Source organism: Streptomyces sp. NPDC004435 (assembly GCF_042873895.1).
Taxonomy (GTDB): domain Bacteria; phylum Actinomycetota; class Actinomycetes; order Streptomycetales; family Streptomycetaceae; genus Streptomyces.
On the sequence record NZ_JBIAMB010000013.1, the window covers coordinates 55749 to 111603 of the forward strand.

At 73.7% G+C, this 55855-nt stretch carries 52 protein-coding genes, 1 tRNA gene and 1 pseudogene (2 of these 54 only partly in view); 29 read left to right on the forward strand and 25 right to left on the reverse strand.

The features are described 5' to 3' along the window. The 3 genes from ACFYT9_RS23500 to ACFYT9_RS23510 form a co-directional block, all read left to right on the forward strand. A protein-coding gene (locus ACFYT9_RS23500) for a TIGR03842 family LLM class F420-dependent oxidoreductase (RefSeq protein ID WP_389166868.1) crosses the window boundary here: on the forward strand, positions 1-6 show its end. It extends 1008 nt beyond the left edge of the window; 6 of the gene's 1014 nt are visible here — the last part of the coding sequence; the start codon falls outside the window, past its left edge; its stop codon occupies positions 4-6. Positions 7-174: 168 nt separating this feature from the next. Next, a complete protein-coding gene (locus tag ACFYT9_RS23505) occupies positions 175-588 on the forward strand; it encodes a VOC family protein (protein WP_389166871.1) in 414 nt (137 codons plus the stop codon). A gap of 113 nt (positions 589-701) precedes the next feature. After that, positions 702-786 (forward strand) — tRNA-Leu (locus ACFYT9_RS23510). A gap of 251 nt (positions 787-1037) precedes the next feature. Here ACFYT9_RS23510 and ACFYT9_RS23515 read toward each other — a convergent pair. Both ACFYT9_RS23515 and ACFYT9_RS23520 read right to left on the reverse strand, forming a co-directional pair. Next, complete coding sequence (locus tag ACFYT9_RS23515; protein WP_389166874.1) at positions 1038-1844, reverse strand: S1 family serine peptidase; 807 nt, start codon at positions 1842-1844, stop codon at positions 1038-1040. Positions 1845-2090: 246 nt separating this feature from the next. Continuing rightward, on the reverse strand, positions 2091-3146 hold the full coding sequence (locus ACFYT9_RS23520) for a biotin/lipoate A/B protein ligase family protein (protein WP_389166877.1): 1056 nt from the start codon (positions 3144-3146) through the stop codon (positions 2091-2093). A 226-nt stretch (positions 3147-3372) separates the two neighbouring features. On the opposite strand from ACFYT9_RS23520, the gene ACFYT9_RS23525 reads away from it, so the two are divergent. From ACFYT9_RS23525 to ACFYT9_RS23550, 6 genes are all read left to right on the forward strand, one after another. Next, entirely contained in the window at positions 3373-4221 is an 849-nt protein-coding gene (locus ACFYT9_RS23525; RefSeq protein WP_376600717.1) for an inositol monophosphatase family protein, read from the forward strand. A gap of 80 nt (positions 4222-4301) precedes the next feature. After that, positions 4302-5726, forward strand: coding sequence for a phytoene desaturase family protein (locus tag ACFYT9_RS23530; RefSeq protein ID WP_376600734.1), 1425 nt, complete (start codon positions 4302-4304; stop codon positions 5724-5726). A gap of 9 nt (positions 5727-5735) precedes the next feature. Then, positions 5736-6356 carry an L-threonylcarbamoyladenylate synthase gene (locus tag ACFYT9_RS23535; protein ID WP_376600719.1) on the forward strand — a complete coding sequence of 207 codons (621 nt, stop codon included), beginning with the start codon at positions 5736-5738 and terminating at the stop codon, positions 6354-6356. Between the two features lie 106 nt (positions 6357-6462). Then, positions 6463-7242, forward strand: a complete 780-nt coding sequence (locus tag ACFYT9_RS23540; protein WP_389166880.1) for a metallophosphoesterase — start codon at positions 6463-6465, stop codon at positions 7240-7242. A gap of 86 nt (positions 7243-7328) precedes the next feature. Then, positions 7329-8798, forward strand: a complete 1470-nt coding sequence (locus tag ACFYT9_RS23545; protein ID WP_376600723.1) for an AlkA N-terminal domain-containing protein — start codon at positions 7329-7331, stop codon at positions 8796-8798. Between the two features lie 12 nt (positions 8799-8810). Continuing rightward, positions 8811-9317, forward strand: a complete 507-nt coding sequence (locus ACFYT9_RS23550) for a methylated-DNA--[protein]-cysteine S-methyltransferase (RefSeq protein WP_387274915.1) — start codon at positions 8811-8813, stop codon at positions 9315-9317. Here ACFYT9_RS23550 and ACFYT9_RS23555 read toward each other — a convergent pair. Next, entirely contained in the window at positions 9314-10030 is a 717-nt protein-coding gene (locus ACFYT9_RS23555) for an NAD-dependent deacetylase (protein ID WP_389166883.1), read from the reverse strand. The two genes, ACFYT9_RS23550 and ACFYT9_RS23555, sit on opposite strands and share 4 nt — an antisense overlap. 65 nt (positions 10031-10095) lie before the next feature. Between ACFYT9_RS23555 and ACFYT9_RS23560 the strand changes: the two genes are divergently transcribed. Continuing rightward, positions 10096-10299, forward strand: a complete 204-nt coding sequence (locus ACFYT9_RS23560) for a type II toxin-antitoxin system VapB family antitoxin (protein ID WP_376600729.1) — start codon at positions 10096-10098, stop codon at positions 10297-10299. A gap of 87 nt (positions 10300-10386) precedes the next feature. Here the strand turns inward: ACFYT9_RS23560 and ACFYT9_RS23565 are convergent, their stop codons facing one another. The 3 genes from ACFYT9_RS23565 to ACFYT9_RS23575 are packed head-to-tail and all read right to left on the reverse strand — an operon-like array spanning position 10387 to position 12736. Continuing rightward, a complete protein-coding gene (locus ACFYT9_RS23565; protein ID WP_387274911.1) occupies positions 10387-10881 on the reverse strand; it encodes an NUDIX domain-containing protein in 495 nt (164 codons plus the stop codon). Beyond that, positions 10878-11033 (reverse strand): hypothetical protein, encoded by a 156-nt coding sequence (locus tag ACFYT9_RS23570; protein ID WP_389166887.1) that lies wholly within the window; start codon positions 11031-11033, stop codon positions 10878-10880. The genes ACFYT9_RS23565 and ACFYT9_RS23570 overlap by 4 nt, the downstream gene beginning before the upstream one ends. Continuing rightward, the gene (locus tag ACFYT9_RS23575; RefSeq protein ID WP_376600732.1) at positions 11030-12736 is read right to left on the reverse strand and encodes a BCCT family transporter; all 1707 of its coding nucleotides are present in this window, start codon (positions 12734-12736) and stop codon (positions 11030-11032) included. Before ACFYT9_RS23575 ends, ACFYT9_RS23570 begins: the two co-directional genes overlap by 4 nt. A 112-nt stretch (positions 12737-12848) precedes the next feature. Here ACFYT9_RS23575 and ACFYT9_RS23580 point away from each other — a divergent pair, with 112 nt between their 5' ends. Beyond that, positions 12849-14000: a glycerate kinase gene (locus ACFYT9_RS23580; protein WP_389166891.1), complete on the forward strand. Its 1152-nt coding sequence runs from the start codon at positions 12849-12851 to the stop codon at positions 13998-14000. 143 nt (positions 14001-14143) lie between these two features. Here ACFYT9_RS23580 and ACFYT9_RS23585 read toward each other — a convergent pair whose 3' ends face one another. Both ACFYT9_RS23585 and ACFYT9_RS23590 read right to left on the reverse strand, forming a co-directional pair. Then, positions 14144-14734, reverse strand: coding sequence for a hypothetical protein (locus ACFYT9_RS23585; RefSeq protein WP_389166894.1), 591 nt, complete (start codon positions 14732-14734; stop codon positions 14144-14146). Between the two features lie 82 nt (positions 14735-14816). After that, a complete protein-coding gene (locus ACFYT9_RS23590; protein ID WP_376598923.1) occupies positions 14817-16016 on the reverse strand; it encodes a PucR family transcriptional regulator in 1200 nt (399 codons plus the stop codon). Between the two features lie 281 nt (positions 16017-16297). Between ACFYT9_RS23590 and ACFYT9_RS23595 the strand changes: the two genes are divergently transcribed. From ACFYT9_RS23595 to ACFYT9_RS23625, 7 genes and pseudogenes are all read left to right on the forward strand, one after another. Beyond that, positions 16298-17080 (forward strand): ABC transporter ATP-binding protein, encoded by a 783-nt coding sequence (locus ACFYT9_RS23595; RefSeq protein ID WP_389167192.1) that lies wholly within the window; start codon positions 16298-16300, stop codon positions 17078-17080. Then, a complete protein-coding gene (locus ACFYT9_RS23600; RefSeq protein WP_389166897.1) occupies positions 17077-17979 on the forward strand; it encodes an ABC transporter ATP-binding protein in 903 nt (300 codons plus the stop codon). Before ACFYT9_RS23595 ends, ACFYT9_RS23600 begins: the two co-directional genes overlap by 4 nt. Next, positions 17976-18866 carry a branched-chain amino acid ABC transporter permease gene (locus tag ACFYT9_RS23605; protein ID WP_376598919.1) on the forward strand — a complete coding sequence of 297 codons (891 nt, stop codon included), beginning with the start codon at positions 17976-17978 and terminating at the stop codon, positions 18864-18866. Before ACFYT9_RS23600 ends, ACFYT9_RS23605 begins: the two co-directional genes overlap by 4 nt. Then, positions 18859-19926, forward strand: a complete 1068-nt coding sequence (locus ACFYT9_RS23610) for a branched-chain amino acid ABC transporter permease (protein ID WP_387274902.1) — start codon at positions 18859-18861, stop codon at positions 19924-19926. Before ACFYT9_RS23605 ends, ACFYT9_RS23610 begins: the two co-directional genes overlap by 8 nt. Next, the gene (locus ACFYT9_RS23615; RefSeq protein ID WP_389166901.1) at positions 19923-21191 is read left to right on the forward strand and encodes an ABC transporter substrate-binding protein; all 1269 of its coding nucleotides are present in this window, start codon (positions 19923-19925) and stop codon (positions 21189-21191) included. The genes ACFYT9_RS23610 and ACFYT9_RS23615 overlap by 4 nt, the downstream gene beginning before the upstream one ends. Positions 21192-21251: 60 nt before the next feature. Continuing rightward, positions 21252-22350 (forward strand): annotated as a pseudogene (locus ACFYT9_RS23620) (winged helix DNA-binding domain-containing protein). 54 nt (positions 22351-22404) lie between these two features. After that, positions 22405-23394 (forward strand): GNAT family N-acetyltransferase, encoded by a 990-nt coding sequence (locus ACFYT9_RS23625; RefSeq protein WP_389166904.1) that lies wholly within the window; start codon positions 22405-22407, stop codon positions 23392-23394. 58 nt (positions 23395-23452) lie between these two features. Here the strand turns inward: ACFYT9_RS23625 and pssA are convergent, their stop codons facing one another. The 9 genes from pssA to ACFYT9_RS23670 form a co-directional block, all read right to left on the reverse strand. Continuing rightward, positions 23453-24328 carry a CDP-diacylglycerol--serine O-phosphatidyltransferase gene (gene pssA / locus ACFYT9_RS23630; protein ID WP_376598927.1) on the reverse strand — a complete coding sequence of 292 codons (876 nt, stop codon included), beginning with the start codon at positions 24326-24328 and terminating at the stop codon, positions 23453-23455. Further along, the gene (locus tag ACFYT9_RS23635; RefSeq protein ID WP_376598911.1) at positions 24321-24977 is read right to left on the reverse strand and encodes a phosphatidylserine decarboxylase; all 657 of its coding nucleotides are present in this window, start codon (positions 24975-24977) and stop codon (positions 24321-24323) included. Before ACFYT9_RS23635 ends, pssA begins: the two co-directional genes overlap by 8 nt. A gap of 169 nt (positions 24978-25146) precedes the next feature. Then, positions 25147-26352, reverse strand: coding sequence for an acyl-CoA dehydrogenase family protein (locus tag ACFYT9_RS23640; protein WP_389166907.1), 1206 nt, complete (start codon positions 26350-26352; stop codon positions 25147-25149). 4 nt (positions 26353-26356) lie between these two features. Continuing rightward, the gene (locus tag ACFYT9_RS23645) at positions 26357-26881 is read right to left on the reverse strand and encodes a MaoC family dehydratase (RefSeq protein ID WP_387274892.1); all 525 of its coding nucleotides are present in this window, start codon (positions 26879-26881) and stop codon (positions 26357-26359) included. A gap of 4 nt (positions 26882-26885) precedes the next feature. Next, positions 26886-27857 carry an HpcH/HpaI aldolase/citrate lyase family protein gene (locus ACFYT9_RS23650; RefSeq protein ID WP_376598905.1) on the reverse strand — a complete coding sequence of 324 codons (972 nt, stop codon included), beginning with the start codon at positions 27855-27857 and terminating at the stop codon, positions 26886-26888. After that, complete coding sequence (locus ACFYT9_RS23655) at positions 27854-29914, reverse strand: protein meaA (RefSeq protein WP_376598904.1); 2061 nt, start codon at positions 29912-29914, stop codon at positions 27854-27856. The genes ACFYT9_RS23650 and ACFYT9_RS23655 overlap by 4 nt, the downstream gene beginning before the upstream one ends. A gap of 10 nt (positions 29915-29924) precedes the next feature. Then, positions 29925-31262, reverse strand: coding sequence for a crotonyl-CoA carboxylase/reductase (ccrA, locus tag ACFYT9_RS23660; protein ID WP_389166911.1), 1338 nt, complete (start codon positions 31260-31262; stop codon positions 29925-29927). 416 nt (positions 31263-31678) lie between these two features. Further along, positions 31679-32548, reverse strand: a complete 870-nt coding sequence (locus ACFYT9_RS23665; RefSeq protein ID WP_376596996.1) for a TetR family transcriptional regulator — start codon at positions 32546-32548, stop codon at positions 31679-31681. 82 nt (positions 32549-32630) lie between these two features. After that, entirely contained in the window at positions 32631-34412 is a 1782-nt protein-coding gene (locus tag ACFYT9_RS23670; RefSeq protein ID WP_389166914.1) for a 3-hydroxyacyl-CoA dehydrogenase family protein, read from the reverse strand. Positions 34413-34765: 353 nt separating this feature from the next. On the opposite strand from ACFYT9_RS23670, the gene ACFYT9_RS23675 reads away from it, so the two are divergent. Continuing rightward, positions 34766-35374, forward strand: a complete 609-nt coding sequence (locus tag ACFYT9_RS23675; RefSeq protein ID WP_389166916.1) for a HEAT repeat domain-containing protein — start codon at positions 34766-34768, stop codon at positions 35372-35374. A gap of 24 nt (positions 35375-35398) precedes the next feature. Here the strand turns inward: ACFYT9_RS23675 and ACFYT9_RS23680 are convergent, their stop codons facing one another. The 3 genes from ACFYT9_RS23680 to ACFYT9_RS23690 form a co-directional block, all read right to left on the reverse strand. Next, complete coding sequence (locus ACFYT9_RS23680) at positions 35399-35842, reverse strand: RidA family protein (protein ID WP_387274884.1); 444 nt, start codon at positions 35840-35842, stop codon at positions 35399-35401. An 82-nt stretch (positions 35843-35924) separates the two neighbouring features. Next, positions 35925-37637, reverse strand: a complete 1713-nt coding sequence (locus ACFYT9_RS23685; RefSeq protein WP_389166919.1) for an alpha/beta hydrolase — start codon at positions 37635-37637, stop codon at positions 35925-35927. 112 nt (positions 37638-37749) lie between these two features. Next, positions 37750-38787 (reverse strand): Rv2578c family radical SAM protein, encoded by a 1038-nt coding sequence (locus ACFYT9_RS23690; protein ID WP_389166922.1) that lies wholly within the window; start codon positions 38785-38787, stop codon positions 37750-37752. A gap of 172 nt (positions 38788-38959) precedes the next feature. Between ACFYT9_RS23690 and ACFYT9_RS23695 the strand changes: the two genes are divergently transcribed. Together ACFYT9_RS23695 and ACFYT9_RS23700 are read left to right on the forward strand one after the other, a co-directional pair. Further along, complete coding sequence (locus tag ACFYT9_RS23695) at positions 38960-39403, forward strand: SRPBCC family protein (RefSeq protein WP_376596985.1); 444 nt, start codon at positions 38960-38962, stop codon at positions 39401-39403. A gap of 261 nt (positions 39404-39664) precedes the next feature. Next, positions 39665-42127, forward strand: a complete 2463-nt coding sequence (locus ACFYT9_RS23700) for an MFS transporter (protein WP_376596983.1) — start codon at positions 39665-39667, stop codon at positions 42125-42127. An 11-nt stretch (positions 42128-42138) separates the two neighbouring features. Here the strand turns inward: ACFYT9_RS23700 and ACFYT9_RS23705 are convergent, their stop codons facing one another. Continuing rightward, on the reverse strand, positions 42139-43368 hold the full coding sequence (locus ACFYT9_RS23705; RefSeq protein WP_389166925.1) for a hypothetical protein: 1230 nt from the start codon (positions 43366-43368) through the stop codon (positions 42139-42141). Between the two features lie 398 nt (positions 43369-43766). On the opposite strand from ACFYT9_RS23705, the gene ACFYT9_RS23710 reads away from it, so the two are divergent. Genes ACFYT9_RS23710 through ACFYT9_RS23725 form a run of 4 tightly spaced genes read left to right on the forward strand, consistent with a single transcriptional unit; the run spans position 43767 to position 48955 of the window. Next, the gene (locus tag ACFYT9_RS23710; protein WP_376596979.1) at positions 43767-44600 is read left to right on the forward strand and encodes a M55 family metallopeptidase; all 834 of its coding nucleotides are present in this window, start codon (positions 43767-43769) and stop codon (positions 44598-44600) included. Further along, a complete protein-coding gene (locus ACFYT9_RS23715) occupies positions 44593-45984 on the forward strand; it encodes a M20/M25/M40 family metallo-hydrolase (protein WP_389166928.1) in 1392 nt (463 codons plus the stop codon). The genes ACFYT9_RS23710 and ACFYT9_RS23715 overlap by 8 nt, the downstream gene beginning before the upstream one ends. Positions 45985-46025: 41 nt before the next feature. After that, positions 46026-48026, forward strand: a complete 2001-nt coding sequence (locus ACFYT9_RS23720) for a S9 family peptidase (RefSeq protein WP_389166931.1) — start codon at positions 46026-46028, stop codon at positions 48024-48026. Next, positions 48023-48955, forward strand: a complete 933-nt coding sequence (locus tag ACFYT9_RS23725; protein WP_389166933.1) for an LD-carboxypeptidase — start codon at positions 48023-48025, stop codon at positions 48953-48955. Before ACFYT9_RS23720 ends, ACFYT9_RS23725 begins: the two co-directional genes overlap by 4 nt. A 132-nt stretch (positions 48956-49087) precedes the next feature. On the opposite strand, the gene ACFYT9_RS23730 is transcribed toward ACFYT9_RS23725, so the two are convergent. The 3 genes from ACFYT9_RS23730 to ACFYT9_RS23740 all read right to left on the reverse strand — a co-directional run bounded on the left by ACFYT9_RS23730 (position 49088) and on the right by ACFYT9_RS23740 (position 51948). Further along, the gene (locus ACFYT9_RS23730) at positions 49088-49741 is read right to left on the reverse strand and encodes a GntR family transcriptional regulator (RefSeq protein WP_376596973.1); all 654 of its coding nucleotides are present in this window, start codon (positions 49739-49741) and stop codon (positions 49088-49090) included. Positions 49742-49792: 51 nt separating this feature from the next. Then, positions 49793-50881 (reverse strand): adenosine deaminase, encoded by a 1089-nt coding sequence (locus ACFYT9_RS23735; protein WP_376596972.1) that lies wholly within the window; start codon positions 50879-50881, stop codon positions 49793-49795. Positions 50882-51186: 305 nt separating this feature from the next. Next, entirely contained in the window at positions 51187-51948 is a 762-nt protein-coding gene (locus ACFYT9_RS23740) for a GntR family transcriptional regulator (RefSeq protein ID WP_389166936.1), read from the reverse strand. Between the two features lie 160 nt (positions 51949-52108). On the opposite strand from ACFYT9_RS23740, the gene ACFYT9_RS23745 reads away from it, so the two are divergent. The 3 genes from ACFYT9_RS23745 to ACFYT9_RS23755 all read left to right on the forward strand — a co-directional run bounded on the left by ACFYT9_RS23745 (position 52109) and on the right by ACFYT9_RS23755 (position 53517). After that, positions 52109-52360, forward strand: coding sequence for a DUF1049 domain-containing protein (locus ACFYT9_RS23745; protein WP_387274869.1), 252 nt, complete (start codon positions 52109-52111; stop codon positions 52358-52360). Continuing rightward, entirely contained in the window at positions 52357-52719 is a 363-nt protein-coding gene (locus tag ACFYT9_RS23750) for a hypothetical protein (RefSeq protein ID WP_376596968.1), read from the forward strand. Before ACFYT9_RS23745 ends, ACFYT9_RS23750 begins: the two co-directional genes overlap by 4 nt. Positions 52720-52971: 252 nt before the next feature. Then, positions 52972-53517, forward strand: coding sequence for a GNAT family N-acetyltransferase (locus tag ACFYT9_RS23755; protein ID WP_376596966.1), 546 nt, complete (start codon positions 52972-52974; stop codon positions 53515-53517). Here the strand turns inward: ACFYT9_RS23755 and ACFYT9_RS23760 are convergent. After that, complete coding sequence (locus ACFYT9_RS23760) at positions 53498-53833, reverse strand: DUF6204 family protein (protein WP_376596964.1); 336 nt, start codon at positions 53831-53833, stop codon at positions 53498-53500. The genes ACFYT9_RS23755 and ACFYT9_RS23760 overlap by 20 nt on opposite strands. A gap of 159 nt (positions 53834-53992) precedes the next feature. Between ACFYT9_RS23760 and ACFYT9_RS23765 the strand changes: the two genes are divergently transcribed. Then, positions 53993-55855 carry the 5' portion of a DUF5107 domain-containing protein gene (locus tag ACFYT9_RS23765; protein ID WP_389166940.1) on the forward strand. 99 nt of this gene lie beyond the right edge of the window, so only the first 1863 of its 1962 coding nucleotides appear in the window; the start codon lies at positions 53993-53995; its stop codon lies off the right edge, out of view.

Sequence of the window (55855 nt, forward strand, 5' to 3'; positions counted from 1 at the left end):
GGCTGACGGCGCGCGGGGCGCGGGGGGAACCGGCCGCCGTCACCGCCGCCCGCGCACCCGGCGCACCGACACCCGAGGGAACACCACCGCCGTACCCGGCGCGGCTCCGGGGGCCGGGCGGACGGGGTGCCTAAGGTCGCACGCACACAGCCACCCCCCCCAGAGGAGCGACCCGTGGCCTCCCGGCTCAACCCCTACATCAGCTTCACCGGCCAGGCGAAGCAGGCACTCGACCTCTACCAGGACGTCTTCGGCGGCGAACTCGCCGTCAACACCTACTCCCAGTTCGGCGAGGCGCCGCCCGGGTTCGAGGACAAGGTCATGCACGGCATGCTGGAGACCCCGGCGGGCTTCACGCTGATGGCCTCGGACACCCCGCCCGGCATGGACTACACCCCCGGCAACAACATCAGCGTCAGCGTCAGCGGCGAGGACGAGGGCGAACTCCGCGGCTACTGGGCCAAGCTCTCCGCGCGCGGCACGGTCACAGTCCCGCTGGAGATGCAGATGTGGGGCGACGTTTTCGGCATGTGCACCGACGAGTTCGGCGTCACCTGGATGGTCAACATCTCCGGCACCCCCTCCTGACCCGCCGACCCGCCGACCCGCTGACCACCGGAAACGCGGGTGAGAAGCACCTCGAACACCTGATAGATTGATGTTCGTCGCCGCGCGGGAGACCGCAGGGCGGCGGACACCTTGTCCGGGTGGCGGAATGGCAGACGCGCTAGCTTGAGGTGCTAGTGCCCTTTATCGGGCGTGGGGGTTCAAGTCCCCCCTCGGACACGATCGACGACGAGCCGTGGGGGGGGGGGGGGAACCCCCCCCCCCCCCCCCCCCGCCAATCCACCCCCCCCCGCCCCCGGCGGCCCCGGGGGGGGGGGGCCGGGGGGGTGGGGGGGGGGGGGGGGGGTGTTTGGGGGGGGGGGGGCCCCCCCCCCCCCCGCCCCCCCCCCGCCCGCCGGGGGGGGGGGGGCGGGGCCCCCCCCCCCCCCACGGCTCGTCCTCGTATGCGCCCCCGTCCGGCCGCGCGGCGCTCAGGTGGCCGGTGGCCGCAGGCCCGTGGTGCGGGTGAGCCAGGGGAGGTGCGCGGTGATCCTGGTGTTCACCGCGGGGGTGTCGGTGGCGCAGCCCCGGCCGTAGGAGACCAGTGCGGCCAGGGCGGAGCGGCCGGCGGGGGTGCGGTGGACGAGGGGGCCGCCGGAGTCCTGGACGCAGGTGTCTCGGCCGGGGCTCCAGGTGCAGAGCTGGGCGGGGGTGAGGCCGTCGACTCCGCGGAGGGCGCAGGCCGGGTTGGGGAGCGTGTCGAGGGTGACCGCGCGCAGCACGGGGGAGGGCGCCCCGCCGAAGGAGGTCGCCCCCCATCCGACGGCCTCCAGACGCGTGTGGGCGAACGATTCTCCAGCGGTGGGGAGCGCGATCGGGCGTACTCCGGCGTCGGGCCGGACAGCGGCCGTGAGGGTGATGACGGCCAGGTCGTCGTGGTGGGTGCGGGGGTCGTAGCGCGGGTGCGGGGTGAAGCGGGCGGGGCGGGCCACGCGCGCGTGGCGGGACTCCGTCGCCGTACGCAGGTCGTGGTCGCCGAGGAGGACCGCGACCCGGCCGGGGTCGGCGTACGCGCCCGTCAGGCAGTGGGCGGCCGTCAGGACGTGCCGGGGACCGATCAGGACGCCGCCGCAGAACTGCCGGTCACGGGCGGTGTCGACGAGCGCCGCCGCGTACGGGTACGCCCCAGGGGCCGCCTCCCGGCCGCCGACGATCGCCGCCGCGCCGGGCGGCGCGACCGGCGCCGTCGCCAGGAGTGCCCCCAGGAGCGCAGCCGTCAGTGTCCTCGCCCGTCCCAAGATGCCCTCCGTGGCCGTCGACCCAGCGTGTCCATGGCGTCAACGAGCCGGTACGGAGCAGGTCACAGGACCGGTCTCGGCAGAGCCGGCGGGGCGAACGCCAGGGCGTGCCGGCGGGCAGCCGCGCCACGGCCTTCGGCGCCGAGTTCACCGAGGCCGGCACCCGCTACGCCCGCGACCGCGGCCTCCTCGAAGACCCGGCGACGCCCCGGAGGGGGCGGAGGGCGCCCTTCTCGAATCGCGCCCCTACGGCACCCGTGCCGTCCACTCCCGCGACGAGAACTTCGACTCCGCCAGCTCCTTGGCGAGCGCCAGCTCCTCCTCCGTGACCCGGCCCTCCGCCAGGCCGTACCGCTGCCGGAAGGAGCCGATCATCCGCCCGATCACGGCCTCGCGCGGCAGGCCCGTCTGCCGGCGCAGCGGGTCCACGCGCTTCTTCGCGCTCCTGGTGCCCTTGTCGGAGAGCTTCTCGCGCCCGATCCGCAGCACCTCGGTCATCTTGTCCGCGTCGATGTCGTACGCCATCGTCACGTGGTGCAGCACCGCGCCGCCACCGGTCACCATCCGCTTCTGGGCCGCGCCGGCGATCTTCCCGGCCTCGGTGGCGATGTCGTTGAGCGGCTGGTACCACGCCTTGACGCCCATGTCGCTGAGGGCGCCGAGCACCCAGTCGTCGAGGTAGGCGTAGCTGTCGGTGAAGGACAGGCCCTGCACCAGGGCGTCGGGGACCGACAGCGAGTACGTGATGGTGTTGCCGGGCTCGATGAACATGGCGCCGCCGCCGCTGATCCGGCGCACCACCTGGATGCCGTGCCGCTCGGCGGCCTCCGGGTCCACCTCGTTGCGCAGCGACTGGAAGCTGCCGATGACGACGGCGGGGGCGCCCCACTCCCAGACCCGCAGGGTCGGCGGGCGGCGCCCGGCCGCGACCTCGGAGGTGAGGACCTCGTCGAGCGCCATGTGCAGGGCGGGGGACTGCGGCGGCTCGTGGACCAGCTGCCAGTCGTAGTCGGTCCAGTCGGTGGCGTGTGCGAGCGCCCGGCGGACCGCCACGCCGACGCCCTCCGTGGTGAGGCCGAACATCTGGGTGCCGGGCGGCAGTGCCGCGTCGATCCTGGCGGCGAGCCCGGAGGCGTCGGTGTCGGCGGGGGCGCCCTCCAGGGCGCGGTCGATGGCGAGGAGCGCCTCGTCGGGTTCGAGGAAGAAGTCGCCCGCCACCCGGACCCGGGCCAGCGCCCCGTCCACCACGTCGAGATCGACGACGACCAGCTTCCCGCCGGGGACCTTGTACTCGCCGTGCACCGGACCGACCTGCCTCTCGGGGACCTCAGGGACCTCGGGGGACCCCGGGGATCCAGAACATCCTGCTCAGGGGTGAAACCGTCCAAACTGTACTCCTGGCGCGGGGCCGCGGGACGGCCCTGCCCCCGGTCGCGCCCCGTGCCGCTCCGGGCGCCGTCGCGCCTCCGGTTCCCGCCCCGGCCGAGGCCCTGTACCGATTGTCGGACCCGCGTGCTTAGCTGGACGCATGATCGAATCCTTCCTTGAGCACGTCCTCGACGGTGGTACGACCGAGGTGGAGGAAGCGGTCCGCAAGGCGGCCGCGGCGGAGATCATGCCGCGCTTCCGACAGCTCGCCGACCACGAGATCGTCGAGAAGACGGGTCCGTACGACCTGGTGACGGTCGCCGACCGGGCCGCGGAGGAGCACCTGACCGAGGCGCTCACCGCCCTCCTGCCGGGCTCCGTCGTGGTCGGCGAGGAGGCCGTCCACGCCGACCCCGGGGTCTACGGACGGCTGCGCGGCGAAGCGCCCGTCTGGATCGTCGACCCGGTGGACGGCACCCGCCAGTTCGTCCACGGCGACCCGGGGTTCTGCACCCTGGTCGCCCTCGCCCGGGGCGGCGAGCTGCTCGCCTCCTGGACCTACGCTCCGGCCCTCGGTGAGCTGGCCGTCGCCGTGCGGGGGCGGGGCGCGTTCCTGAACGGCGAGCGGATACGGTCCGGTTCGCCCGCCCCCGGCGAGGTCCTGGAGGTCGCGACCTCGCACCCCGACTACACCACCGCGGACCAGAAGCGGGCCCTCCTCGGCCTGGTGACCGACGGCGTCCGGCCCCGGCCGTGCGGCTCGGCGGGCCTGGAGTACCTGGCGATCGCCCGGGGCGAGCTCGCCGCCACGGCCTTCAGCTGGGAGTTGGCCTGGGACCACGCGGCGGGGCTGCTGCTGGTCGCGGAGGCGGGCGGCGCGCAGACCACCGTGACCGGCGAACCGTTCCGGATCACCGGGGGCAACACGTTGCCGTTCACGGCCGCCAGGGACGCCGCCACCGCCGAGCGGATCCGCGCCCTCCTCGCCGGCGGCCCGGCCGGGGACTGACCCATGACCAGGAGCGAGCGGGGCCGGGCCTATCCTGGCCCTTCCGTACCGTCGGCCGACGTGAGGAGTCCGAGGTGACGCTGCTCGATGCCGTCGTCGTGGGGGCGGGGCCCAATGGACTGACCGCCGCCGTGGAACTGGCCCGGCGCGGCCGCTCCGTGGCCGTGTTCGAGGCCAAGGAGACCGTCGGCGGCGGAGCCCGTACGGAGGAGCTGACCCTCCCCGGCTTCCGCCACGACCCCTGCTCCGCCGTCCACCCGCTCGGCGCCGGCTCGCCGGTCTTCCGGACCATGCCGCTCGACCGGTACGGCCTGGAATGGCTCCACCCCGAGCTGCCCATGGCGCACCCCTGGGACGACGGCACCGCGGCCGTCCTCTCCCGCTCCGTCGCCGAGACCGCCGCCTCCCTCGGCCCGCGCGACGCCGGCACCTACCGCCGGCTCGTCACCCCCTTCCTCGGCCGGTGGGACGACCTCGCCCGGGACTTCATGCAGCTGCCGCTGACCGCGCTGCCCCGCGACCCGGTGACCCTCGCCCGCTTCGGCCTCACCGGACTCCAGCCCGCCACCTGGATGCTGCGCCGCTTCCGCGACGAGAAGGCCCGCGCCCTCCTCGCCGGCATGATCGGCCACGTCATGGCCCCCCTCGACGGCTTCGCCACCTCCGCCGTCGGCCTCGTCTTCGCGCTCGCCGCGCACGCCGTCGGCTGGCCCGTGCCCCGGGGCGGTTCCCAGGCGATCCCGGACGCCCTCACCGCGTACCTCACCGAGCTCGGCGGCACCGTCCACACCGGGTACGAGGTCAAGCGCCTCGACGACCTGCCGCCCGCCCGCACCTACCTCTTCGACACCTCGCCCACCGCCCTCGCCCGCATCACCGGCTTCGGCGCCCACCACTACGCCCACTACGCGTACGGCGCCGCCGCCTTCAAGATCGACTACGCCCTCGACGGGCCCGTGCCCTGGACCGCCGAGGACGCCCGCCGCGCCGGCACCGTCCAGATCGGCCCCTCCGTCCGCGAGATCGGCACCGCGCTGCGTCAGGCGTCCTCCGGCACCGCCCCCGACACCCCGTTCCTCATCACCGCCCAGCCCAGCCTCGTCGACCCGAGCCGCGCCCCCGAGGGCCGGCACGTCTTCTGGGCGTACGGACACGTGCCCAACGGCTGGCGCGGCGACCTCACCGACGCCATCGAGCGCCAGATCGAGCGCTTCGCCCCCGGCTTCCGCGACCGGATCCTCGCCCGCGCCACCGCGGGACCGCCCGAACTCGCCGCCCGCAACGCCAACTACGTCGGCGGCGACATCGCCTGCGGCGCCGCCCGCGGCCTCCAGCTCGTGCTGCGCCCCACCCTCTCCCCGTGGCCGTACCGCACCCCCCACCCGGCCGTCTTCCTCTGCTCCGCCGCCACCCCGCCCGGCCCCGGCGTCCACGGCATGTCCGGGCACAACGCCGCCAAGGCCGTCTGGCGCCACCTCAGAAACCTCGACGGCGCCGGAACCTAGACTCGTCCCATGGCCAAGTACATCGACGTGCACCCCGAGAACCCCCAGCCGCGCATCATCGACGGCGTGGCCGACTCGATCCGCAAGGGCGGGCTCATCGCCTACCCCACCGACTCCTGCTACGCCCTCGGCAGCCGCATCGGCAACCACGACGGCCTCACCCGCATCCGGGAGATCCGCCGCCTCGACGACCGGCACCACTTCACCCTCATGTGCGCGGACTTCGCGCAGCTCGGCCAGCTCGTGCACATCGACAACCGGGTCTTCCGCGCCGTCAAGGCCGCCGTCCCCGGCGCGTACACCTTCATCCTCCCCGGCACCAAGGAGGTGCCGCGCCAGCTCCTCCACCCCAAGAAGAAGACCGTCGGGGTCCGCATCCCCGACCACCGCGTCACCCAGGCGCTGCTCGCCTCACTCGGCGAACCCCTGCTCTCCTCCACCCTCCTCCTTCCCGACGAGGAGGAACCGCTGACCCAGGGCTGGGAGATCAAGGAGCGGCTCGACCACCAGGTCGACGCCGTCCTCGACTCCGGCGACTGCGGCACCGTCCCCACCACCGTCGTCGACTTCTCCAGCGGCGAGCCCGAGGTCGTCCGCGTCGGCGCCGGCGACCCCGACCGCTTCGCGTGACCGCGAAGGGCCACACCGCGGCCGGTGGCCCTTACGCGCCCGCACGCGGTCACCGTACGGTCGGTCGGGTGAACCACCGTTCACCCCGACCGCCGGAGGCTCTCGCGTGATCGTCATCGCCCACGTCAGCGACATCCACATCGACGCGGGGGAGCGCGCCACCGCGCGCACCCGCGCCGTCCTGCGCCACCTGGAGGAGCTGCCGTACGACCTCGCGGCCGTCCTCGTCTCCGGCGACATCGCCGACCATGCCGACCCCGCCGAGTACGACCGCGCCCGCGCCCTCCTCACCGGCCGCCACCCGCTGGTCGTCTGCCCCGGCAACCACGACGACCGGGCGGCCTTCCGGGCCGGTCTCGGGCCGCTGCTCCACGAGGACGGAGACCCCGCCCCGGCCGCCCCCGTCGACCAGGTCCTGCGCGGCGACGGCTTCGTGCTCGCCGTCTGCGACTCGTCGATCCCCGGCAAGCACGACGGGTACCTGGAGGACAGCACCCTGGAGCGGCTGGACCGCGTCCTCACCGACACCCCGCGGGACACGCCCGTCCTCGTCGCCTTCCACCATCCGCCGGTGCCGCTGAACACGCCGTACGTGGACGAGATCCGCCAGTTCGGCGAGGAGCGGCTCGCCGCGCTCGCCGGACGCCACCCGCACCTCACCGCCTTCCTCGCCGGCCACGCGCACACCGCGGCCGCCACCACCTTCGCCGGCCGCCCGCTGCTCGTCGCCCCCGGAGTCGTCAACACCATCCGGCTGCCCTGGGAGCAGCCGAGCCCCGACAGCCCGTACGTCCACCGGGACGCCCCGCCCGGTGTCGCCTTCCACGTCCTCGACGCCGAAGGCAGGCTCACCACCCACTTCCGGACGGTGCCCGCCGGCGGCTGACCCGCGTCGGGGTCCGGGCCGGGGTCCACAAGGTCCATGTCGTTTTTCTGCCAGCCGGACGCCCGCGCATCCCGGATCATGGACCCATGCACACCGAGACCGAGCGCTGTGTGCGGGCCGTCCAGTCCAAGGACGCCCGCTTCGACGGCGTGTTCTTCACGGCTGTCCTGACCACCCGGATCTACTGCCGGCCCAGCTGCCCCGTGGTCCCTCCCAAGCCCGAGAACATGGAGTTCCACCCCAGCGCCGCCGCCTGCCAGCGGGCCGGGTTCCGGGCCTGCAAGCGGTGCCGCCCCGACACCAGCCCCGGCTCCCCGGAGTGGAACGTGCGCGCCGACGCCGTCGCCCGCGCCGTGCGGCTCATCCAGGACGGAGTGGTGGACCGGGAGGGCGTCCCCGGGCTCGCCCGGCGGCTCGGCTGGTCCACCCGGCAGGTCGAGCGCCAGCTCCTCGCCGAGCTGGGCGCGGGCCCGCTCGCCCTGGCCCGCGCCCAGCGCGCCCAGACCGCCCGCACCCTCGTCGAGACCACCGGGATGCCCTTCGGGGAGATCGCCTTCGCCGCCGGCTTCTCCTCGATCCGCTCCTTCAACGACACCGTCCGCCAGGTCTTCGCCCTCACCCCCGGCGAACTCCGCGCCCGCGCCACCCGGCCCGCCGCACCGCACACCCCCGGCGTGATCACCCTCCGGCTGCCCTTCCGCGCCCCGCTCGAACCGTCCAACCTCTTCGGCCACCTCGCCGCCACCGCCGTCCCCGGCGTCGAGGAGTGGCGCGACGGCGCCTACCGCCGCACCCTGGCCCTCCCGTACGGGCACGGGATCGTCGCCCTCGCCCCGCGCCCCGGCCACATCGCCTGCCGGCTCTCGCTCACCGACCCCCGCGACCTCACCCACGCCATCAGCCGCTGCCGCAGGCTCCTCGACCTCGACGCCGATCCCGTCGCCGTCGACGACCAGCTCCGCTCCGACCCGCTGCTCGCCCCCCTCGTGGACGAGGCGCCGGGCCGGCGCGTCCCCGGCACCGTCGACCCGGCCGAGTTCGCCGTCCGCGCCGTCCTCGGCCAGCAGGTCTCCACGGCCGCCGCCCGCACCCACGCGGCCCGCCTGGTCACCGCGCACGGCGTCCCCGTCGAGGACCCCGAGGGCGGCCTCACCCACCTCTTCCCCACCCCCGAGGCGCTCTCCGGGATCGACCCCGAGACGCTGGCCCTGCCCCGCAGCCGGCGCACCACCCTGCTCACCCTCGTCCGTGCCCTCGCCGACGGCGAACTGGCCCTCGGCCCCGACACGGACCGCGCGGAGACCCGCGCCCGGCTGCTCGCCCTGCCCGGCTTCGGCCCCTGGACCACCGAGGTCATCGCCATGCGCGCGCTCGGCGACCCCGACGCCTTCCTCCCCGGCGACCTCGGCGTCCGCCGCGCCGCCGAGGGCCTGGGCCTGCCCGGCACCCCCGCCGCGCTCACCGCCCGTTCCGCCCAGTGGGCGCCCTGGCGGGCCTACGCCGTCCAGTACCTCTGGGCGACCGACTCCCACCCGATCAACCACCTCCCCGCGTAAGGAAGTCGCACCATGCCCCGCACCGTCGTGCACACGGTCGTGGACAGCCCCTACGAGCCGCTGACCCTGGTGGCCGTCGACGGCGTCCTCAGCCGCGTCTACATGACAGAACAGCGCCACCGCCCGCCGGAGGAGACCTTCGGAGACCGGGACCCCCGCCCCTTCGGCGAGACGATCCGCCAGCTCGACGCCTACTTCGAGGGCGAGCTCACGGAGTTCGACCTCCCGCTCCACCTGGAGGGAACCCCCTTCCAGCAGAGCGTCTGGGAGCAGCTCCAGCTCATCCCGTACGGGGAGACCCGCACGTACGGCGAGCTCGCCGAGGCCCTCGGCAAGCCGGGCGCCTCCCGCGCGGTGGGTCTCGCCAACGGCAAGAACCCGGTCGGCATCATCGTCCCCTGCCACCGCGTGATCGGCTCCGGCGGCAGCCTCACCGGCTACGGCGGCGGCCTCGACCGGAAGAAGCGGCTGCTCGCATTCGAGGCGGGCGACCCGGGTCTGCCCGACGCGCTCTTCTAGACGAGGCGCCGCAGGAGCGCCGGGAGCGCCGTGCCGATCGGCTCGCGCAGGACCTCGGCGGCGAGCGGGTCGTACGGGGTCGGCTCGGCGTTCACGATGACCAGCCGGGCCCCGTGCTCGGCCGCGATCCCGGCCAGTGAGGCCGCCGGCTGCACCTGGAGGCTCGTACCCACCGCGATGAACACCTCGGCCGCCTTGGCGACCGACATCGCGTTCCCCAGCACCACCGGGTCGAGCCGCTGCCCGAACATCACGGTCGCGGGCTTCAGGATCCCGCCGCAGGCCCGGCACGCCGGATCCGGGTCTCCCGCCTCCAGCCGCTCCAGGGCCTCGGCCATCGGCGAGCGGGCGTGGCAGGCCGTGCACACCACCGACCTGGCGGTGCCGTGGAGTTCGAGGACCTTGCGGTCCGGCACCCCGGCCGCCTGGTGCAGCCCGTCCACGTTCTGGGTGATCACCCTGACGGCATGCCCGGTCCGCTCGAAGGCGGCGACCGCGCGGTGCGCCGCGTTCGGCTCCGCCGTCAGGACCGGAGCGTCGCGCCGCATCAGCCAGGAGCGGCGGCGGACGTCGGGGTCCGCCATGTACGGCCCGTAGGTGACCAGCTGTTCGGCCTCCGGGTCCTGCCGCCAGAGCCCGTTCGGCCCCCGGTAGTCCGGGATGCCCGAGTCCGTGGAGATACCGGCACCGCTGAGGATCGCGACCATCGTCATGTCGGGAGGGTAGGCATCGCCGATCGGCTCCCGCGAGCGGGTTTTCCGGTGCTAGGTTCCCGTCCATGGCCAAGGTGAACATCGCGCTCGACGCCGAACTCGTCGTGGAAGTCATGGTCCTGACGGGCGTCGGCAGCCCGCAGGACGCCGTGGAGGCGGTCGTCCGCGACTACATCGCGCGCGGCCACCGCACGGAGGCCAGGACCGCCTCCCGCGACGAGGCGAACCGCACCGGCGACATGCTGCCGCCGGAGCCCCAGCAGGGCTGACCGACCGGCCCCGCCAAGAGCTCCGCGCCGGCCGCCGGAACCCGCCGACCCCCACGACCCCCGATCCGACGGTCCGGAAGGCGTCGGTCAGCCGGACGCCGGCAGGCCGTTCTCCAGTTCGGCCGGGCCCCGGCCGCCGTCCAGCACGTCCAGCGCGGCCAGCACCCGCAGGGTCAGGCCGGCGGGCAGGTACGCCGGCACCTCGGAGCGCTCGATCAGCTTCCAGGAGAGCAGCTCGTCCTCCTGGAGCCGGATCCCCGCCAGCCGCTCCTCGTCCAGCACCCCGCCGTCGTACAGGTACGCCACGATCGGCGGCCGGACCGGGCTCTGCACCCAGTCGACCACCAGCAGCGCGCCCAGCGGCACGTCCAGGCCGATCTCCTCGGCGGTCTCCCGGCGGGCGCCCTGCCGGGGCGTCTCGCCCGTGTCGGACTCGACCGTCCCGCCCGGCAGCACCCAGCCCTCGCGGTAGTTCGGCTCGACGATCAGGACCCGCCCCCGGTCGTCCCGGAAGAGGGCCGCGGCCCCGGCGAGGACGCGCGGGAGGCCGGCGATGTACGTGGCGTAATCAGTGGTGGTCACGGGGGCAGCGTAGCCAGGCGCGGGGTCCGCTCGGCGAGTTCGCGGATTCCGGAGCCGTCGAAGCCGGACACCGCGCCGCGCACCCGGTCGCGCGGCGGCCCCGCGTCCGGCGCGCCCCTGGCGCCCGGGTGGCGCCCGGGGGCGTCCGTCATGCCCCGCCGTCCTTCGGCGGCTCGCCGCCCTGCGTGTCCGCGCGGGAGCGGGCCGCGCGGTGCAGCCGGTGGTGCCGGGGGCCGCCGCCCTGCTCGGTCATCGCCTCGCCGACCAGGGCGCGCACCGCGTCCCGCATCCCGTGCAGGGCGTGGTGCCGGGCCGGGCCCGCGCCCGGGTCCTCCCGCAGCTCCTTCACCAGCGCCCAGCAGAGCACCAGCATGACCACCACGAACGGCAGCGCCACCAGGATCGTCGCCGTCTGGAGCGAGTTCAGCCCGCCCGCCACCAGCAGCACCGCCGCGACCGCCGCCATCAGCACGCCCCAGGTCACCACCAGCCACGTCGGCGGGTGCAGCGAGCCCCGGCTGGTCAGCGAGCCCATGACGAGGGAGGCCGAGTCGGCGCTGGTGACGAAGTACGTCATCACCAGCAGCATCGCGACGACCGAGGTGACCGTCCCCAGCGGCAGCGCCTCCAGCATCGCGAAGAGCGACGCCTCCGCCCCGTCCTTCACCGCCGTCGCCAGATCGGCCTCGCCGGTGGACTCCAGCCGGATCGCCGTGCCGCCCATCACGCAGAACCAGACCACCGTCGCGCCCGACGGCACGAGCAGCACGCCCACCAGGAACTCGCGGATGGTCCGGCCGCGCGAGATCCGCGCGATGAAGGTGCCGACGAACGGCGCCCAGGACAGCCACCACGCCCAGTAGAAGATCGTCCAGGCGCCCAGCCAGTCGCGGTCGGTGAAGGCGCCGGTCCGGCTCGCCATCGGGAGCAGCTGGTGCAGGTAGCCGCCGACCGAGGCCGGGATCGTGTCCAGGACGTAGACGGTCGGACCGAGCAGGAAGACGAAGAGCGCCAGGCAGCCGGCGAGCACGATGTTCAGCGTCGACAGCCACTTCACGCCCTTGTGCAGTCCGGAGAAGGCGGACAGGACGAAGGCGGCCGACAGCGAGGCGATGATGATCAGCTGGGTGGCGGTCGAGTCCTCGACGCCCATCGTGAGGTCCAGGCCCTCGGACACCTGGAGCGCGCCCAGGCCCAGGCTGGTCGCCGTCCCGAAGACGGTCGCGAAGACCGCGAGCAGGTCGATCGCCCTGCCCTGCCAGGACGCCGCCCGGCGGGCGCCGAGGAGCGGCACGAAGGCGCTGCTCAGCCGGTTGCCCCGGCCCTTGCGGAAGCCCGCGTACGCGAGCGCGAGCCCGGCGATGCCGTAGATCGCCCACGGGGTCAGCGTCCAGTGGAAGAACGAGTACTCCATCGCCGTCCGCGCCGCCGCGCCCGTCCCCGCCGGGCCACCGCCGGGCGGCGGGTCCAGGAAGTGCTGGAGCGGCTCCCCGACGCCGTAGAACATCAGACCGATGCCCATGCCGGCGCTGAACATCATCGCGATCCACGCCAGATTGGTGAATTCCGGCTCCGAGTCGTCCGCGCCCAGCCGGATCCGGCCGAACCGGCTCAGCGCGAGCACCACGCAGAGCACCAGGAAGGTGTCGGCGGCGATCACGAACAACCAGGCGAAGTTGTCCAGCACCCAGGAGAGGGCCGAGGAGGAGGCGCTGTCGAAGGATTCCTTGCCCAGCGCGGCCCAGCCGACGACCGCGACGACCGCGGCCACCCCGATCCCGATGACCCTCGCGTCGGGCGCATGCCGTTCCGGTACGTGATCCGGAGACGTCCGGTCGTTCATATCCGTGCTCATGTGAGCCCACTATGGTCGGACATTTCGTCGTATCCGGGGGTGGCACGCCGTCTGGCCGTACGGATAGGGTCGGCCCTGGCGCGACTGCCTGTTCGAAAGCAAGGGATGCAAGGTGACGGACGGAGCAGCAACTCAGGTCGCTCACGTGCTCGTGGCGGCCGACAAGTTCAAGGGCTCGCTCACGGCCGTACAGGTCGCGGAGCGGGTCACGGCGGGACTCCGGAAGGTCGTCCCCGACCTTTCCGTCGAGGCCCTGCCCGTCGCCGACGGCGGCGACGGCACGGTCGCGGCGGCCGTCGCGGCCGGGTTCGAGCGGCGAGAGGTACGGGTCGCGGGGCCCGTCGGCACACCGGTCACCGCCGCGTTCGCGCTGCGCGGCACCACGGCGGTCGTCGAGATGGCGGAGGCGTCCGGCCTCCAGCTCCTCCCGGCCGGTACGTTCGCCGCGCTGACCGCCACGACGTACGGCTCCGGCGAACTGCTCCGGGCCGCGCTCGACGCCGGCGCCACCACGATCGTCTTCGGGGTGGGCGGCAGCGCCACCACGGACGGCGGCGCGGGCATGCTCGCCGCGCTCGGCGCCCGCTTCCTCGACGCGGCCGGCGAGCCCGTCGGTCCCGGCGGCGCGGCCCTGGCCGAGCTGGCCTCCGCCGACCTCTCCGACCTGGACCCGCGCTTCACCGAGGTCGAGTTCATCCTCGCCAGCGACGTCGACAACCCGCTGACCGGCCCCAAGGGCGCGCCGGCGGTCTACGGCCCGCAGAAGGGCGCCTCGCCGGAGGACGTCGAGACCCTGGACGCGGCGCTCGCCCACTTCGCGCGGGTCCTGGAGAAGGCGATCGGCCCGAAGGCCGCCGAGCTCGCCGCCTCGCCCGGCGCGGGCGGCGCGGGCGGCATCGGCTACGGCGCCCTCCTCCTCGGCGCGAGCTTCCGCCCCGGCATCGAGCTGATGCTGGAGGTCCTGGGCTTCGCCCCGGCCCTGGAGCGCGCCACCCTCGTCATCACCGGCGAGGGCTCCCTGGACGAGCAGACCCTCCACGGCAAGGCCCCGGCGGGTGTCGCCGCGGCCGCCCGCGCCGCCGGCAAGGAGGTCGTCGCGGTCTGCGGCCGTCTCGCCCTCCCGCCCGAGACCCTCGGCGCGGCCGGCATCCGCCGCGCCTACCCGCTCTCGGCCCTGGAGCCCGACCCCGCCAAGTCCATCCCGAACGCGGGCCCCCTCCTGGAGCGGGTCGCCTCCCAGATCGCCCGGGACTTCGTGGCCTAGCGGTACGAGCGCCGGGCGCCGCGCGGCGCCCGGCCGCCGTCGGTCCGTTCCGACGGCCGGTTCCGACGGTTCGTCCTGCCGGTCCGTTCCGTCGGCCGGTTCCGACGGTTCGCTCTGCCGGTCCGTCCCGTCGGCCCGTCCCGTCAGTCCGTCCCGACGGTCCGCTGCGGTGTGCCGGTGGCGGGATCCAGGGCGATCCTCGTCGTGCCGTCGCCGTCGGTGACCAGGAGGGCGTCCGGACCGTCCCAGGCGACCGCGTGGAACCCCGTGGTCTCGCCGTACGACGCCACCGGATGGCTCCGGGCGGTGAGACCCGACCCCTCGACCACCGACACCCGCCAGAGCGGGTCGATGATCGCCGAGCCCTGCTCCACCTTCACGGTCCGCTCCGCGCCGCCCGGTGCCGGTATCCGCTCGGTCTCCTCCCAGCCGGCGCTGAAGACGTCGAACAGCACCAGCCGGAAGAACACCACCAGCACGGCCCCCGCCGCGCAGACGGTCACCACCGACTGCAGCACCCTGCGCGGCGCGCCCGTCCGCAGCACGCCCGCGCCGCCCAGCACGAACAGCGCCAGCCAGTAGGGCCAGGCCGCCGCGAACGCGTCGAGCAGCACGACGTACCGGGTGGACTCCGCCACCAGGGACCCCACCAGCTGGGCCACCGGCGCCAGCACCCCGACCGCGATGAGCACGGGCCCGAGGGCCGGCGGGGGTGTCGTGCGTGTGTTCGTCATGATCGTCACAGGTGCATCCTGCCAGCCCGCCCCGTGGCCGCGTCGCCCCTTTCGCCGTCGCCCCTTTCGCCCATCCCCCCCGTCACCCCGACGCCGTCAGCCGGAAGGCGTCCAGGGCCAAGGTCATCTCCGTGAGGTCCCGTGGGCGGGACAGCGACCGGGAGGTCAGCTGCTCCAGGCGGCGGAGGCGGTTGAAGACCGTGTTGCGGTGGCAGTAGAGGCGGCCGGCCGCACGGCCCGCCGACCCCTCGCAGTCGATCCAGGCGTCCAGCGTCTCCAGGAGCACCGCGCGGTCCGCCGGATCCAGTTCGAGCAGGGCGCCGAGGACGTCGGTGACGAGGATCTCGGCCAGGTCCGGCCGGCCCACGATCAGCGCGCCCGCCATCCTCCGGTCCAGGCGGACCACCTGGCGGGTGCCGGGCGGGCAGGTGCGGAGGGCCAGCTCGGCGAGGCGGCGGGCCCGGCCCAGCTCGGTCAGACCCGTCACGACGGGGCTGATGCCGCCGGGGCCCGGGCACCGCCCGTCGAGGAGCTGCGCCAGCGCGTCCAGGCCCGTCCCCTCGGCCAGCGCCACCACCCCGATCTCGCAGTCCGCCCGCATCCGCCACAGGAACCGCAGCCCCTCGCCCCGCACCTGGCGGTGGAACGGCTCCCGCTCCTCCCGCCGGTCCGGGCGCAGCACCACCACCGCGTACCGCCCCTGCTCCGGCAGGTCCAGGCCGGCCGCCGCCCGCGCCACCAGCTCCGGCGCCCGCTGGCCCCCGAGCAGCGCGTCGACCAGCGCCTGGAGCTGTTCGTCCGTACGCCGCCGCAGCTCCGCCTCGGTCGCCCGGTAAGCCTCCGAGGCGCGGTCCGCCTGCGCGTCCACCGCCGACCAGACCGTCGTCGCCGACTGCATCAGCGCCGCGAGCTGCGCCGCGTCCGGGCCCGCACCCTCGATCAGTGCCTCCCACACCAGATGCCCGGCGTGCCGGTACGCGTGCACCACCAGTTCCAGCGGCATGCCCTGCTCGGCCCGCCGCCGCCCCAGCAGCTCCGCGTGCTCCAGGTCCCGCCGGGGCGAGTGCCGGGGTGCCGAGATCATCTCGATCCCGATCCGCATCGCCTCGTGCGCCTCCTGCCAGTGCTGGTCGTAGGGCACGATCCGCCCGTAGGCGGGCTCGTACGCGTGCAGCTCCGTCAGATGCTCGTCCACCAGCTCCGGCACCCGCTCCAGAAGCGCCGTGCACGCCCGTGCGAGCGCCTTCCAGTCGTCACCGGTCCGCCGTCTGCGCCGTCCCATGGCGGGAGCATCCACCGCCGCGCGCCCCACGGCAACGCCCTGACGCGCAGCGTTGTGCGCATGCACAGCCCTCCGGCGGCCCCGCTGGTCACCGGCAGCGTTTGTGGAGCCGGGCGTGGACGGGCGGTCGGGCGCGGTGTTGGGGTGAGCGCCACCGAACGGCCGAGTAACACGGCCGAGTAACAAGGCGGCCCGGAAGGGGAGTCATGGGAGGTACCGCACCCGCCCTGACGGTGACGGATCTGACGGCGGGATACGGACCGGTGCACGCGCTGCGGCGCGTGTCGCTGACCGTGCCCGCGGGCGCCGTCGTCACCGTCCTGGGCGGCAACGGCGCCGGCAAGTCCACACTGCTGAGGGCGGTCTCGCGCACCCTGCGTTTCCACGGCGGGGCCGTGGTCTCCGGCACGGTCACCGCGGCCGGCCGGCCGATCGACGGGCTGCCGCCCGACCGGGTCGTGGCCGCCGGCGTCTGCCAGGTCCCCGAGGGCCGGCAGGTCTTCGCCCGGATGTCGGTCGAGGACAACCTGCGGGCCGGCGGGCTCGCCCGGCGCGGCGACCGCGCCGCCAAGGCCGCGGCCCTGCGCCGGGTCCACGAGCTGTTCCCCGTCCTCGCGGAGCGGTCCCGGCAGCCCGCGGGACTCCTCTCCGGCGGCGAGCAGCAGATGCTCGCCGTCGGCCGGGCCCTGATGGCCGCCCCCGAACTGCTGCTCCTCGACGAGCCCTCGCTCGGGCTCGCCCCGCTGATGGCGGCCCGGATCGCGGAGGCCGTCCGGGAGATCAACGCGCAGGGCACGGCGGTGCTGCTCGTCGAGCAGAACGCGGCGCTCGCGCTGAAGCTCGCCTCGCACGCGTACGTCCTGGAGGTCGGCGAGGTCGCCCTCTCCGGCCCCGCGCGGGAACTGGCCGCCTCGGACGAGGTCCGCCGCCGCTACCTGGGCGTCGTGGACGCGGAGGCCGCCGAGGACGCCGCCCGGGCCGAGGCCGCCCACCCCGTCCTGTCCCGCTGGGACGCAGAGGCCCGGGTCCCCGCCCGCGGCCCGCGCCGCAAGGAGAACCGATGAGCACCGCCCCACCGCCGGACGGCACCCCCGGCGCCGACGACCCCGCAGTGCCCGCGCCGCGCACCCCCGGCGACACGGACGCGTCCGCGGCCGGCCCCGCCCCCGGGGCGGGGACCGCGCGCCCCGACGTGCCCGCCCTCACCGTCACCGGCCTCACCGTCCGCTTCGCCGGACTCACCGCCCTCGACGGCGTCGACTTCACCGTGCGCCCCGGGACCGTGCACGCCCTCATCGGGCCCAACGGCGCCGGGAAGTCCACCTGCTTCAACGTCCTCTCCGGCGTGTACCGGGCCACCTCGGGCTCCGTACGGCTCGGCGAGCACGAACTGACCGCCCTGCCGCCGCACCGGATCGCCGACCTCGGCGTCGGCCGGATCTTCCAGAACCTGGCCCTCCCGCCCCGCGCGACCGTCGAGGACAGCCTGATGCTCGGCCGCCACCGGCTCACCCGCACCGGCTTCCTCGCCGCCGGGCTCCGGCTGCCGTCCGCCGCCCGCGAGGAGGCCCGGCACCGGGCCCGCGTCCGGGAGATCGCGGACTTCGTCGGCCTCGGCGACCACCTCGCGAAACCCGCGGGCTCCCTCCCGTACGGGCAGCAGAAGCTCGCCGAACTGGCCCGCGCCCTCTGCATGGAGCCCACCCTGCTGCTCCTCGACGAACCGGTCGCCGGCATGACCGCCGACGAACGCCGCCGCACCGCCGCCGTCATCGCCGGCGTCCGCGACGGCCTCGGCATCTCCGTCCTGCTCGTCGAGCACGACATGGGCCTCGTGATGCGGCTCGCCGACTCCGTCACCGTCCTCGAATTCGGCCGCCGCATCGCCGACGGCAGCCCCGCCGACGTACAGAACGACCCGGCGGTCGTCCGCGCCTACCTCGGAGAGGAGACCGCCGCGTGAGCACCTTCGCCGAGTTCCTCATCAACGGGCTCTCCCTGGGCTCCGTCTACGCCCTCATCGCCCTCGGCTTCGTCGTCATCTTCCGCGCCACGGAGGTCGTCAACTTCGCCCACGCCTCACTGCTCCTGGCCGGCGGCTACCTCGTCGCCGTCCTCCACGAACCCCTCGGGTTCTGGCCCGCGCTCGCCGCCGGGATCGCGGGCGCGGCCGTGGTCGGCGCCGCCGTCGAGTTCTTCGTCATGCGCCGCCACCGGGGAGGCGACCACAGCGTCCTCGCCATCGTCACCATCGGCGTCGACATCCTCCTCGCCACCGAGCTGACCCGCCGCATCGGCACCGACATCCTCGCCCTCGGCGACCCGTGGGGCGACGCGGTCGTCACCCTCGGCCCGGTGACGATCGCCGAGACCCGGATCGCCGCCCTGCTCGCCGCCGCCCTCCTCATCACCGCCTTCCTCCTGGCCTTCCGGCACACCTCCTGGGGCGTGGCCATGCGGGCCGCCGCCGAGAGCCAGGAGACCGCGGCCCTGATGGGAGTCCGGCTCGGCCGGGTCTCGCTCGGCGCCTGGGCGGTCGCCGGAGCGCTCGCCGCGGTCGCCGCGCTCTTCCTCACCGTCTTCCCCACTCCCGGCCTGGAACGCGGCACCTCGCTCGCCGCCCTCAAGGCGTTCCCCGCCGCGATCCTCGGCGGCCTCGACTCCACCACCGGCGCGCTCGCCGGCGGACTGATCGTCGGCGTCGTCGAGTCCCTCGCCACCGGCTACCAGTCCGACCTGGCCTTCCTCGGGCGCGGGATCGGCGACCTCGCCCCGTACCTGGTGATGGTCGTGGTGCTGCTGATCCGCCCGGCCGGCCTCTTCGGCACGAAGGAGCTCGCCCGTGTCTGAGCGCACCGGGATCCCCGCGAAGGCGTACGGGTACGCCGCCGCCGGCCTCGTCCTCCTCGCCCTCCCCTTCTACCTGGAGCGGTTCTGGCTCCAGGCCGGACTCTTCGCCATCGCCGCCGCCATCGGCGCCATCGGCATCAACCTGCTCACCGGCGCCACGGGCCAGCTCTCCATGGGCCACGCCTTCTTCCTCGCCGTCGGCGCCTACGGCTACTGCGCCCTCGCCGGAGACGGCAGCGACGGCCTCAGCGGCCTCGGCCTGCCGGGCTGGCTCGCGGCCGTCCTCGCCGTCGGCCTCGCGGGTCTGGCCGGCGGGGTGTTCAGCCCCATCGCCGGCCGGCTGCACGGCGCGTACCTCGGCATCGCCACCCTCGCGCTGATCTTCATCGGCCAGCACGTCCTCTTCAACGCCCACGACCTCACCGGCGGCTACAACGGCCGGGCCGTCCCCCCGCTGAACCTCTTCGGCCTCACCTTCGACGACACCGAACTCCTCGTCGCCCAGGTCCCCTTCGGGGCCGTCGAGAAGCTCTGGTACCTGGGTCTCGCGCTGCTCGCCGGCGGGGTGCTGTTCGCCCGCGGGGTGCTCCGGGGCCGCCCCGGGCGCGCCATGAACGCCATCCGCGACCACCGGATCGCCGCCGGCGTCATGGGCATCCCGGTCGCCCGGCACCGGGCCGCCGTCTTCGTCCTCTCGTCCATGTACGCGGGGCTCGCCGGCGTCCTGCTCGCCCTGGTCTTCCAGCGGACCGTGCCCGAGTACTTCGGCATGGCGCTCTCCCTGGAGTACCTCGCGATGATCGTCATCGGCGGGCTCGGCTCCGTCGCCGGAGCCGTCGCCGGAGGTGTCTTCGTCGCCCTGCTCCCGCAGGTGCTCAACCGGTACGCCGAGGCCCTGCCGCTGGTGTCCGCGCCCGGCACCGGCGGCATCGCCCCCGGCGAGGCCGCCCGCTACCTCTACGGCGCCGCCGTCGTCGGCGTCGTCCTCTTCCTGCCCGGCGGCCTCGCGAGGCTCGTCGCGCGAACCCCGATCCACCGACCCTCAGGGGAGACTCGATGAAGCACAGACGACAGGCGGCCGTGCGGGGCCTCGCCGTGGCGCTCGCGACGCTGGTCGCGCTCACCGCCGCCGGATGCAGCTCCAAGGCGAAGACCGGCGACGGCAAGGAGACCGGCGCCGGCGGGGTCAAGATGGGCGAGGGCGTCACCGACACGACGATCGCGCTCGGCGCGCTCACCGACATGACCGGCGTGTACGCCACCCTCGGCAAGAGCGTCACCCAGGCCCAGCAGCTGTGGGTGAAGCAGGCCAACGCCGCCGGCGGCATCTGCGGCCGGAAGCTGGAGCTCACCGTCCGCGACCACGGCTACGACCCGCAGAAGGCGCTGGCCGCCTACACCGAGCTGGAGCCCAAGGTCGTCGGCTACCCCCAGTTCATCGGCTCCCCGTTCGTCGCCGCCGTCAAGCAGCGCGTCGACGGCCAGGACAAGGGCCTGGTCATGCCCCAGGCGTGGTCGGCCTCCCTCCTCGGCTCCCCGTACATCCGCGTCCTCGGCTCCACCTACGACGTCGAGACGATCAACGCGGTCGACTTCCTCGTCACCGAGAAGGGCCTCAGGAAGGGCGACAAGCTCGGCCACGTCTACTTCGAGGGCGACTACGGCGAGAACGCCCTCAAGGGCTCGAAGTACGCCGCGGAGCAGGCCGGCCTGACCGTCGTCGAGCAGAAGATCAAGCCCACCGACAACGACATGTCCGCGCAGGTCGCCGCGCTCAAGCAGGCCGGGGTGAAGGCGGTCCTGATCAGCGCCGGACCGCGCCAGGCCGCCTCCCTGGTCGGCGTGGCCGCCGCCACCGGCCTCCGCGTCCCCGTCGTCGGCAACAACTCGGCCTTCGCGCCGCAGCTCCTCGGCACCCAGGCGGGACCGGCCCTGGAGCAGATGTACTGGTTCGCCTCCCCGAGCCTCCCCATCGGCGCCGACACCCCGGCCGCCAAGAAGCTCGCCGCCGACTACGCGGCCGCCTACCCCGACGACGGCCTGGACAACGGCGTCGTCGCCGGCTGGACCGCCGCCGCGGCCTTCGGCGAGATCCTGAAGAAGGCGTGCGAGCACGAGGACCTCACCCGCGAGGGCCTCGCCAAGGCGCTGCTGATCCTCAGCGCCCACGACCCCGGCTTCGGCATGACCCACGACTTCAGCGACCCGAAGTCCCCGTCGTCCCGCCAGTCCGTCATCATCCAGCCCGACAAGAAGGCCCCCGGCGGCATGCGCACCGTCCGGCAGCCCTTCGTCTCGGAGGCCGCCGAGAGCTACACCTTCTGACCCCGCGACTCCCACGGAAAGAGGACGGGAGCTGTCCTCTTTCCGTGGGAGCGTGACGGCATGACCGTCCTCGACGCCCGCGCCCTCAACCGCGCCGCCCTCGCCCGCCAGCACCTCCTCGACCGCACCGACGCCCCCGCCCTCGACGTCGTCGCCCACCTGTGCGGGCTCCAGGCGCAGGAACCGCAGGAACCCTTCACCGGCCTCTGGTCGCGGGTCCGCGACTTCCGCACCGGGACCCTGGACGCCCTCCTGACCGGCCGCGAGGTCGTCCGCACCCACCTGATGCGCCGCACCGTCCACCTCGTCACCGCCGACGACGCCCTCGCCTGGCGGTCCCGCCACGACACCATGCTCCAGAGCCGCGTCCTCACCACCTACAAGGCCGAACTCGCCGGGGTCGACCCGGCGGAGCTCGCCCTCGCCGGCCGTGCCGTGATGGCCGACGGAGAGCCGCGCACCATGGCCGAACTCGTCGAGGCGGTCGCCGACCGCTGGCCCGACCCGCCCCGCCGGGCCCTCGGCGAGCTGCTCGTCGCCGGCGTGATCCCGATGGTGCAGCTGCCCCCGCGCGGCCTGTGGGGCGCCCGGGCCGGCGTCCGCAACCAGACCCTCGCCGGCTGGCTGGGCCGCGAGGTCCCGCCGCTCCCCGAGGACGCCGCCGACCCCGTCGGGCAGACCCTGGTCCGCCGCTACCTCGCCGCCTACGGCCCCGCCACCTCCGGCGACCTGCGCGCCTGGTGCGGCCTCACCGGGCTGCCCGCCGCCGTCAAGGCCGTACGGGACGAGCTCGTCGCCTTCCGCGACGAGCGGGGCCGCGAGCGAGCTCCTCGACCTCCCCGACGCGCCCCGCCCGGACCCGGACACCCCCGCCCCCGTCCGCTTCCTGCCGGCCTTCGACAACGCGATCCTCGGCTACCAGGACCGCGGCCGGATCATCGACGACGCCCACCGCCTGCTCTCCGTCGCCGGCGAGCGCGTCCTGCTGGTCGACGGCCGGGTCTCGGCCACCTGGACCGTGAGCGAGGACGTCCTCGCCGTCACCCCGCTCCGCCCCCTCACCCGGACCGAGCACGCCGCCGTGACCGAGGAGGGCGGAGCGCTGGCCTCGTTCCTGACGGACGGCGCGAGCGACGGCGTCCGGGTGTCCGCGCCCTGACCCCCCGGCACCTTCCGTCACCTCCCGGAAACCTCCCGGTGTGATGCTCGGATCATGAACGTGCTCATCGAGGAGAACGCCGCCCACCCCGGCCTGCCCGCCCTGCTCACCGCCTACCACCTCGCCACGGAGGCCGAGAAGGGCGCCGCGGTCACCGGCCCCGCCGGCCTCCCGCCCGCCCGCCGGGCCGAGGCCGAGGACCCCGTCACCGTCTTCGCGGCCGACACCGTGCTGCTCGCCACCGTCCCGGAGACCGGCCGGGCCGCCGGCTGCCTGGTCCTGAAGGCCGGCGCCGTCCCCGAGGTCAAGCGGGTGTGGGTCGAGCCGGAGGCACGGGGGAGGGGGCTCGCCGGCGCGCTGATGGGCGAGGCGCTGCGCCGGGCCGCCGCGGCCGGTGCCGCGTCCGTCCGGCTCACCGTCTGGGAGTGGCGGCAGGGCCCCCTCGCCCTCTACCGCAAGCTCGGCTTCGAGCCCGCGGCCTCCTGGGACGACCGCCCCGGCCTGGTCTGCCTGGAGAAGCCGCTCGCCCCCGGCGACCGCATCGAGCGCCTCACCCCCGAGGCCGTCCGCGCCCACGCCCCCGGCGGCCTCGCCGCGCTCCTCGTGGACGCCGTCGAGGGCGGCGCCTCCGTCGGCTTCCTCGCGCCGCCGGACCCCGCCGAGGCGGCCGCCTGGTGGGCCCGGGCCGCGGGCACCAGGGACGTCTGGGCGGCCTTCGGACCGGACGGGACCGTCACCGGAGCCGTCACCCTCCTCCGTACCGACACCGCCAACGGCCGCCACCGCGGCGAGATAGCCCGGCTCCTCGTCCACCGCGCGGCCCGCGGCCGGGCCCTGGGCCGCCGCCTGCTCGCCGCCGCGGAGGCCCACGCGGCCGCCACCGGCCTGACGCTCCTGGTCCTGGACACCCAGACCGACAGCCCCGCCGAACGCCTCTACCGGGGCGCCGGCTGGATCCCGGCCGGCACCATCCCGGAGTACGCCGCCGACCCGGAGGGCACCCTGCGGGCCACCACGCTCTACTACAAGCTCCTGGCGGCATGACGAAGGGCCCGGAAGCGAGATGCTTCCGGGCCCTTCATCCGTTCCGTACGGCCGGGGGTCAGCGCAGCTGCGCCGCCTCGGCCTGCCGAGCCTCCCGGCTCTCGCGCCGGTTGCCGCGGAAGGTGTTGACTCGGCGGGCCGTCGCGAAGAGGGGGATCACGGCGCCCAGCACGACCTGGAGGGCGCAGCCGGCCTGGAGCAGGAACTGCCCGCCCGGAGCGTCGAAGGCCCAGGCGGCCAGCATGGCCATGGCTCCGACGATCCAGCTGAGCATGGCCGCCGCGAGGACACCCCGCGGCTTGGGGTACTCGACCCGGCTCACCATCAGCCACGCCGTGCCGATGATCGCGAGCAGCGTCGGGATGAACGGCAGCTCCAGCAGGATGATCGAGACCACCGTGAGCGCGCCGAAGGGGCTCGGCATGCCCTGGAACATCCCGTCCTTCATCGTCACGCAGGAGAACCGCGCGAGCCGCAGCACCACCGCGAGCAGCACCACGATCGCGGCGACCGCCGAGACCTTCTGCTGCGCGTCGTCCGCGACCATGCCGTAGACGAGCACGAAGTACGCCGGGGCCAGACCGAAGCTGATCAGGTCCGACAGGTTGTCGAGCTCGGCGCCCATCGGCGAGCTGCGGAGCTTGCGCGCCACGATGCCGTCGAAGAGGTCGAAGATCGCCGCGCACAGCATCAGTATCACGGCGGTGGCGGCGCTGTTGCGCGCCATGCCCGTCTCCGTGCTGCCGGTGAGGTGCGGGATCAGGATGCCCGTGGTGGTGAAGTACACCGCCATGAAGCCACACGTGGCGTTACCGAGCGTGAGGGCGTCCGCTATGGACAGCCTCAGCGACAGCGGCATCTCCTCCGCCTCCTCGGCCCCCTCCGACTCGTCGTCGGCGGCCCAGTCGGCGGCTCGTGTGTCGGGATCAATCACGGTCAATGCGAGTCACCCCCGCGGTCGTGACCTGCCCCACCTCGACGTCGACCTCGACACCCTCCGGAAGGTAGATGTCGACCCGCGAGCCGAAACGGATCAGGCCGATCCGGTCACCCTGCTCGACCTTGGTCCCCTGCGGGATGTACGGCACGATGCGCCGCGCCACGGCACCCGCGATCTGGACCATCTCGATGTCGCCGAGCTCGGTGTCGAAGTGCCAGACGACGCGCTCGTTGTTCTCGGACTCCTTGTTGAAGGCCGGGACGAAGCCGCCGGGGACGTGCTCGACCGAGGTCACCGTGCCGGCCAGCGGAGCACGGTTGACGTGCACGTTGAGCGGGCTCATGAAGATGGCGACCCGGGTGCGCCCGTCCTTCCACGGCATGATGCTCTGCACCACGCCGTCGGCGGGGGAGATGACCCGGCCCTGAGCGATCTCGCGCTCGGGGTCGCGGAAGAACCACAGCATGCCGGCCGCGAGCGCGGTGGTCGGCACGGCGATTGCCCTGGCGCGCTTCGAGCGGCCGGAGCGCGCGAGGCTGAGCGCCGCCGTGGCGACGGTCGGCAGAAGCCACGGCGATGCTCCGCGTGCGATGCGTGCGCCCTTGAGGCTGTCGCGGTGTGCAGAGTTTGGGCTGTGGGGCATGGATGACCTTCGTAGCGGATGATGCCGCGCTGGCAACGGGGGACGGCGGCTTTCCGGCGATGCTATCGGTTGCGGGGCGCAACTGGGCAAGCCAGGAACCGAGTCGACGGCCGGAAGGCGAACACGGGGTGTGATCTTCTTCGCGGCCGAATCGACTCAAAACCGACAATCAGCCCTGAAGGCGGTACTCCTCCAGGAGTCGGCGGCCAATGATCATTTTCTGGATCTCGGCGGTACCTTCACCGATGAGCAGCATCGGCGCCTCACGGTAGAGACGCTCGATCTCGTACTCCTTCGAGAACCCGTAGCCGCCGTGAATGCGGAAGGCATCCTCCACGACCTCCTTGCAGTACTCGGAGGCGAGGTACTTCGCCATCCCTGCTTCGAGGTCGTTTCGTTCCCCGGAGTCCTTTTTGCGTGCTGCGTTCACCATCATGGCATGGGCGGCCTCGACCTTGGTAGCCATTTCGGCCAGCTTGAACTGGATCGCCTGGTGCTGGGCGATCGGCTTTCCGAAAGTGTGACGCTGCTGGGCATACTGGACGCCGAGTTCGAAAGCACGCTGAGCGACACCGCAACCACGGGCGGCCACGTTCACGCGGCCGACCTCGACACCGTCCATCATTTGGTAAAACCCTCGGCCGGTGACCCCGCCGAGGACCCGATTGGCCGGAATGCGCAGGCCGTCCATGATGAGCTCGGTGGTGTCGACACCCTTGTACCCCATCTTGTCGATCTTGCCGGGGATGGTGAGGCCGGGGCGGACCTCTCCGAAGCCGGGCTCCTTCTCGACGAGGAAGGTCGTCATCGACTTGTGGGGCGCGGTGCCCTCCGGGTGGCCTTCGTCACTTCGGACGAGAACGGCGACCAGCGTTGACGTACCGCCGTTGGTCAGCCACATCTTCTGGCCGTTCAGGACGTACTCGTCGCCCTCCTTCACCGCCTTCGAGGTGATGGCCGACACGTCCGAGCCGAGGCCCGGCTCCGACATCGAGAAGGCGCCGCGCGTCTCGCCGGCCGCCATCCGCGGAAGGAAGTACTCCTTCTGCTCCTGGGTGCCGTGCTGCTTCAGCATGTACGCGACGATGAAGTGGGTGTTGATGATGCCGGAGACCGACATCCAGCCACGGGCGATCTCCTCCACGCACAGCGCGTAGGTGAGCAGCGACTCGCCCAGGCCCCCGTACTCCTCGGGGATCATCAGACCGAAGACGCCGAGCTCCTTGAGCCCGTCCACGATGTGCTGGGGGTACTCGTCGCGGTGCTCCAGCTCCGTCGCGACCGGGATGATCTCCTTGTCGACGAAGTCCCGCACGGTGGCGAGGATCTCCTGCTGGACGTCGGTGAGACCGTGGGTCTGGGCGAGTCGCGCCATGGCTTTACTTCTCCGGCTTCTTGGAAGGCTCGATGAGCTCGGGGCGGCCCGGCTGCTCGCCGCCGCGCGCGTCGATGTACTCGGCGGTCGGGACCATCACCTTGCGGCGGAAGACGCACACGAGGGTGCCGTCCTGCTTGTAGCCCTTGGTCTCGACGTGGACGATCCCGCGGTCGGTCTTCGACCGCGAAGGGGTCTTGTCGAGGACGGTCGTCTCGCCGTAGATCGTGTCGCCGTGGAAGGTCGGCGCCACGTGCCGCAGCGACTCGATCTCCAGGTTGGCGATGGCCTTGCCGGAGACGTCCGGCACGGACATGCCGAGCAGCAGCGAGTAGATGTAGTTGCCGACCACCACGTTCCGCTTGAAGTCGGTCGTGTTCTCCGCGTAGTTCACGTCCATGTGCAGCGGGTGGTGGTTCATGGTGAGCAGGCAGAAGAGGTGGTCGTCGTACTCGGTGACCGTCTTCCCCGGCCAGTGCTTGTAGACGGCACCGACCTCGAACTCCTCATAGGTACGTCCGAACTGCATGGCGCTACGCCTCCGGGATCTCGAACTTGCCGGTGCGCTGCATGCCGGCGGCGCGGCCCTTGCCCGAGATGACCAGGGCCATCTTGCGGGAGGCCTCGTCGATCATCTCGTCGCCGAGCATCGCGGAGCCCTTCTTCCCGCCGGCCTCGGACGTGTAGTAGTCGTACGCGTCGAGGATCAGCTCGGCGTGGTCGTAGTCCTCCTGCGAGGGCGAGAAGATCTCGTTCGCGGCGGCGACCTGGTCCGGGTGGAGCACCCACTTGCCGTCGAAGCCCAGGGCGGCGGCGCGCTGCGCGACCGCGCGGTACCCCTCCTGGTTGCGGATCTGGAGGTAGGGGCCGTCGATCGCCTGGAGGTTGTTGGCGCGGGCCGCCATCAGGATGCTCATCAGGATGTGGTGGTACGCGTCCGCCGGGTAGCCGGGCGGCTGCTCGCCGACGACCAGGGACTTCATGTTGATGGACGCCATGAAGTCGGCCGGGCCGAAGATGATCGTCTCGACGCGCTGCGAGGCCTGCGCGATCGCGTTGACGTTGTTCAGGCCCTGGGCGTTCTCGATCTGCGCCTCGATGCCGATCTTGCCGACCTCGAAGCCCATGGTCTTCTCGATCTGGGTGAGCAGCAGGTCGAGCGCCACGATCTGCTGCGCGTCCTGGACCTTCGGCAGCATGATGCAGTCGAGGTTCTGGCCGGCGCCCTCGACGACGGTGACGACGTCGCGGTACGTCCAGTGGGTCGTCCAGTCGTTGACGCGGACCACGCGGGTCTTGCCGGTCCAGTCGCCCTCGTTCAGGAACTTCACGATGGTGTGGCGGGCCTCGGGCTTGGCCAGCGGGGCGCAGGCGTCCTCCAGGTCCAGGAAGACCTGGTCGGCGGCGAGGCCCTGGGCCTTCTCCAGGAAGCGCGGGTTGGAGCCGGGCACCGCGAGACAGGAGCGGCGGGGGCGCAGCCGGTTCACAGGGGAAGTGCTGGTCATGCGGGGACCTCCGTGCTTTCGAGGGGATTCAGCTTGTTGGCTTTCCGGATCTCGTCGACGATACGGCCGATGATCTCGGTGATGCCGAAGTCCTTGGGGGTGAAGACCGCGGCCACGCCCGCGCGGCGCAGTTCCTCGCCGTCGGCGTTGGGGATGATCCCGCCGACGACGACCGGGATGTCGGTGGCGCCGGCCTGCTTGAGCCGGTCCAGGACGTCCGGGACGAGCTGGGCGTGCGAGCCGGAGAGGATCGACAGGCCGACGGCGTGCACGTCCTCCTCCAGGGCGGCGTCCACGATCTGCTCCGGGGTGAGCCGGATGCCCTGGTAGACCACCTCGAACCCGGCGTCGCGGGCCCGGACGGCGATCTGCTCGGCGCCGTTGGAGTGCCCGTCGAGGCCCGGCTTGCCGACCAGGAAGCGGAGCTTGCCGACGCCCATGTCCTCGGCGGTGCGGTCGACCCTGCGGCGGACCTCCGCGAGCGGCGAGCCGCTCTCGGCCGGCACGGCGACCGGGGCGGAGGAGACGCCGGTGGGGGCGCGGTACTCGCCGAAGACCTCGCGCAGCGCCCCGGCCCACTCACCGGTGGTGACACCGGCGCGGGCGCACTCCAGGGTGGCCTCCATGAGGTTCTCGGTGCCGCGCGCGGCGTCCTTGAGCTGCTCCAGGGCCTGCTGGGTGGTGGGGAAGACGAACGGGTCGCCTTCGCCCTGGCGGTCCGTGGACTCCTGGCGCTCGGCGCGCCAGCGGGTGACGGCGCCGACGACGCGGGCCTCGACGGCCGGGTCGACGGTCTGGATCGCGGTGTCGAGGTCGGCGGTGAGAGGGTTCGGCTCGGTCGTCTCGAAGACGTTCACGCCGATGATCTTGTCCTGGCCGGACTCGATCCTGGCCCGCCGCTCGGCGTGCGAGGAGACCAGCTGGGCCTTGAGGTAGCCGGACTCGACGGCGGCCATCGCGCCGCCCATCTCCTGGATGCGGTCGATCTCGGCCAGGCACTCGGTGACGAGGGACTCGACCTTGGCCTCGACGACGTGGGAGCCGGCGAAGATGTCCTCGTACTCCAGCAGGTCGGACTCGTGGGCGAGCACCTGCTGGATGCGCAGCGACCACTGCTGGTCCCAGGGCCGGGGGAGGCCCAGGGCCTCGTTCCAGGCCGGGAGCTGGACGGCGCGGGCGCGGGCGTCCTTGGAGAGGGTGACGGCCAGCATCTCCAGGACGATCCGCTGGACGTTGTTCTCCGGCTGGGCCTCGGTGAGGCCGAGCGAGTTGACCTGGACGCCGTAGCGGAAGCGCCGCTGCTTGGCGTCCTCGATCCCGTACCGCTCGCGGGTGATCGTGTCCCAGATGCGGCCGAAGGCGCGCATCTTGCACATCTCCTCGATGAAGCGGACGCCCGCGTTGACGAAGAAGGAGATGCGGGCGACGACCTCGCCGAACCGCTCCTCGGGGACCTGCCCCGAGTCGCGGACGGAGTCGAGGACCGCGATGGCGGTGGACATCGCGTACGAGATCTCCTGGACCGGAGTGGCCCCCGCCTCCTGCAGGTGGTAGCTGCAGATGTTGATCGGGTTCCACTTCGGGATGTTGTTGACCGTGTACGCGATCATGTCCGTCGTGAGGCGGAGCGAGGGGCCGGGCGGGAAGACGTGCGTCCCGCGCGACAGGTACTCCTTCACGATGTCGTTCTGCGTGGTGCCCTGGAGCTTGGTGATGTCCGCACCCTGCTCCTCGGCCGCCACCTGGTAGAGCGCCAGGAGCCACATCGCCGTGGCGTTGATCGTCATCGAGGTGTTCATCTGCTCCAGGGGGATGTCCTGGAACAGCCGGCGCATGTCACCGAGGTGCGAGACGGGGACGCCGACCCGGCCGACCTCGCCGCGGGCGAGGATGTGGTCGGGGTCGTAGCCCGTCTGGGTCGGCAGGTCGAAGGCGACCGACAGACCGGTCTGCCCCTTGGCGAGGTTGCGCCGGTACAGCTCGTTGGACGCCTCGGCGGTCGAGTGACCGGCGTACGTCCGCATGAGCCACGGCCGATCCTTCTGGCGCTCAGTCATCTTCGGGACCTCAGATGTTCCGGAAGCGGTTGATGGCGTCGATGTGCTGGGCCCGGAGCTCGGGGTTGCTGACGCCGAGGCCCTCCTCGGGGGCGAGCGCGAGGACGCCGACCTTGCCCTGGTGGAGGTTGCGGTGGACGTCGTAGGTGGCCTGGCCGGTCTCCTCCAGGCTGTACGTCTTCGAGAGGGTGGGGTGGATCTTGCCCTTGGCGATCAGGCGGTTGGCCTCCCACGCCTCGCGGTAGTTGGCGAAGTGCGAGCCGATGATCCGCTTCAGCGACATCCACAGGTAGCGGTTGTCGTACTCGTGCATGTAGCCCGAGGTGGAGGCGCAGGTCGTGATGGTGCCGCCCTTGCGGGTGACGTAGACCGAGGCGCCGAAGGTCTCGCGGCCCGGGTGCTCGAAGACGATGTCGATGTCCTCGCCGCCGGTGAACTCGCGGATCTTCGATCCGAAGCGCTTCCACTCGCGCGGGTCCTGGGTCCGCTCGTCCTTCCAGAACTTGTAGCCCTCGGCGTTGCGGTCGATGACCGCCTCGGCGCCCATGGCCCGGCAGATGTCGGCCTTCTCCGGGGAGGAGACGACACAGATCGGGTTGGCGCCGCCGGCCAGGGCGAACTGGGTGGCGTAGGAGCCGAGGCCGCCGCTGGCGCCCCAGATGAGGACGTTGTCGCCCTGCTTCATGCCGGCGCCGTTGTTGGAGACCAGCTGGCGGTAGGCGGTGGAGTTCACCAGGCCGGGGGCCGCCGCCTCCTCCCAGCTGAGGTGGCCGGGCTTCGGCATCAGCTGGTTGGACTTGACGAGGGCGATCTCGGCGAGGCCGCCGAAGTTGGTCTCGAAGCCCCAGATGCGCTGCTCGGGGTCGAGCATGGTGTCGTTGTGGCCGTCCGAGGACTCCAGCTCGACGGAGAGGCAGTGGGCGACGACCTCGTCGCCGGGCTGCCAGGCGTTGACGCCGGGGCCGGTGCGCAGGACGACGCCGGCGAGGTCGGAGCCGATGACGTGGTACGGCAGGTCGTGGCGCTTGGTCAGCTCGGAGAGGCGGCCGTAGCGCTCCAGGAAGCCGAAGGTCGAGACGGGCTCGAAGATCGAGGTCCAGACCGAGTTGTAGTTGACCGAGGAGGCCATGACGGCGACGAGCGCCTCGCCCGGGCCGAGCTCGGGCAGGGCCACGTGGTCGAGGTGGAGCGACTTGCGGGGGTCCTTGTCGCGGCTCTCGACCCCGGCGAACATCTCCGCCTCGTCCTTGTGGACGGTGACGGCCCGGTACGACTCGGGGAGCTTGATGTTCGCGAAGTCGGCGGAAGTGGAGTCCGGCGACTGGATCGCGTCCAGGATTTCCTTCACGGTGTGCCTCCGGCGGAGAGCGTCCGGGAGCGGACGCCTGAGGGGATACGTCGGGGAGTGCTGCTGCTGTGGAGGTGTGCCGTCGGTTCGGCTCGGTGCTGCGGCGGCGCCGTGGTGGGGCGCGAGGGTGCCTGTGACGCAGGCGTCCGGGCGCACGGCCGTGGGGCTGTGGGGACAGCCGGAGCACGAGCTTTCTCTGCGCCCCGGCCACCCGGACAACATCAACGTATGGCACGCCGTGTCACGTGACAAGGCACTGCGTGCCAACAATTTCTCTCAGATGCGAAAAGGTCGTCACGGATGAGCGATGATCGATCGAATGCTCCTCTGAGCAGGGGAAACGCGACGAGGGCCGCCCCCGGGAAACCGGGGGCGGCCCTCGTTTCGGACCTTCGAAGGTGCGGGAGAAGGGTCCCTCAGCCCTTCGTCAGTGCCTCCTGGATGGTCCGCATGACCTCGTCCAGCGGAGCGTCGGTACGGGCCACGGCGACCACCACGTCACCGGCGGCGGCGACCCGCGCCGGCGGCTCGGCCGCGGGCTCCCGGTCGGACGGCGCCACCGGGGCCGGCTGGGCGGAGGAGGGGGCCGGACGGCCCGCGCCTATCCCGGTGCCGAAGGTCTCGCGGACGATCGCGAAGGCGTGGTCCAGCTGGGTCTCCACGTCCCCCTGGCCGCCGGCCCGCAGCCAGCGGCGCAGCACGTGGTTGTGGGCGGTGACCACCGCGGAGGCCGCCACCTCGGCGAGCAGCGGGTCGTCGTTCCCGTCGTGGTGGTCGCGCTCGTCGAAGTGGCCCAGGAGGTAGCGGGTGAAGAGCCGCTCGTAGCGCGCCACCGAGGCGATCTCGCGCTCCCGCAGCGTCGGCACCTCACGGGTCAGCCGGTAGCGGGCCACGGAGATCGCGGGGGAGGCCGCGTACATCTTCATGACCTCCTTGATGCCCCGGCACACCGTGTCGAGCGGGTGCTCGTGCGGCGGGGCGGCGTTCAGCACCGCCTCCGCGCGCACCAGCGTGTCGTCGTGGTCCGGGAAGATCGCCTCCTCCTTGGACCGGAAGTGGCGGAAGAAGGTGCGCCGGGCCACCCCCGCCGCCGCCGCGATCTCGTCGACCGTGGTGGCCTCGTACCCCTTCGTCGCGAAGAGCTCCATCGCGGCGGCCGCCAGCTCCCGCCGCATCTTCAGCCGCTGCGCGGCGGCACGGGTCCCCGCCGCGCTCTCCTGAGCGTCGGACGGAGAGGTGGCACGGGGTGTCTTCACGGCCTTGGGCATGGTCCGAACGTACTGCATCGGTGCAGGAAGACGCGCCTGCGGGGGCGGACCGCCGGAGGGCTCCAGAAGCCCGCCCCACCCCCGTCGAGGCCCGGTGGGCTCAGCGCCGGGCATATTCGCGGAAGCCGCGCCCCGTCTTGCGGCCGAGGCAGCCGGCCGCCACCAGGTGCTCCAGGAGCGGCGCCGGGGCCAGGCCCGGGTCACGGAACTCGCGGTGCAGCACCTTCTCGATCGCCAGCGAGACGTCCAGACCGACCACGTCGAGCAGCTCGAACGGACCCATCGGGTAGCCGCCGCCCAGCTTCATCGCCGTGTCGATGTCGTCCAGCGTCGCGTAGTGCTCCTGGACCATCTTGACCGCGTTGTTCAGGTACGGGAAGAGCAGCGCGTTCACGATGAAGCCGGCCCGGTCGCCGCAGTCGACGCCGTGCTTCCCGATCTTCGCGGTGACCTCGCGGACGGTGGCGTGCACGTCGTCGGCGGTCAGGACCGTGCGGACGATCTCGACCAGCTTCATCGCCGGCGCCGGGTTGAAGAAGTGCATGCCGATGACGTCCCGCGGACGCGTCGTGGCCCGGGCGCAGGCCACCACCGGAAGCGAGGAGGTCGTGGTGGCGAGCACCGCTCCGGGCTTGCAGATCTTGTCCAGCCGGGCGAAGAGCTCCTGCTTGATCCCCAGGTCCTCGGCGACCGCCTCGACCGCGAGGTCGACCTCGGCGAAGGCGTCCAGCGAACCGGCCGGGGTGATCCGGTCCAGCGTCTCGTCACGGGCCTCGGCGGTCATCCGGCCCTTGCTCACCGAGCGGGCCAGCGACTTGGCGATGTACGCCTTGGCCGCGTCCGCCTTCTCCGGCGAGCGGGCGGCGAGGACCACGTCGTACCCGGCCTTGGCGAAGACCTCGGCGATGCCGGAGGCCATGGTGCCCGAGCCGGCCACGCCCACCGAGCGGACCTCGCGGCCCGCGCCGCCGGCCCCCGACACCTCGGGCGTCAGCGCGTCGGCGACCTTCTCGGCCGAGCCGGGGGCCGCGTACGTGTAGAAGCCGCGGCCCGCCTTGCGGCCGGTCAGCCCCGCCTCGGCGAGCTGCTTCAGGATCGGCGCGGGGGCGTGCAGCCGGTCGTGGGACGCCTGGTACATCGCGTCGAGGACGGTACGGGCGGTGTCGACGCCCACCAGGTCGAGCAGCTCCAGCGGGCCCATCGGCAGTCCGCAGCCCAGCTTCATCGCCGCGTCGATGTCCTCGCGGGAGGCGTAGCGGGCCTCGTACATCGCGGCGGCCTGGTTCAGGTAGCCGAAGAGCAGCCCGTCCGCGATGAAACCGGCCCGGTCGCCGACCGCCACCGGCTCCTTGCCGAGGTCCTGGGCGAGCCGGGTGACCGCGTCGACCGCCCGCGGGTCGGTCAGGACCGAGGAGACCACCTCGACCAGCTTCATCGCCTGGACCGGCGCGAAGAAGTGCAGGCCGAGGACGCGCTCGGGGTGCGCCGAGTCGGCCGCGAGCCGGGTCACCGAGAGGGCGTTGGTGCCGGTCGCCAGGACGGCGTCCGGGCGGACGATGCCGTCCAGGGCCCGGAACACCTCCTGCTTGGTCCCGTACTCCTCCGGGACGACCTCGATGACGAGGTCGGCCGCGGCGGCGGCCTGGAGGTCCGAGTAGACGCGGAAGCGCGCCAGCGCGTCCTGCCGCTCGTCCTCGGTGATCCGCTCACGGGCCACCGCGCGGGCGGTGGACGCCTCCAGGGCGGCGACGGCCCGGGCGGCCGCGGACTCGCTGATGTCGATGCCGACGACCTCACGGCCGGCCCGGACGAGGACGTCGGCGATGCCGGTGCCCATGGTGCCGAGGCCGACGACGGCGATGGTGGAGAGAGGGGTGTCCATCAGGGGACTCCTGGGAGGAAGAGTGACGACTGAGGGCGGTGCGCGCGGGAGAAGAGGGGCGCGTGAAATGCCGAGGGCGCGGCCCGCTGCCCGGAGGCAGCGCCGCGGCGTGCGGGAATACGGACCCGGCGCGCGGCGAGGGGCCTGAAGAGGGAAAAGGAGGACGAGGGCTCTGTCCCTGAGCCACGTCGAGAACTGCCGAACCGACCAGCGCCCACCTCGGCTGCGTCACCAGGCCGAGGCGAGAAAGTGCGGGGGTTCCCCGCTCAGTTGAGATTAACCGGCCGGTAACGAGCGCGCCAGTCCTGGGAAGTCGGGAAAATGTGATGTGGATCGCGGATAGCCTCGGATTCATGGAAAATCCCGAGGGAATCTCCGAGGATCCCGAATTCTGCTCGATGATCGATCGATTGCGGGACGAGGTCGAGAACGAAGAGGGAAGCCTTCCCGCCGCATTCGGAGAACTCGCCCGCACCACCGATCCCGAAGAACTCCACGACCTGCTCACCGCCCCCGGCCGGCCTCTCTGGGCCCGCGAGATCGCGGCCTACCGGCTCGGCGTCGCCGGCGACCCGCGCGCCTTCGAGGCCCTGGTCCTCCTCCTCAACCACCGGGACCCCGAGCGGTGCGTCACCGCCGCCCACGCCCTCGTCCGGCTGGCAGACCCTCGCACCGCCCGGGCCGCCGCCGCGCTCGCCACCAACGAACTCCGGGCCGCCTACGCCCTCCTGCCGGTGCGGCTCCTCGCCGACCTGCGCGCCCCCGAGTCCGTCCCCGCCCTCGTCACCGTCCTGGAGCGCCGTCTCGCGAACGGCGACCCGCACTGGCGGGTCGGTCTCGCCTGTGTCGAGGGCCTGGGGACCCTCGGCGACCCGCTGGCCCGGGACGTCCTCGAAGCGGCCCTCCCGCACCCCCGGCTGGGCCGCGCCGCCGAACGCTCCCTCGCGCTCCTCACGGGGTGAAGCCGGTCCCTGTCTGACGGTGCCTCAGCGCATGAGCCGCAGCTCCGCCCGCCCCTCCTTCGGACGCTCCTCCGGGACCAGCGCGAACGCCTCGATCTCCATCAGCAGTTCGGGCCGCACCAGCGCGTCCACCTGCACCGCGGAGCTCGCCGGCAGCGGCAGCCCGGCGAAGGCCGCGTCCCGCGCGTCCCGCACGGCGGGGAGGTGCGCCACGTCGGTGAGGAAGTAGGTCAGCTTCACCACGTCCCCGAAGCCCGCGCCGGCGGCGGCCAGGCAGCGCTCCAGGTTCGCGAAGACCTGCCGGGCCTGGGCGGCCGGGTCCGCCTCGCCGACCACGGCCCCCGAGGCGTCGGTGGCGATCTGGCCGGAGATCGCGACGAACCGGCCCGTGCCCCACACGACGTGGCTGTACTGCGGGCTGGGCGCGACGCCCTCGGGAGCGGGGACGTGGGTCAGGTGGCTGGTCATGCCCCACATCCTCGCCCATGCCACTGACAACGCCCGCGCCGGACGAGCGGCGCGGGCGTGGTCGCTGGGGAAACTGCGCAGGTCAGCGCACGTGACCCAGGAGTCCGTGGAGGGTCGTACCGGCCGGCTGGACCCGGGCCGCGGCCTTCGGGGCGCCGGTCGCGGCGGCGGTCCCCGCGGTGGTCTCGGCGGTGGTCTCCGCGGTGGCCTGGGCGGTGGTCTCTGCCGTGGTCTCCGTGGTGGCCTCCCTGGTGGTCGTCCTCGGCGTGGTGGGGACCGGGTCGGGCTCGGGTGCCGGCAGGGCGGCGCAGACCGCGTCCACCTCGGACGTGCCCTCGGCGCGCGGCACGGTGCCGGTGGCGAGGTAGGTGCTCAGGTGCTTGTCGAGGCAGTCGTTGCCGGCCAGGGTCACGCCATGGTTCCCGCCGCCCTGCTCGACGACCAGGCTGGAGCCGCGGATCATCCGGTGCAGGGCGAGCCCGCCCTCGTACGGGGTGGCGGCGTCGTCGGTGGCCTGGAGGATCAGGACCGGGGGCAGCTGGTCGTTGCTGACCTCCGGCGGGGTGAGCGGCGCCACCGGCCAGAACGCGCAGGGAGCGTTGTACCAGGCGTTGTTCCAGGTGGAGAAGGGCGCCTTGGCGTGCACCTCCCAGTTGTCCTTGCGCCAGACGTTCCAGTCCTTGGGCCAGGCGGCGTCCCGGCACTGCACCGCGGTGTAGACCGAGTAGCCGTTGTCGGCGGCGGCGTCGGCCTCGCCGTACCGCTCGTAGGCGGCCTTGAGCGGGGCTGGGTCCTGCTTGTTGACGTACGCGGAGAAGGCGGTGGCGAGCTTGGGCCAGTAGCCGTCGTAGTACCCGCCGGGCAGGAAGGTGTCCTCCAGCTCGCCGGGGCCGACCTTGCCGCCCGCGGGCGAGTCGCGCAACTCCTCGCGCATCCGGTACCAGGCGGCCTCGACGGCGGCCGGGTCGTCGCCCAGCCCGTACACGGCGCTGTGCTTCGCCACCCAGGCCATGAAGTCCTTGTGGCGGGTGTCGAAGGCGTAGTCCTGGGCGATGTTGTCCTCGTACCAGACGCCGTGGGGGTTGACGACGGAGTCCAGCGCCATCCGCCCCACCCGCTCGGGGTGGAGCCGGGCGTAGACCGCGCCCAGGTAGGTGCCGTACGAGTAGCCGAGGTAGTTGAGCCGCTCGGCGCCGACCGCCTTCCGGATGAGGTCCAGGTCGCGGGCGGTGGAGACGGTGTCGATGTACGGGAGCACGTCGGCGTGCTTCTTGCCGCAGGCGGCGGCGAACGCCTGGGCGCGCTCCAGGGCGGTCCGCTCGGCCCTCGTGCCGCGCGGCACCGAGTCGGGGCGGACGGGGTCGAAGTGGCCGGGCCTGCAGTCGAGGGCGGGCTCGCTCCGGCCCACGCCGCGCGGGTCGAAGCCGATGACGTCGTACTGGGCGGCGACCTCGGCGGGCAGCGAGGAGGCGACGTAGCCGGCCATGCCGCGGCCGCTGCCGCCCGGTCCTCCGGGGTTGACGACGAGCGGACCGAGGGAGGTCTTGGCGGTGTGCGGGACCCGGGTCAGCGCGAGCGTGATGCTCCGGCCCGCCGGGTCGTCGTGGACGAGCGGCACCTTGAGGGTGGCGCACTGCAGCCGGGGGTACGCCTGCGTGCCGCAGGCGGTCCAGGAGAGCGAGGGGAGGGGGCGGGGGGTCGGCTCGCCGGTGCCTGCGGCGGACGCCGGCAGGACGGTGACCGTCCCGGCGACCAGTGCCCCAGCGGCGATCAGCATTCCTGCGCGGGTGGTCATGGAGCGTGGAGTGCCCCGCATGGCGCGGGACACGACCTGTTCCGCCGGTAATCGACCCGAACGGCGGGGGCGATGACGGCGTGTCAGGTGACCTCCCGGCGTGTCGCCGGGGTCAGAGGAGCGTGAGCTGCTCCGGGCCGCCGGCCGCCGGTGCGCCGGCGGGGGAGGGGCGTGGGACGGGCCGGGGGGAGGAGCGGTGGGCCGGGCCGATGCCGAACTCGGCGGCCAGTTCGTGGACCTGGCGGGTGATCCGGCGCTGGTACCAGGTCGGCGCGTAGGCCCCGGCCCCGTACATCCGCTCGTACCGTCCGACCAGATGGGGGTGGTGGCGGGCCAGCCAGCTCATGAACCACTCGCGGGCGCCGGGCCGCAGGTGGAGGACGAGCGGGGTGACGGAGACGGCGCCGGCCTCGGCGACGGCGCGGACGGTGGCGCGCAGCTGCTCGGGGGAGTCGCCGAGGAAGGGCACCACGGGTGCCATGAGCACCCCGCAGCCGATGCCGTGGTCGCCGAGGACGCGGACCACGTCGAGGCGGCGGTGCGGGGCGGGGGTGCCGGGCTCGACGGTGCGCCACAGCTCCTCGTCGACGAAGCCGACCGAGACGGAGACGCCGACCTCGGTGACCTCCGCGGCCTGGGTCAGCAGCTCCAGGTCGCGCAGGATCAGGGTGCCCTTGGTGAGGATCGAGAAGGGGTTGGCGCGGTCGCGGAGGGCGGTGAGGATGCCGGGCATGAGCCGGTACCTGCCCTCGGCGCGCTGGTAGCAGTCGACGTTGGTGCCCATCGCGATGTGGGCGCCCTGCCAGTGGCGGGAGGCGAGCTGCCGGGTGAGGAGCTCGGCGGCGTTGATCTTGACCACGATCTGGGAGTCGAAGCCGAGGCCGGTGTCGAGGTCCAGATAGCTGTGGGTCTTGCGGGCGAAGCAATAAACGCACGCGTGGGTACAGCCTCGGTAGGGGTTCACGGTCCACTCGAAGGGCATCCGGGAGGCGCCCGGGACCCGGTTGAGGATGGTGCGGGCCCGGACCTCGTGGAAGGTGACGCCGCGGAACTCGGGCGTGTCGAAGGTGCGGGTGGTGACCGCGTCCGCGCCGAACAGGGCGGCGTCGGCGGGCGCGGACGGAGTCTCGCCCAGATGGTCCCAGCGCATGGACGCCTCCTCGATCGGCTTCGTTCGTACGTTCGATTGCTCTCGGATCCAGAATAGAACATCTGTTCTCTTGATCGTCGCAACCCGGATTTCGCGCCCCGGCGGCCACGTGGTTCGCTTGGCCCGCAGCCCCGAAACAACCCCCGAAGAACCACGAGCTGGAGGAAATGCGATGGCGCAGGTCGAGGCCACGACGGAACGGATCATCGCGGCGGACGCGGAGACCGTGTTCGACACGCTGGCCGACTACAGCGGCGCGCGCGCGAAGCTGCTGCCCGAGCACTTCAGCGAGTACGAGGTGCGCGAGGGCGGCGACGGCGAGGGCACCCTCGTCCACTGGAAGCTCCAGGCCACCAGCAAGCGCGTCCGCGACTGCCTCCTCGACGTCACCGAGCCCACCGACGGGCAGCTCGTCGAGAAGGACCGCAACTCCTCCATGGTCACCACCTGGACCGTGACCCCGGCCGGTGACGGCAAGTCCCGCGCCGTCGTCACCAGCGTCTGGAACGGCGCCGGCGGCATCGGCGGCTTCTTCGAGCGGACCTTCGCCCCCAAGGGCCTCGCCCGGATCTACGACGCCGTGCTCGCCAACCTGGCGGCCGAGACCGAGAAGTAACGCCCGGGGCGTTCACCGCTTCGAGTGGATTCCCCGTCGCCCCCGTACCGGCGCACGGCCTGCCGAGGGGGCGCGGGGAGTTCGGCAAACGCGCTGATGGGCGCCGCAAGTGCCCCGGCGTACCACCGGGTTCACCTCCCCGTCCGGCCACCCTCCGTCCGTACCGCCCGACTTGCTCCCGCTTCGCGCCCGATGCGAAGAATGGCCCGGCGCCGAGGCCGGCAGCGAGCCGGGGCGAAGCCGTGACGAGGGGAGCCGTACGTGGGTGCGATCGCGCTGGTGAAGGACGCCGGGGGAGCCGCCGCGCTCCCCGGCGACGGACCGCCCGCACAGACGCCGCCGGGGCCCCCGGCCGAGACCCCGCTCGACCCCCGCCGCGTCCGGCTCGTCTTCTTCGGCCTGATGCTCGCGCTGCTCCTCGCCGCGCTGGAGCAGATGATCGTCGCCACCGCCCTGCCGAAGATCGTCGGCGAACTCCAGGGCCTGGACCGGATGTCCTGGGCGATCACCGCCTACCTGCTGACCGCCACCATCGGCCTGCCCGTCTACGGCAAGCTCGGCGACCTCCTCGGCCGCAAGAGCGTCTTCCTCTTCGCCATCGTCGTCTTCGTCATCGGCTCCGGACTCGCCGGCTGGTCCCGCAGCATGGACGAGCTCATCGCCTTCCGCGCCCTCCAGGGCGTCGGCGCCGGCGGCCTCATGATCGGTGTCCAGGCGATCATCGCCGACATCGTCCCCGCCCGCGAGCGCGGCCGCTACATGGGCCTGATCGGCGCCGCCTTCGGTCTCGCCTCCGTCGCCGGACCGCTCCTCGGCGGCTTCTTCACCGACCACGTCTCCTGGCGCTGGTGCTTCTACTTCAACGTGCCCTTCGGGCTCGTCACCCTCGCCGTGGTCGCCGCCGTCCTCAAGCTGCCCAAGCCGAAGGTCCGCGCCCGCTTCGACGTCCTCGGCACGCTGCTCCTCGCCGCCGCCTCCACCTGCCTGGTCCTGCTCACGAGTTGGGGCGGTACGGAGTACGACTGGGACGACCGCGTCATCATCGCCCTCGGCTGCGGCGCCGCCGGAACCGTCCTGCTCTTCCTGGTCGTCGAGCACTTCGCGCCCGAACCCCTCATCCCGCTCCGCCTGTTCCGGGACTCCGTCTTCAACGTCACCGCGCTTGTCGGCGCCGTCGTCGGGGTCGCCCTCTTCGGCGCCGCCGGCTACCTGCCGAGCTTCCTCCAGATGGTCGAGGGCGCCACCGCCACCGAGTCCGGGCTGCTGATGCTCCCGCTCATGGGCGGCATCGTCGTCGCCTCGGTCGTCTCGGGACAGCTCATCAGCCGCACCGGCCGCTACAAGGCGTACCCGGTGATCGGCGCGGCCCTCGCCGTCCTCGGCATGGGGCTGCTCTCCCGCATGGACATCGGCACGCCCCGCCTCACCCACAGCCTCTGGCAGGCCGTCCTCGGCACCGGCATCGGCCTGATCATGCCGGTGCTCATCCTCGCCGTGCAGAACTCCGTCCGCCCCGCCGACCTCGGCACCGCCACCAGCGCCCACAACTACTTCCGCCAGATCGGCGGCAGCGTCGGCGCCGCCGTCTTCGGCACCGTCTTCGCCGCCCGCCTCGACGACGCCCTCGCCGACCGGCTCCCCGCGGTCCAGAACGCCGGAGCCCAGGGAGCCGCCCTCCCGCCCGCCGAGTCGATCACCCCGCAGACGGTGCACGCCCTGCCGCCCGCCCTGCGCGACCTCTACATCCAGGCGTACGCGGACGCCATGCCGCGCATCTTCCTCTACCTCGTGCCGGTCCTCGTGCTCGGCCTCGTCCTCGCCTTCTTCCTCAAGGAGCAACCGCTGGTGTCCCACCACACCCCCGCCCCCGAGGCCACCGACATCCCCTACGACCAGGCCACCGCCACCCAGGCCGTGCCACACGCCCGCCACGCCGCCCCGCCGGCCGCCACCGCCGTCCACCACAGCGGCCTGCCGGTCTGCGGGACCGTCCAGCACCACGACGGCAGCCGTGTCCCGCGCGCCGCGCTCACCCTCATCGACGTCGGCGGACGCCAGATCGGCCGCGGCGCCAGCGGCGAGGACGGGCGGTACGCGCTCAGCGTGCCCGGCAGCGGCTCGTACGTGCTCATCGCCGCCGCCGGCGGGCATCAGCCGCAGGCCGTGTCCGTCACCGTCGGCGACCGGCCGGTCGAGCTCGACGTCGTCCTCGGCGGCGCGGGCCGCCTCGCCGGCAGCGTCCTCACCGCCGACGGCACCCCCGTCCGGGACGCCGCCGTCACCCTCACCGACGTGCGCGGCGAGGTCGTGGCCTCCACCCGCAGCGGACGCGAGGGCGGGTACGTGATCACCGAACTGGTCGCGGGCGAGTACACCCTCGCCGCCAGCGCCCCCGCCTTCCGGCCCGCCGCCGTCCCGGTCAGCGTCCAGTCCTCCCGCGAGACCCGCCAGGACATCGAACTGGCCGGCGGCGCCGTCCTGCGCGGCACGGTCAGGGCCGGCGGCGGCAGGCCCGTCGAGGACGCCCGGGTCACCCTGCTCGACGCGGCGGGGAACGTCGTCGACACCCTCACCACCGGGCCCGACGGCACCTTCCGCTTCGTCGACCTGTCCTCCGGCGAGTACACGGTCATCGCCGCCGGGTACCCGCCCGTCGCCACCGTCCTCCAGGTGGCCGGCGGCGGCCGCACCGAGCGCGACCTCCAGCTCGGCCACCAGGACTGACCGGGGGAAGCTCAGGGGGCGGTCGGCGCGGCCTTGCGCAGGGCGGCGATGCAGCTGCCGATCGCCTCCTGGAGGGCTTCGAGGCGCTGGAGCATGTCCTCCTCGTAGATCTCCTCCTCCATCACCTCGTCCAGGGTCAGCTCCTCGAAGACCTTCGTGGCCTTCTGGAGGGAGCTGTAGAAGCGGGTCCTGCGCTCCTGGACCCGCAGCGCCGGGTCCTCCTCGACGGCCTTGGCGACGAGCCCCCTCACCGACTCGTACGCCTCGCCGGCCCACTCGCCGGCCTCCTCCGAGTCGTCCAGCTCGTCGATCAGCGACAGATGCCGCTCGGCCTCCGCCCGCACCTCGGCCGGCGCGTCCACGGTCTGCCCGGCGGGCGTCCTGATCTGCCCGTTCTCGACGATCTGGCGGACGTAGCCGATCCGGTCGGCGACCTTCGCCTCGCTCGCCACCGCCTTCTTCAGGTCGTCGGTACGGGCGATGGCCCGCGCCAGCTCCGTCTGGAGCGCGGGGTCCTCCTTCATCCGGTCGAGCAGCGCCCCGCGCGCCGCCTCGGCCGTCCCCGGGTCGGCGAGGATCGCGGCGCGCAGCGCCGTCGGGTTCTCCGCCACCTCCAGCGCCTTCGTCGGCCGGATGCCCTCCGCCTCGGCCGCCGCGCTGATCGCCTGGCCGCGCACGGAGGAGGCGCTGTTGCGGGAGGTGTAGTACGACAGCCAGACGTCCGCGTCCGGCAGCTCGATGTCGGCGCCCGGCTCCAGCACCTCGAACTGTGGGACCAGACCGTCGTCGGCCGCCATGTCCCACGCCTTGTAGTAGCGCATCACCCGCTCCGGCGAGCACCCCGCCAGCGCGGCGAACGCCCGCGCCGACACCTTCCGCGCCGCCGACCCTTCGGCCGGCTGCCCGCCGGGCCGCACGCTGCGCGCCACCTTCAGGGCGAAGGTCCAGCCCCCGGTCCGGGCGTAGACACCGAAGTCCTCGGCGTCCCGGACGACGACGGGATCGTGGTCGGCGGGGTCGGCGGGGTCGGCGGGGTCGGCGGGGTCGGCGTGGTCCGCCGCCTCAGGCTGATCTGTCTCCGCCGGGGCGGGCGCCTCGGGCTCACCGGTCTCCGCCGGGGCGGCGGCCGCGGACTCACCGGCCTCCTCGGGAGCGGCGGCCCCGGGGACCCAGAAGCCCTCCTCCTCCGGCGCGGAGGAGGAGGCGGGGGTGGTGTCGGACGGATCGAGGGCGATGGTCACCGAGAACACTCCGGATCGGTCGGGCGGGACAACTGCGGCCGACAGCCTATACGTACCCCTTGGTGATGTTTGGGCCGATTCCGGAGTCGGGTCGTCCGGGCAACGGACGGTGACCGGAAAGCCCCGGGCGGTGCCTCCATGATCCACGGAACAGGGCCCCTCCTCACGCGGTGACCGCCTCGCACACGCGGCCGCGGGCCCTCGCCCTCGCTCCCCGCGATCGCCCGGAGCCTCCGTGCCGCCGGAGTGCCCCGCCGCAGGTCCGAGACGGATCCGAGGGCCTTCGCGGAACGGCCCGGGGCCCCGGTGCCGCCCTTCGCGCGGTGTCACCGGTCCACTCCAACGACACTTATCCACAGGGGTGGTACGCCTGCCGGGCGGCGCGTACGGTGCCAGACATGAAGATCCTCATCAGCGCCGACATGGAGGGCGCCACCGGCGTCACCTGGCCCGCCGACGTGCTCCCGGGCACGCCCCAGTGGGAGCGCTGCCGCCCGATGTTCACCTCGGACGTGAACGCGGCGGCGCTCGGCTTCCTCGACGGCGGCGCCGACGAGGTGCTGGTGAACGAGGCGCACTGGACCATGCGGAACCTGCTCCTGGAGCAGTTGGACGACCGCGTCCAGATGCTCACCGGGCGCCACAAGTCGCTCTCCATGGTCGAGGGCGTCCAGCACGGCGACGTCGACGGGATCGCCTTCGTCGGGTACCACACCGGCGCCGGCGCCGAGGGCGTCCTCGCCCACACCTACCTCGCCAACTCGATCACCGGCGTCTGGCTGAACGGCGTCCGGGCGAGTGAGGGTCTGCTCAACGCCCACGTGGTCGCCGAGTACGGGGTGCCCGTCGTCCTCGTCACCGGCGACGACCTCGCCTGCGAGGACGCCCTCGGGTACGCCCCCGAGGCGCTCAAGGTCGCCGTCAAGGACCACGTCTCGCGGTACGCGGCCGTGTGCCGGACACCCGCCCGCACCGCCGCCGACATCCGGGCCGCCGCCCGCGAGGCCGCCGCCCTGGCCGTCCGCCACGACCCGGTCCACGCCGGGCCGCACGACGTCGAGGTCGAGTTCGACGCCGAGCACCTGGGCGCCGCCGCCACGGTGGTTCCCGGCGTGGCGCGGAGCGGCGAGCGGCGCGTCGCGTACACCGGCGCGACGATGTACGAGGCGATCCGCACGTTCAAGGCGGTGACGACGATCGTCTCGGCCGCCGTGGAGGAGCAGTATGGCTAGCAGCACGTCCCCCGAGAGCCCGTCCCGCGCAGGCGAGTCCGGCGCAGGCACGTCCCCCGAGAGCCCGGCCCCGGACGCGCTCGCGTTCGACGAGGTCGTGGCCTTCACCTCCGACCTCATCCGGGTCGACACCACCAACCGCGGCGGCGGCGACTGCCGCGAGCGCCCCGCCGCCGAGTACGTCGCCGAGCGGCTCGCCGGCGCCGGTCTCGAACCGGCCCTCCTGGAGCGCGCCCCCGGCCGGACCAACGTGGTCGCCCGCATCCCCGGCACCGACCCGTCCGCCCCCGCGCTCCTCGTCCACGGCCACCTCGACGTCGTCCCCGCCGACCCGGCCGAGTGGACCGTCCACCCCTTCTCCGGCGAGGTCCGCGACGGCGTCGTCTGGGGCCGGGGCGCCGTCGACATGAAGAACATGGACGCGATGGTCCTCGCCGTGGTCCGCTCCTGGGCCCGCCAGGGCGTCCGGCCCCGCCGCGACATCGTCCTCGCCTACACCGCCGACGAGGAGGACAGCGCCGTCGACGGCTCCGGCTTCCTCACCGACCGGCACGCCGCCCTCTTCGAGGGGTGCACGGAGGGCATCAGCGAGTCCGGCGCCTTCAGCTTCCACCCCCACCCGGGCATGACGCTGTACCCGATCGGCGCGGGGGAGCGCGGCACCGCCTGGCTCAGGCTCACCGCCCGCGGCCGGGCCGGCCACGGCTCCAAGGTCAACGACGCGAACGCGGTCACCCGCCTCTCCGCCGCCGTCGCCCGGATCGGCGCGCACAGCTGGCCCGTCCGGCTCACCGCCACCGTCCGCGCCGCCCTGACCGAACTCGCCGCGCTGCACGGCATCGAGATCGACGCCGACGACCCCGACCTGGACGTGCCCCTCCTCCTCGACAAGCTCGGACCGGCCGCCGCCCTCGTCGAGGCCACCGTCCGCAACAGCGCCAACCCGACGATGCTCCAGGCGGGATACAAGTGCAACGTCATCCCCGGTGAGGCCGTCGCCTTCGTCGACGGGCGGATGCTGCCCGGCACCGAGGAGGAGTTCGCCGCCACCATGGACCGGCTCACCGGCCCGGACGTGGAGTGGGAGTTCCACCACCGCGAGGTGCCCCTCGAAGCCCCCGTCGACTCCCCGACCTTCGCCAAGCTCCGGGCCGCCGTCGAGCGCTTCGACCCGGACGGGCACGCCCTGCCCTTCACCATGTCCGGCGGAACCGACGCCAAGCAGTTCTCCCGGCTCGGCATCACCGGCTACGGCTTCTCGCCGCTCCGGCTGCCCCCGGGACTGGACTACGGGGCGCTCTTCCACGGCGTGGACGAACGCGTCCCCGTCGACGCCCTGCACTTCGGCGTGCGGGTGCTCGACCACTACCTGAAGACCGCGTGACCACACGTACGGACCCGACCCGGACCCTGGGGGGATCGAGGATGCAGAACACGGCCGCCTACGGCAGCTGGCCGTCACCCGTCGGAGCCGCGCTCGCGGCCGCCAACGACGGCCGGCCCGAACACCTGGGCACCGTCGGGGACGAGGTGTGGTGGTCCGCGCCCCGCCCCACCGAGGGCGGCCGCCGGACCCTGGTCCGGCGGCGCGCCGACGGCACCGAGGCCACCCTCCTCCCGCCGCCCTGGAACGTACGGAGCCGGGTCATCGAGTACGGCGGCCGCCCGTGGGCCGCCGCCGAACGGCCCGGCACCGGACCCCTGCTGGTCTTCTCCCACTTCCCCGACCAGCGGCTCTACGCCCACGAGCCGGACGCCGGCCCCGGCGCCGTCCCCCGCCAGCTCACCCCCGTCTCCACGATCGGCGGCGGACTGCGCTGGGCCGACCCCGTCCTCCTGCCCGACCGGGGCGAGGTCTGGTGCGTCCTGGAGGAGTTCACCGGCCCCGCGCCCACCGACGTCCGCCGGGTCCTCGCCGCCGTCCCCCTCGACGGCTCGGCCGCCGACGACCGCGCCGCCGTGCGCGAACTCTCCGACGGACGCCACCGGTTCGTGACCGGACCCCGGCTCTCCCCCGACGGCCGGCGCGCCGTCTGGATCGGCTGGGACCACCCCCGGATGCCCTGGGACGGCACCGAGGCCGTCCTCGCCGACCTCACCGCCGACGGCACCCTCGCCGACGCCAGGACCGTCGCCGGAGGCCCGGAGGAATCGGTGCCGCAGGCCGACTGGGACGCCGCGGGCCGGCTCCTCCTCGCGAGCGACCGCACCGGCTGGTGGAACCTCTACCGCGCCGAGGTCGAAGCCGACGGCGCCGTGGGACCGCTCCAGGCGCTCTGCCCCCGCGAGGAGGAGTTCGCCGGGCCCCTCTGGAAGACCGGCACGGTCTGGTTCCAGGCCCTGGAGACCGGCCCGATCGCCGTCCTCCACGGGCGCGGCGACGCCGTCCTCGGGATACTCGATCCCGACACCGGCACCCTCGCCGACGCCCCGGGCCCCTGGACCGCCTGGAGCTCCACCCTCGCCGTCCACGGCACCCGCGTCCTCGGCGTCGCCGCGGGTCCCGACCGCTTCCCCGAGATCGTCGAGCTCGACACCCGCACCGGCCGGACCCGGGTCGTCGGCTCCCCGCACACCGACCCCGTCGACCCCGCCCACTACCCCGAGCCCTTCGCCCGCACCTTCACGGGACCCGACGGCCGCGACATCCACGCCCACGTGTACCCGCCCCGCAACCCCGGCTCCACCGGGCCCGCGGGCGAGCTCCCGCCCTACGTGATCCGCGCCCACGGCGGCCCCACCGGCCACTCCGCCCTCGTCCTCGACCTGGAGACCGCCTACTTCACCTCCCGGGGCATCGGCGTCGCCGACGTGAACTACGGCGGCTCCACCGGCCACGGGCGCGCCTACCGCGAGCGGCTGCGCGGCCGGTGGGGCGTCGTCGACGTCGAGGACTGCGCCGCCGTCGCCCGCGCCCTCGCCGCCGAGGGCGCCGCCGACCCCGCGCGCCTCGCGATCCGCGGCGGCAGCGCCGGCGGCTGGACCAGCGCCTGCTCCCTCGCCCGCACCGACGTCTACGCCTGCGGCACGATCATCTACCCCGTCCTCGACCTCAAGGGCTGGGCCACCGACGAGACCCACGACTTCGAGTCCCGCTACCTCGACGGCCTCGTGGGCCCGCTCGACGAGGTCCCCGAGCGGTACGAGGAACGGTCACCGCTCACCCACGTCGACCGGATCACCGCCCCCTTCCTGCTCCTCCAGGGACTCGACGACGTCATCTGCCCGCCGGCCCAGGCCGAGCGCTTCCTCGCCCGCGCCGCAGGCCGCGGCGTCCCGCACGCCTACCTCGCCTTCCCCGGAGAAGGGCACGGCTTCCGGAACGCCGCCACCATGACCCGCGCCCTGGAGGCCGAACTCGCCCTCTACGCCACGGTCTTCGGCTTCGACCCGACCGGCCTCCCGGAGCTGGAGCTGCGCACGTGACCGCCCCCGTGCCGGAACTCGTCCGCCCCGCCCGGCTGCGGCCCGGCGACCGGATCGCCGTCGTCGCCCCCTGCGGACCCGTGCCCGAGGAGCGGCTCCTGCCCGGCCTCGACCTGCTGCGCGCCCTCGGCCTCGACCCGGTCGCCGCCCCCCACGTCCTCGACGCCCACCCCGTCCTCGGGCACCTCGCGGGCGCCGACCGCGAGCGGGCCCGCGACCTCACGGAGGCGTACACCGACCCCTCGGTCGCCGCCGTCATCTGCGCGCGCGGCGGCTACGGCGCCCAGCGCATGGTGGACCTGGTGGACTGGGCGGCGATCCGCGCGGCCGGCCCCAAGCCCTTCATCGGCTACAGCGACGTCACCGCCCTGCACGAAGCCTTCGCCCGCCGCACCGGCTTCGCCACCCTGCATGGCCCGATGCCCGCGACCGCCGCGTTCCTCACCGAGCCGCGCACCCGGGAATCGCTGCGGGCCACGCTCTTCGCGCCCGAGACGGTACGGACTCCGGCGACGGGACGGACCCTCGTCCCCGGCCGCGCCGCCGGCGTCACCCTCGGCGGCTGCGTCAGTCTCCTCGCCGCCGACCTGGGCACCCCGCACGCCCGGCCCTCCGCCCGCGGCGGGCTGCTCCTCCTGGAGGACGTGGGGGAGGAGCCGTACCGTCTCGACCGGATCCTCACCCAGCTGCTGCGCTCCGGCTGGTTCGACGGCGTCGCCGGGATCGCCCTCGGCTCCTGGGAGGAGTGCGGCCCGTACGAGGAGGTCCGGGCGCTCCTCGCCGACCGGCTGGGAGGCCTGGGCGTGCCGGTCGTGGAGCGGATGGGCTTCGGCCACGACCCCGCGGCGCCGACCGTGCCGCTCGGCGTGCCGGCCGTCCTCGACGCCGACGCCGGCACGCTCACCCTCGACGTGCCGGCCCTGCTGTAACTCCCGCGGCGGGCGCCCCGGGCGCCAGGGCGCTGCGGTCGCCCCCGGCCGGGGCGGGCCGCCCCACCCCGCCCCGACCGTCGCGCGTCGCCGGCCGGGGCCACGGTGCCGTGCGGCCCGCGCGGCCCGCAGCTACTCGGCCGCCAGCCGCCGCTGGTGCTCGGTCGCCTTGCTCTGGCTGGTCTCCAGGTGGTGCAGGGCCAGTTCCTCCACGCCCTCCACGTCCCGGGCCTCGATCCGCCGGAACAGCTCCTCGTGCTCCTCGGCGACGACGCCGAAGTCGTCGTGCTGGCCGAGCAGCCAGCGCATCCGGCTCCGCAGCGTGCCCTCCAGTTCGTTCAGCAGCGCGTTGTCGGCGAGTTCGGTGACGGTCTCGTGGAAGTCGGCCGCGGCCCGGCGGGCCTCCGGTCCGTCACCCCGCGCCGCCGCCGCCTGCTCGTCGTCGAGGACGGCGCGCAGCTTGGCGAGGCCCGCGCGGGTGCGGCGCTGGGCGGCGAGCCGGAAGGCCAGGATCTCCAGGGCGGACCGGACCTCGACGAGGTCGGCGATGTCGGAGGCGGTGAACTCGCGGACCACGGCCCAGGTGCGCGGCCGGGGCGTGACGAGCCCCTCGTTGACCAGGTCCTTGAGCGCGTCGCGGACGGGCAGACGGCTCACGTCCAGTTCGGCGGCGATCTCCCGCTCCACCAGCCTGCTGCCGGGAGCCCGCGTCCCGTCGATGATCTGGTCGCGCAGGGTGCGCGTGATCCGCTCCGACTCGGGCCTGAACTCCTCAGCAGCTGTCATGGCGCCATTCTTCCACCGGGGAGGACGGCGCCCGCCGCCCTCCCCGGTCCGTCACAGGGCGGCGTACCCCGGGCGCACGACCTCCGCGATGAGGCGCTCGCGCTCGGGCAGCGGCAGGAAGGCGGCCTCCAGGGCGGCGACCGTGAACTCCTCGAACACCTCGGGGCCGTACCCGAAGGCGTCCGCCATGTGCTGGAACTCCTCGCTCATGGTGGTGCCGGACACCAGCCGGTTGTCGGTGTTGAGCGTGATGCGGAAGCCCAGGCGGCGCAGCTCGTCGATCGGGTGGGAGGCGTAGTCCTTGGCGGCGCCGGTCTGCAGGTTGGAGGTCGGGCAGACCTCCAGCGCGATCCGGTTGTCGCGGACGTACGAGGCGAGTCGGCCCAGCGTGCCGTCCTCGGCGATGTCGTCGGTGATCCGGACGCCGTGGCCGATCCGCTCGGTGCCGCAGACCTGCACGGCCTCGTGGATCGACTCGGCGCCGACGGCCTCACCGGCGTGGATGGTGAAGTGGCAGTTCTCGCGCTTCAGGTGCTGGAAGGCGGGCAGGTGGCGGGCGGGCGGGTTGCCTATCTCGCCGCCGGCGATGTCGAAGCCGGCCACGCCGTTGTCGCGGTGGGCGACGGTGAGCCGGGCGATCTCCAGCGAACGGTCGGTGTGCCGCATGCCGGTGAGCAGGGCGCGGACGGTGATCCGGCCGCCGGTCCTGCGCTCGCCCTCGCGGAAGCCCTCGTTGACCGCCTCGACGACCTCGTCGAGGGTGAGCCCGGCCTCCAGGTGCTGCTCGGGGGCGTACCGCACCTCGGCGTAGACGACGCCGTCCCCGGCCAGGTCCTCGGCGCACTCGGCCGCGATCCTGAACAGCGCCTCGCGGGTCTGCATCACCGCGCAGGTGTGGGCGAAGGTCTCCAGATAGCGCTCCAGCGAGCCGGAGTCGGCGGCGTCCCGGAACCAGACCGCGAGCGCGGCCGGGTCCTCGGTCGGCAGCGCGGTGTAGCCGCACTCGCGCGCCAGCTCGACGATGGTGGCCGGGCGCAGCCCGCCGTCGAGGTGGTCGTGGAGGACGGCCTTCGGGGCGCGGCGGATCCAGTCGGAGACGGCGGCCCGGACAGACGTGGCAGGGTTGTCAGACAAGTGCATGGCCGGGAAGTGTACGTCATGACCCGCCCGGCGCACGCACGGCCGCCGGGGGAGTGATTCCGGCGGGGCTTCCGGCACGGCCGCCGGAAGGGGTCCGGCCCGGGTGCCGGGTGGGATCCGGCGCGGGTGCCGGGTGGGATCCGGCGCGGGTCCGGTGAGGAATCCGGTGCGGGTGCGGGTGCGGGGAGGGGCGCACGGCTGTCGGCGGGGATCCGGCGGGCTTCTTCGGTACGGCTCCGAGGGCGGGGGTCCCGGGTGTGCGCCCCGGTCGCCCGCCCGAGGTGCGGGGCGCGCCGGGCGCGGGCTCAGTGGGACTGGAGGACCGGCAGCGCGGGCGCGCCCGTCGGCAGCATGTGCTTGGCGGCGAGAACGGGGGTGTCCCCGACCCGTACCACCTGGGTGACCAGGACCGCGGGGGTGTCGGCGGGGCGGCCCAGCTGCTCGCCGCGCCGCCGCCCGAGGAGGGTGGCGGTGATTCCGCTGTGGGCGTGCAGGGCGACCTCGCGCGAGGCGCCGAGCAGGACCGCGAGCATGGACACGGCCCGGTCCGCCTCCGCGGCCTGCTCGCACGCCCGCAGCGCGGCGGCGAAGGAGGGGTGGACGCGGTCCAGGACCTCGTCCGCTGCCGCCCACTCGTGGCTGAGCGCGGCGGGCCCGGACTCGCCGCCGAGCACCGACTCCCAGAACCGCAGCTCGGCGCGGGCCGGGGCCAGCAGGTGCTGGGTGGTGAAGTCCGTGGGCTCCTCCAGGCTGCGCAGCAGCGCCCGTACCCGGGGTCCCGTGCCGCCGCCGATCAGCTCCTCCAGCGGCTGGAGGTGCTCGAAGCCGCGCCGGGGCGGCCGGGCGTTCACCGTGCGGCCCACCCCCCGGCGGACCGTGAGGAGCCCGTCCTCCTGGAGGAGCAGCAGGGCCTCGCGCAGGGCGGGCCGGCTCACGCCCAGTTCCGCGGCGAGCTTCGGCTCGGAGGGGAGGGTGGAGCCGGGCGGGTAGGTGCCGTCGTGGACGGCGTCCGCGATCCGCTCGTAGAGCGCCACCACCGGTCGCCGCCGGTGCCCCTTGAGCGCCAAGGCTCCTCCTCGTCCCGTCGTCCGGCCACCCACGGTAGCCGCCACATGTTGTCTGACAAGTCACCCGGACGGCGTCTTCCACCCGCCCGCCGAGGTGCATGTCCCCCCATTCTGGTCCCACGGGTACGCCCGAGACGGACGACGGAGGAGAGGGCGGGCAATGAGTCCCAAGGACACGGCGGGCACGCAACGGGGAGACCGCTTCGGCGCCATCACCCCCGGACGCATCGGGATCGCGGTCGTCGCGGTCCTGCTGCTCGTCTTCATCTTCGAGAACACCCGCCAGGTCAAGATCCGGATCCTGATCCCGGAGGTGACGATGCCGCTCTACCTCGCCCTCCTCGCGACCGCCTTGCTGGGCGGGATCTGCGGCTGGTACGTGGCCCGGAGGGGCCTCAGGGGGAACAAGTGAAGCGCGGCGCCCTGATCGGGGCGGGTGCGGCGCTGGCCCTGGCGGCGGTGGCGGCGGGCGCGGCGGGCGGCACGGACTCCCGGCGGGCCCGCGAGGCGGCGGCCGGCGCCCGGCCGCCGATGCCGGACTTCCGGGGCGGGGGCCTGTGGCGGGTCTTCACCCGCCTCGACCACCGGACCCGCCTCGACGTCCACGACGTGAGCGGTCGTGACCGGCGCGTCCTGTGGCCTCCGCGCTGGGAGGTCTGCACCCAGTACCCGTCGGCCGGCACGGGTCTCGACCGCCGCACCACGGTCGTGATCGGCGTCCTCCGCAAGGGAGAGCCCTGCCCCGTCCGCGTGACCACGGCCCGCCGCTGACCCGGCACCCCACAGCCCGCGCGTGGTCCGGCCGGTCCCGCCTCCGGCCGGCGCCCGGCCCCGGCCACATGCCCGTGACGGCCGGTCCATGCCCGGCCCCGTCCGCCCGCCCGCGACCGCTTCCGGTCCGCGTCCGGCCCCGGCCGCGAGCCCGTGACGGCTTCCGGTCCGTGCCCGGCCCCGGCCGTGGGGCGGCGCCCCGCACGCCGGGACCGTCTCCGGTCCGGCCGCAGTGCGGGCTAGCCTGGGCGCATGCCCGATGATCTCGATCCGTACCTCACGGCCGGACCCCGCGTGGGGCTGCGGCCGTTCACGCTCGGCGACGGGGAGGAGTTCACCGCCCGGGCCGAGGAGAGTGCGGAGCTGCACCGGCCGTGGCTCTTCCCGCCCCGTACGGCCGAGCGGTACGCCGCCTACGCGGGGGCGCTGATCGAGGAGCCGGAGCGGGCCGGCTTCCTCGTCTGCGAGCGGGAGGCGGGCGGCGGCATCGCGGGCTTCCTCACCATCAACAACATCGTCCGCGGCGCCTTCCGCAGCGGCGCCCTCGGCTATGGCGCCTTCGCGCACGCCGCCGGGCGCGGCCTGATGGGCGAGGCGCTCGGCCTGCTCCTGGCGCACGCCTTCGGGCCGATGGGTCTGCACCGGCTGGAGGCCAACATCCAGCCGGGCAACGCCCCTTCGCGCGCCCTGGTCCGCCGCGCCGGCTTCCGCCTGGAGGGTTTCTCCCCGGCGATGCTGCTGATCGACGGGGCGTGGCGGGACCACGAGCGGTGGGCGATCACCGACCCTTGCGGTTGATCTTCATGGTGTCGAGGTCGGTCACGGTCGACTTCAGCCCCGTGTATCCGTGGCCGAGGGCGCCCAGGGCCGCCTCCACCCGCTCCTCGGCGAGCGCGCCGGCCATCTCGTCGCCGTCCTCGGCGTCCGACGTGACGACCAGCCGGTACGAGAAGTGCTTGAGCGTCCGGTCGTAGCTGAGCGACCCCTCCTCGGTGAACCGCATCGACGCCAGGCCGTGCTCCTCCACCTCGGCGAGGAGCCGCTCCCGGCTCTCGGGCGCCAGCCCGTCGAAGGTGCCCCGCACGATGACCCGGTAGGTGTGTGGCGTGCCCATCTCTCGTACTCCCGTGGTGCTCCCGGTGCCCGCCCCGACGGCGGACGACCCTCCACCCTAGGCACGGCCCGGCACCCGCCGCACGCGCTTTACGCGGCGGCGGAACCCCTGGTCACACGCCCTCTGGTCAGGGCGGTCCCCGCCGTGTTCCATGGGCGGATGACGACCGTACGACGTGCCGTGCTCACCCTCCCCGCGGCCCCGCTCGGCCCGGACAACCCGCTGCCCGCCCTCCGCACCCCCGGCCCGGCGCACGCCCTGGGCGCCGCCGAACTCGCGGCGCTGCCGCGCGAGATGGCGCGGGGCATCGGCCGGGCGCCGCTGCGCAGCCTGCTGCCCGCGCCGGTCCGCGACGGCTACGGCCGGGAGCGCGAGGACACCGCCCTCGACGCCCTCGTCCTGGAGAACGACCGGCTGCGCGTCACCGTGCTGCCCGGGCTCGGCGGCCGGATCCACTCCCTCCACCACAAGCCCACCGGCCGCGAACTCGTCTACCGCAACCCCGTCCTCCAGCCCGCCGCCTTCGCCCTCAACGGCGCCTGGTTCTCCGGCGGCATCGAGTGGAACACCGGCGCCACCGGCCACACCACCCTTTCCTGCGCCCCGCTGCACGCGGCGACCGTCCCCGCGCCGGACGGCACCCCGATGCTCCGCCTCTGGGAGTGGGAGCGCCTGCGCGACCTGCCGTTCCAGGTCGACCTGTGGCTGCCCGAGGACTCCGACTTCCTCCTCGTCGGCGTCCGCGTCCGCAACCCGCACGAGCGGCCCGCGCCCGTCTACTGGTGGTCGAACACCGCCGTCCCCGAGCACCGCAGGGTCCTGGCCCCCGCCGACACCGCCTGGCACCACGGCTACGAGCGCGGGCTCACCGAGGTGCCCGTGCCGGCCGGGCCGGACGGCACCGACCGCTCCCGGCCGCGCCACAGCACCCACGCCGGCGACTGGTTCTACGACCTCCCGGACGGCGGCCGGCGCTGGATCGCCGCCCTCGACGAGGACGGCACCGGCCTCGTCCAGACCTCCACCGACGTCCTGCGCGGCCGCAAGCTCTTCGTCTGGGGCACGGGCCCCGGCGGCCGCCGCTGGCAGGAATGGCTCACCGCCCCCGGCACCGACGGCTACGCCGAGATCCAGGCCGGACTCGCCCGCACCCAGCTCGAACACCTCGAACTCGCCCCCGAGTTCGAGCTGACCTGGCTGGAGGCGTACGGGCCGCTGGCCGCCGATCCCGCCACCGCGCTGGGCGCCGACTGGGCGGCGGCCCGCGCCGAGGCCGAGCGGAGCCTCGACCTGGCCCTGCCCCGTACCGCCGTCGACGCCGCCCACACCGCCTGGCGCGAGCGGGCCGCCGACACCGACCCGGCACCCGACGCGGTCCTGGCGGCCGGCTCCGGCTGGGGCGCCCTGGAAGTGCTGCGCGCCGGTCACGCCCTGCCCGGCACCCCCTTCCCGGAGTCCACCCTCGGCGCCGCGCAGGAACCCTGGCGCGCCCTGCTGAGCACCGGCGTCCTGCCGCCGCCCGCGAAGGGCGCCGTACCGCTTCCGCCGCAGGTCGGCCAGGCATGGCGGGACATGCTGGAGACCGCCCCCGCCGATCCGTCCACCGAGTACCACCTCGGCATCGCCCAGTGGCACGCGGGCGACCGGGCCCAGGCGGTACGCAGCTGGGAGCGGGGCCTGGCCGGGGCGGCGGTCCGCTGGCCGCTGCTGTACTGCCTCGCCGTCGCCGACCGCGAGGAGGGGCATCCGGAGCGGGCCGCCCACCGCTTCGCCGAGGCGTCCGGGGAACTGGACGGGACGCTCGACGGACCGGCCGCCGTCACCGCCGCCGCCGCGCTCGCCCGCGAGGCCGTCGACGCCCAGCTGGCGGCCGGCCGGCCCGAGCGTGCCCGCACGCTGTGGCGGGCGCTGCCGGAAGAGGTGCGGGCGAGGGGCGCCTTCCGGCTCCTGGAGGTCCGGCTGCTCCTCGCCGAAGGGCGCCCGGCCGAGGCGCGGGCCGTCTTCGACACCGGTTTCGAGGTC

Coding starts and splice junctions, on each gene's coding strand:
- ACFYT9_RS23525 (WP_376600717.1), top strand. CDS start 3,373: ATGATCGAATCCTTCCTTGAGCACGTCCTCGACGGTGGTACGACCGAG.
- ACFYT9_RS23535 (WP_376600719.1), top strand. CDS start 5,736: ATGGCCAAGTACATCGACGTGCACCCCGAGAACCCCCAGCCGCGCATC.
- ACFYT9_RS23545 (WP_376600723.1), top strand. CDS start 7,329: ATGCACACCGAGACCGAGCGCTGTGTGCGGGCCGTCCAGTCCAAGGAC.
- ACFYT9_RS23550 (WP_387274915.1), top strand. CDS start 8,811: ATGCCCCGCACCGTCGTGCACACGGTCGTGGACAGCCCCTACGAGCCG.
- ACFYT9_RS23555 (WP_389166883.1), bottom strand. CDS start 10,030: ATGACGATGGTCGCGATCCTCAGCGGTGCCGGTATCTCCACGGACTCG.
- ACFYT9_RS23560 (WP_376600729.1), top strand. CDS start 10,096: ATGGCCAAGGTGAACATCGCGCTCGACGCCGAACTCGTCGTGGAAGTC.
- ACFYT9_RS23570 (WP_389166887.1), bottom strand. CDS start 11,033: ATGACGGACGCCCCCGGGCGCCACCCGGGCGCCAGGGGCGCGCCGGAC.
- ACFYT9_RS23575 (WP_376600732.1), bottom strand. CDS start 12,736: ATGAGCACGGATATGAACGACCGGACGTCTCCGGATCACGTACCGGAA.
- ACFYT9_RS23585 (WP_389166894.1), bottom strand. CDS start 14,734: ATGACGAACACACGCACGACACCCCCGCCGGCCCTCGGGCCCGTGCTC.
- ACFYT9_RS23590 (WP_376598923.1), bottom strand. CDS start 16,016: ATGGGACGGCGCAGACGGCGGACCGGTGACGACTGGAAGGCGCTCGCA.
- ACFYT9_RS23600 (WP_389166897.1), top strand. CDS start 17,077: ATGAGCACCGCCCCACCGCCGGACGGCACCCCCGGCGCCGACGACCCC.
- ACFYT9_RS23615 (WP_389166901.1), top strand. CDS start 19,923: ATGAAGCACAGACGACAGGCGGCCGTGCGGGGCCTCGCCGTGGCGCTC.
- ACFYT9_RS23625 (WP_389166904.1), top strand. CDS start 22,405: ATGAACGTGCTCATCGAGGAGAACGCCGCCCACCCCGGCCTGCCCGCC.
- ACFYT9_RS23635 (WP_376598911.1), bottom strand. CDS start 24,977: ATGCCCCACAGCCCAAACTCTGCACACCGCGACAGCCTCAAGGGCGCA.
- ACFYT9_RS23640 (WP_389166907.1), bottom strand. CDS start 26,352: ATGGCGCGACTCGCCCAGACCCACGGTCTCACCGACGTCCAGCAGGAG.
- ACFYT9_RS23645 (WP_387274892.1), bottom strand. CDS start 26,881: ATGCAGTTCGGACGTACCTATGAGGAGTTCGAGGTCGGTGCCGTCTAC.
- ACFYT9_RS23650 (WP_376598905.1), bottom strand. CDS start 27,857: ATGACCAGCACTTCCCCTGTGAACCGGCTGCGCCCCCGCCGCTCCTGT.
- ACFYT9_RS23655 (WP_376598904.1), bottom strand. CDS start 29,914: ATGACTGAGCGCCAGAAGGATCGGCCGTGGCTCATGCGGACGTACGCC.
- ACFYT9_RS23665 (WP_376596996.1), bottom strand. CDS start 32,548: ATGCAGTACGTTCGGACCATGCCCAAGGCCGTGAAGACACCCCGTGCC.
- ACFYT9_RS23670 (WP_389166914.1), bottom strand. CDS start 34,412: ATGGACACCCCTCTCTCCACCATCGCCGTCGTCGGCCTCGGCACCATG.
- ACFYT9_RS23675 (WP_389166916.1), top strand. CDS start 34,766: ATGGAAAATCCCGAGGGAATCTCCGAGGATCCCGAATTCTGCTCGATG.
- ACFYT9_RS23680 (WP_387274884.1), bottom strand. CDS start 35,842: ATGACCAGCCACCTGACCCACGTCCCCGCTCCCGAGGGCGTCGCGCCC.
- ACFYT9_RS23685 (WP_389166919.1), bottom strand. CDS start 37,637: ATGACCACCCGCGCAGGAATGCTGATCGCCGCTGGGGCACTGGTCGCC.
- ACFYT9_RS23690 (WP_389166922.1), bottom strand. CDS start 38,787: ATGCGCTGGGACCATCTGGGCGAGACTCCGTCCGCGCCCGCCGACGCC.
- ACFYT9_RS23695 (WP_376596985.1), top strand. CDS start 38,960: ATGGCGCAGGTCGAGGCCACGACGGAACGGATCATCGCGGCGGACGCG.
- ACFYT9_RS23710 (WP_376596979.1), top strand. CDS start 43,767: ATGAAGATCCTCATCAGCGCCGACATGGAGGGCGCCACCGGCGTCACC.
- ACFYT9_RS23715 (WP_389166928.1), top strand. CDS start 44,593: ATGGCTAGCAGCACGTCCCCCGAGAGCCCGTCCCGCGCAGGCGAGTCC.
- ACFYT9_RS23720 (WP_389166931.1), top strand. CDS start 46,026: ATGCAGAACACGGCCGCCTACGGCAGCTGGCCGTCACCCGTCGGAGCC.
- ACFYT9_RS23730 (WP_376596973.1), bottom strand. CDS start 49,741: ATGACAGCTGCTGAGGAGTTCAGGCCCGAGTCGGAGCGGATCACGCGC.
- ACFYT9_RS23735 (WP_376596972.1), bottom strand. CDS start 50,881: ATGCACTTGTCTGACAACCCTGCCACGTCTGTCCGGGCCGCCGTCTCC.
- ACFYT9_RS23745 (WP_387274869.1), top strand. CDS start 52,109: ATGAGTCCCAAGGACACGGCGGGCACGCAACGGGGAGACCGCTTCGGC.
- ACFYT9_RS23755 (WP_376596966.1), top strand. CDS start 52,972: ATGCCCGATGATCTCGATCCGTACCTCACGGCCGGACCCCGCGTGGGG.
- ACFYT9_RS23760 (WP_376596964.1), bottom strand. CDS start 53,833: ATGGGCACGCCACACACCTACCGGGTCATCGTGCGGGGCACCTTCGAC.